The 55,370-nt window shown below is 66.1% G+C and carries 53 protein-coding genes (2 of these 53 only partly in view); 16 read left to right on the top strand and 37 right to left on the bottom strand.

The features are described from left to right. From ccoN (ACAW63_RS22510) to ccoN (ACAW63_RS22490), 5 genes are all read right to left on the bottom strand, one after another. A protein-coding gene (gene ccoN / locus ACAW63_RS22510) for a cytochrome-c oxidase, cbb3-type subunit I (RefSeq protein WP_371228994.1) crosses the window boundary here: on the bottom strand, positions 1 to 829 show its 5' portion. 614 nt of this gene lie to the left of the window's left edge; only the first 829 of its 1,443 coding nucleotides appear in the window; the start codon lies at positions 827 to 829; the stop codon falls past the left edge of the window. Between the two features lie 335 nt (positions 830 to 1,164). Continuing rightward, positions 1,165 to 2,088: a cytochrome-c oxidase, cbb3-type subunit III gene (gene ccoP, locus ACAW63_RS22505; RefSeq protein WP_275611193.1), complete on the bottom strand. Its 924-nt coding sequence runs from the start codon at positions 2,086 to 2,088 to the stop codon at positions 1,165 to 1,167. Further along, positions 2,085 to 2,276: a cbb3-type cytochrome c oxidase subunit 3 gene (locus ACAW63_RS22500; RefSeq protein ID WP_275611194.1), complete on the bottom strand. Its 192-nt coding sequence runs from the start codon at positions 2,274 to 2,276 to the stop codon at positions 2,085 to 2,087. The genes ccoP and ACAW63_RS22500 overlap by 4 nt, the downstream gene beginning before the upstream one ends. A 4-nt stretch (positions 2,277 to 2,280) precedes the next feature. Next, the gene (ccoO, locus tag ACAW63_RS22495; RefSeq protein WP_015477751.1) at positions 2,281 to 2,889 is read right to left on the bottom strand and encodes a cytochrome-c oxidase, cbb3-type subunit II; all 609 of its coding nucleotides are present in this window, start codon (positions 2,887 to 2,889) and stop codon (positions 2,281 to 2,283) included. Between the two features lie 10 nt (positions 2,890 to 2,899). Then, complete coding sequence (gene ccoN / locus ACAW63_RS22490) at positions 2,900 to 4,324, bottom strand: cytochrome-c oxidase, cbb3-type subunit I (RefSeq protein ID WP_371228990.1); 1,425 nt, start codon at positions 4,322 to 4,324, stop codon at positions 2,900 to 2,902. Positions 4,325 to 4,444: 120 nt separating this feature from the next. Here ccoN (ACAW63_RS22490) and ACAW63_RS22485 point away from each other — a divergent pair, with 120 nt between their 5' ends. Next, entirely contained in the window at positions 4,445 to 5,152 is a 708-nt protein-coding gene (locus ACAW63_RS22485) for an alpha/beta family hydrolase (protein WP_371228987.1), read from the top strand. Positions 5,153 to 5,202: 50 nt separating this feature from the next. On the opposite strand, the gene ACAW63_RS22480 is transcribed toward ACAW63_RS22485, so the two are convergent. Further along, on the bottom strand, positions 5,203 to 6,768 hold the full coding sequence (locus tag ACAW63_RS22480; protein WP_371228984.1) for a methyl-accepting chemotaxis protein: 1,566 nt from the start codon (positions 6,766 to 6,768) through the stop codon (positions 5,203 to 5,205). Between the two features lie 179 nt (positions 6,769 to 6,947). Further along, positions 6,948 to 9,680 (bottom strand): aconitate hydratase AcnA, encoded by a 2,733-nt coding sequence (acnA, locus tag ACAW63_RS22475; RefSeq protein WP_371228981.1) that lies wholly within the window; start codon positions 9,678 to 9,680, stop codon positions 6,948 to 6,950. Positions 9,681 to 9,995: 315 nt separating this feature from the next. On the opposite strand from acnA, the gene rlmM reads away from it, so the two are divergent. Further along, positions 9,996 to 11,063: a 23S rRNA (cytidine(2498)-2'-O)-methyltransferase RlmM gene (gene rlmM, locus ACAW63_RS22470; RefSeq protein ID WP_371228978.1), complete on the top strand. Its 1,068-nt coding sequence runs from the start codon at positions 9,996 to 9,998 to the stop codon at positions 11,061 to 11,063. A gap of 101 nt (positions 11,064 to 11,164) precedes the next feature. After that, complete coding sequence (locus tag ACAW63_RS22465; RefSeq protein WP_371228976.1) at positions 11,165 to 12,043, top strand: MaoC family dehydratase; 879 nt, start codon at positions 11,165 to 11,167, stop codon at positions 12,041 to 12,043. A 262-nt stretch (positions 12,044 to 12,305) separates the two neighbouring features. Here the strand turns inward: ACAW63_RS22465 and ACAW63_RS22460 are convergent, their stop codons facing one another. Then, positions 12,306 to 13,862 (bottom strand): alpha/beta hydrolase, encoded by a 1,557-nt coding sequence (locus ACAW63_RS22460; RefSeq protein ID WP_371228973.1) that lies wholly within the window; start codon positions 13,860 to 13,862, stop codon positions 12,306 to 12,308. Between the two features lie 158 nt (positions 13,863 to 14,020). Here ACAW63_RS22460 and tusA point away from each other — a divergent pair, with 158 nt between their 5' ends. Next, on the top strand, positions 14,021 to 14,260 hold the full coding sequence (gene tusA, locus ACAW63_RS22455) for a sulfurtransferase TusA (protein ID WP_015477744.1): 240 nt from the start codon (positions 14,021 to 14,023) through the stop codon (positions 14,258 to 14,260). A gap of 209 nt (positions 14,261 to 14,469) precedes the next feature. On the opposite strand, the gene ACAW63_RS22450 is transcribed toward tusA, so the two are convergent. From ACAW63_RS22450 to ACAW63_RS22415, 8 genes are all read right to left on the bottom strand, one after another. After that, the gene (locus ACAW63_RS22450) at positions 14,470 to 15,285 is read right to left on the bottom strand and encodes an ABC transporter permease (protein ID WP_275611203.1); all 816 of its coding nucleotides are present in this window, start codon (positions 15,283 to 15,285) and stop codon (positions 14,470 to 14,472) included. Positions 15,286 to 15,297: 12 nt separating this feature from the next. Then, the gene (locus tag ACAW63_RS22445) at positions 15,298 to 16,134 is read right to left on the bottom strand and encodes an ABC transporter permease (protein WP_275611204.1); all 837 of its coding nucleotides are present in this window, start codon (positions 16,132 to 16,134) and stop codon (positions 15,298 to 15,300) included. A 16-nt stretch (positions 16,135 to 16,150) separates the two neighbouring features. Continuing rightward, positions 16,151 to 17,266 carry an ABC transporter substrate-binding protein gene (locus ACAW63_RS22440; protein WP_371228969.1) on the bottom strand — a complete coding sequence of 372 codons (1,116 nt, stop codon included), beginning with the start codon at positions 17,264 to 17,266 and terminating at the stop codon, positions 16,151 to 16,153. A gap of 58 nt (positions 17,267 to 17,324) precedes the next feature. Further along, entirely contained in the window at positions 17,325 to 18,410 is a 1,086-nt protein-coding gene (locus tag ACAW63_RS22435) for an ABC transporter ATP-binding protein (protein ID WP_343573071.1), read from the bottom strand. Between the two features lie 137 nt (positions 18,411 to 18,547). After that, complete coding sequence (locus ACAW63_RS22430) at positions 18,548 to 19,471, bottom strand: LysR substrate-binding domain-containing protein (protein ID WP_275611207.1); 924 nt, start codon at positions 19,469 to 19,471, stop codon at positions 18,548 to 18,550. A gap of 617 nt (positions 19,472 to 20,088) precedes the next feature. Continuing rightward, the gene (locus ACAW63_RS22425) at positions 20,089 to 21,402 is read right to left on the bottom strand and encodes an NAD(P)/FAD-dependent oxidoreductase (RefSeq protein ID WP_371228967.1); all 1,314 of its coding nucleotides are present in this window, start codon (positions 21,400 to 21,402) and stop codon (positions 20,089 to 20,091) included. 205 nt (positions 21,403 to 21,607) lie between these two features. Then, positions 21,608 to 22,972, bottom strand: a complete 1,365-nt coding sequence (locus ACAW63_RS22420) for a glutamine synthetase family protein (RefSeq protein WP_371228964.1) — start codon at positions 22,970 to 22,972, stop codon at positions 21,608 to 21,610. A 172-nt stretch (positions 22,973 to 23,144) separates the two neighbouring features. After that, positions 23,145 to 23,333: a hypothetical protein gene (locus ACAW63_RS22415; protein WP_017518608.1), complete on the bottom strand. Its 189-nt coding sequence runs from the start codon at positions 23,331 to 23,333 to the stop codon at positions 23,145 to 23,147. Between the two features lie 232 nt (positions 23,334 to 23,565). Between ACAW63_RS22415 and ACAW63_RS22410 the strand changes: the two genes are divergently transcribed. The 6 genes from ACAW63_RS22410 (at position 23,566) to ACAW63_RS22385 (ending at position 27,172) form a co-directional block, all read left to right on the top strand. Beyond that, positions 23,566 to 23,835 carry a MoaD/ThiS family protein gene (locus ACAW63_RS22410; protein ID WP_371228961.1) on the top strand — a complete coding sequence of 90 codons (270 nt, stop codon included), beginning with the start codon at positions 23,566 to 23,568 and terminating at the stop codon, positions 23,833 to 23,835. Between the two features lie 10 nt (positions 23,836 to 23,845). Then, a complete protein-coding gene (locus ACAW63_RS22405) occupies positions 23,846 to 24,949 on the top strand; it encodes a WD40/YVTN/BNR-like repeat-containing protein (RefSeq protein WP_371228958.1) in 1,104 nt (367 codons plus the stop codon). 170 nt (positions 24,950 to 25,119) lie between these two features. Further along, a complete protein-coding gene (locus ACAW63_RS22400; RefSeq protein ID WP_371228955.1) occupies positions 25,120 to 25,449 on the top strand; it encodes an ArsR/SmtB family transcription factor in 330 nt (109 codons plus the stop codon). After that, on the top strand, positions 25,446 to 25,874 hold the full coding sequence (locus ACAW63_RS22395) for a YeeE/YedE family protein (RefSeq protein ID WP_371228952.1): 429 nt from the start codon (positions 25,446 to 25,448) through the stop codon (positions 25,872 to 25,874). Before ACAW63_RS22400 ends, ACAW63_RS22395 begins: the two co-directional genes overlap by 4 nt. 3 nt (positions 25,875 to 25,877) lie before the next feature. Then, entirely contained in the window at positions 25,878 to 26,312 is a 435-nt protein-coding gene (locus tag ACAW63_RS22390) for a DUF6691 family protein (RefSeq protein WP_371228949.1), read from the top strand. Then, entirely contained in the window at positions 26,309 to 27,172 is an 864-nt protein-coding gene (locus tag ACAW63_RS22385; RefSeq protein WP_371228947.1) for an MBL fold metallo-hydrolase, read from the top strand. Before ACAW63_RS22390 ends, ACAW63_RS22385 begins: the two co-directional genes overlap by 4 nt. Before the next feature lie 91 nt (positions 27,173 to 27,263). Here ACAW63_RS22385 and aceF read toward each other — a convergent pair whose 3' ends face one another. The 3 genes from aceF to ACAW63_RS22370 form a co-directional block, all read right to left on the bottom strand. Then, the gene (gene aceF, locus ACAW63_RS22380; RefSeq protein ID WP_371228945.1) at positions 27,264 to 29,192 is read right to left on the bottom strand and encodes a dihydrolipoyllysine-residue acetyltransferase; all 1,929 of its coding nucleotides are present in this window, start codon (positions 29,190 to 29,192) and stop codon (positions 27,264 to 27,266) included. A gap of 11 nt (positions 29,193 to 29,203) precedes the next feature. After that, positions 29,204 to 31,852, bottom strand: coding sequence for a pyruvate dehydrogenase (acetyl-transferring), homodimeric type (aceE, locus tag ACAW63_RS22375; protein ID WP_371228942.1), 2,649 nt, complete (start codon positions 31,850 to 31,852; stop codon positions 29,204 to 29,206). Positions 31,853 to 32,047: 195 nt separating this feature from the next. After that, complete coding sequence (locus ACAW63_RS22370) at positions 32,048 to 33,019, bottom strand: GGDEF domain-containing protein (RefSeq protein ID WP_371228939.1); 972 nt, start codon at positions 33,017 to 33,019, stop codon at positions 32,048 to 32,050. Positions 33,020 to 33,373: 354 nt separating this feature from the next. Between ACAW63_RS22370 and ACAW63_RS22365 the strand changes: the two genes are divergently transcribed. Continuing rightward, the gene (locus ACAW63_RS22365; protein ID WP_371228936.1) at positions 33,374 to 34,024 is read left to right on the top strand and encodes a histidine phosphatase family protein; all 651 of its coding nucleotides are present in this window, start codon (positions 33,374 to 33,376) and stop codon (positions 34,022 to 34,024) included. Positions 34,025 to 34,134: 110 nt separating this feature from the next. Here the strand turns inward: ACAW63_RS22365 and ACAW63_RS22360 are convergent, their stop codons facing one another. From ACAW63_RS22360 to ACAW63_RS22310, 11 genes are all read right to left on the bottom strand, one after another. After that, entirely contained in the window at positions 34,135 to 34,707 is a 573-nt protein-coding gene (locus tag ACAW63_RS22360) for a hypothetical protein (protein ID WP_371228933.1), read from the bottom strand. A 91-nt stretch (positions 34,708 to 34,798) separates the two neighbouring features. After that, positions 34,799 to 35,176: an NUDIX hydrolase gene (locus ACAW63_RS22355; protein ID WP_371228930.1), complete on the bottom strand. Its 378-nt coding sequence runs from the start codon at positions 35,174 to 35,176 to the stop codon at positions 34,799 to 34,801. Then, a complete protein-coding gene (locus ACAW63_RS22350; protein ID WP_371228927.1) occupies positions 35,161 to 35,421 on the bottom strand; it encodes a hypothetical protein in 261 nt (86 codons plus the stop codon). The genes ACAW63_RS22355 and ACAW63_RS22350 overlap by 16 nt, the downstream gene beginning before the upstream one ends. A 116-nt stretch (positions 35,422 to 35,537) precedes the next feature. After that, positions 35,538 to 36,917 carry an ATP-binding protein gene (locus ACAW63_RS22345; protein WP_371228924.1) on the bottom strand — a complete coding sequence of 460 codons (1,380 nt, stop codon included), beginning with the start codon at positions 36,915 to 36,917 and terminating at the stop codon, positions 35,538 to 35,540. Further along, the gene (locus tag ACAW63_RS22340; protein WP_371228921.1) at positions 36,917 to 37,573 is read right to left on the bottom strand and encodes a response regulator; all 657 of its coding nucleotides are present in this window, start codon (positions 37,571 to 37,573) and stop codon (positions 36,917 to 36,919) included. Before ACAW63_RS22340 ends, ACAW63_RS22345 begins: the two co-directional genes overlap by 1 nt. Before the next feature lie 2 nt (positions 37,574 to 37,575). Next, a complete protein-coding gene (locus ACAW63_RS22335) occupies positions 37,576 to 38,220 on the bottom strand; it encodes a hypothetical protein (protein WP_371228918.1) in 645 nt (214 codons plus the stop codon). Then, positions 38,217 to 39,017, bottom strand: a complete 801-nt coding sequence (locus ACAW63_RS22330) for an SDR family oxidoreductase (protein WP_371228915.1) — start codon at positions 39,015 to 39,017, stop codon at positions 38,217 to 38,219. Before ACAW63_RS22330 ends, ACAW63_RS22335 begins: the two co-directional genes overlap by 4 nt. Then, complete coding sequence (locus ACAW63_RS22325; protein WP_371228912.1) at positions 39,004 to 39,690, bottom strand: TenA family transcriptional regulator; 687 nt, start codon at positions 39,688 to 39,690, stop codon at positions 39,004 to 39,006. The genes ACAW63_RS22330 and ACAW63_RS22325 overlap by 14 nt, the downstream gene beginning before the upstream one ends. A gap of 11 nt (positions 39,691 to 39,701) precedes the next feature. Further along, entirely contained in the window at positions 39,702 to 41,168 is a 1,467-nt protein-coding gene (locus ACAW63_RS22320) for an AMP-binding protein (protein WP_371228909.1), read from the bottom strand. Beyond that, positions 41,158 to 41,841 (bottom strand): thermostable hemolysin, encoded by a 684-nt coding sequence (locus ACAW63_RS22315; protein WP_371228906.1) that lies wholly within the window; start codon positions 41,839 to 41,841, stop codon positions 41,158 to 41,160. Before ACAW63_RS22315 ends, ACAW63_RS22320 begins: the two co-directional genes overlap by 11 nt. 79 nt (positions 41,842 to 41,920) lie before the next feature. Continuing rightward, positions 41,921 to 42,826, bottom strand: a complete 906-nt coding sequence (locus tag ACAW63_RS22310) for a LysR family transcriptional regulator (protein ID WP_371228903.1) — start codon at positions 42,824 to 42,826, stop codon at positions 41,921 to 41,923. 100 nt (positions 42,827 to 42,926) lie between these two features. Between ACAW63_RS22310 and ACAW63_RS22305 the strand changes: the two genes are divergently transcribed. From ACAW63_RS22305 to ycaC, 3 genes are all read left to right on the top strand, one after another. Continuing rightward, on the top strand, positions 42,927 to 43,793 hold the full coding sequence (locus ACAW63_RS22305; protein ID WP_371228900.1) for a pirin family protein: 867 nt from the start codon (positions 42,927 to 42,929) through the stop codon (positions 43,791 to 43,793). Between the two features lie 102 nt (positions 43,794 to 43,895). Continuing rightward, positions 43,896 to 44,582 (top strand): hydrolase, encoded by a 687-nt coding sequence (locus ACAW63_RS22300; RefSeq protein WP_371228897.1) that lies wholly within the window; start codon positions 43,896 to 43,898, stop codon positions 44,580 to 44,582. A 54-nt stretch (positions 44,583 to 44,636) separates the two neighbouring features. Next, positions 44,637 to 45,263 carry an isochorismate family cysteine hydrolase YcaC gene (gene ycaC, locus ACAW63_RS22295; protein WP_371228894.1) on the top strand — a complete coding sequence of 209 codons (627 nt, stop codon included), beginning with the start codon at positions 44,637 to 44,639 and terminating at the stop codon, positions 45,261 to 45,263. A gap of 587 nt (positions 45,264 to 45,850) precedes the next feature. On the opposite strand, the gene ACAW63_RS22290 is transcribed toward ycaC, so the two are convergent. After that, on the bottom strand, positions 45,851 to 46,483 hold the full coding sequence (locus ACAW63_RS22290; RefSeq protein ID WP_371234757.1) for a response regulator transcription factor: 633 nt from the start codon (positions 46,481 to 46,483) through the stop codon (positions 45,851 to 45,853). An 11-nt stretch (positions 46,484 to 46,494) separates the two neighbouring features. Further along, positions 46,495 to 48,741, bottom strand: a complete 2,247-nt coding sequence (locus ACAW63_RS22285) for a PAS domain S-box protein (RefSeq protein ID WP_371228892.1) — start codon at positions 48,739 to 48,741, stop codon at positions 46,495 to 46,497. A 204-nt stretch (positions 48,742 to 48,945) separates the two neighbouring features. Between ACAW63_RS22285 and ACAW63_RS22280 the strand changes: the two genes are divergently transcribed. Together ACAW63_RS22280 and ACAW63_RS22275 are read left to right on the top strand one after the other, a co-directional pair. Then, a complete protein-coding gene (locus ACAW63_RS22280; RefSeq protein ID WP_371228890.1) occupies positions 48,946 to 50,568 on the top strand; it encodes an acyl-CoA synthetase in 1,623 nt (540 codons plus the stop codon). A gap of 57 nt (positions 50,569 to 50,625) precedes the next feature. Continuing rightward, the gene (locus ACAW63_RS22275) at positions 50,626 to 52,401 is read left to right on the top strand and encodes an acyl-CoA dehydrogenase C-terminal domain-containing protein (protein ID WP_371228887.1); all 1,776 of its coding nucleotides are present in this window, start codon (positions 50,626 to 50,628) and stop codon (positions 52,399 to 52,401) included. 174 nt (positions 52,402 to 52,575) lie between these two features. Here the strand turns inward: ACAW63_RS22275 and ACAW63_RS22270 are convergent, their stop codons facing one another. The 5 genes from ACAW63_RS22270 to ACAW63_RS22250 form a co-directional block, all read right to left on the bottom strand. Continuing rightward, positions 52,576 to 53,349, bottom strand: a complete 774-nt coding sequence (locus ACAW63_RS22270; protein WP_371228885.1) for an OmpA family protein — start codon at positions 53,347 to 53,349, stop codon at positions 52,576 to 52,578. 8 nt (positions 53,350 to 53,357) lie between these two features. Next, the gene (locus ACAW63_RS22265; RefSeq protein WP_371228884.1) at positions 53,358 to 53,771 is read right to left on the bottom strand and encodes a DUF4398 domain-containing protein; all 414 of its coding nucleotides are present in this window, start codon (positions 53,769 to 53,771) and stop codon (positions 53,358 to 53,360) included. A 121-nt stretch (positions 53,772 to 53,892) separates the two neighbouring features. Then, positions 53,893 to 54,303: a chemotaxis protein CheY gene (locus ACAW63_RS22260; RefSeq protein WP_371228881.1), complete on the bottom strand. Its 411-nt coding sequence runs from the start codon at positions 54,301 to 54,303 to the stop codon at positions 53,893 to 53,895. Positions 54,304 to 54,400: 97 nt separating this feature from the next. Then, a complete protein-coding gene (locus ACAW63_RS22255; RefSeq protein WP_371228879.1) occupies positions 54,401 to 54,529 on the bottom strand; it encodes a hypothetical protein in 129 nt (42 codons plus the stop codon). A 642-nt stretch (positions 54,530 to 55,171) separates the two neighbouring features. Further along, a protein-coding gene (locus tag ACAW63_RS22250) for a catalase family peroxidase (protein ID WP_371228877.1) crosses the window boundary here: on the bottom strand, positions 55,172 to 55,370 show its end. It continues 818 nt past the right edge of the window; 199 of the gene's 1,017 nt are visible here — the last part of the coding sequence; its start codon lies beyond the right edge, outside the window; the stop codon is at positions 55,172 to 55,174.

Here is a 55,370-nt window from a genome sequence, read left to right as displayed (position 1 = left end):
ACATCGCCATGCCCAGCGACTGCGCCCAGTCCGGCAGCGCGGTGTAGTGCAGGTGGTGCGGACCGGCCCAGATGTACAGGGTGATCAGCGCCCAGAAGTGCACGATGGACAGGCGGTAGGAGTAGATCGGACGCTCGGCCTGCTTCGGAACGAAGTAGTACATCATGCCGAGGAAGCCGGTGGTCAGGAAGAAGCCCACGGCGTTGTGGCCGTACCACCACTGGATCATCGCGTCGGTCGCGCCGGCGTACATCGAGTAGGACTTGAAGGCGGATACCGGGATTTCCATGCTGTTCACGATGTGCAGCATGGCGGTTACCAGGATGAACGCGCCGTAGAACCAGTTGCCCACGTAGATGTGCTTGGTCTTGCGCTTCATCACGGTGCCGAAGAACACCGCGGCGTAGGTGACCCAGACGATGGCCAGCAGGATGTCGATCGGCCATTCCAGCTCGGCGTACTCCTTGGAGGAGGTGTAGCCCAGCGGCAGGGTGATGCCGGCCAGCACGATCACGGCTTGCCAACCCCAGAAGGTGAAGGCCGCGAGGCTGTCAGAAACCAGACGGGTCTGACAGGTGCGCTGTACGACGTAGTAGGAGGTGGCGAACAGAGCACAGCCGCCGAAGGCGAAGATCACCAGGTTGGTGTGCAGCGGACGCAGGCGCCCGAAACTGGTCCAGGGGAGGTCCAGGTTCAGTTGGGGCCAAACCAACTGTGAGGCGATGTAAACACCGAGCCCCATTCCAAGTATCCCCCAGACCACCGTCATGATGGCGAACTGGCGGACGACCTTATAGTTATAAGCAGTCGGACTGATTGCTGTGCTCATTCTAAGGTTCCACGGTTTTTGAGTATTTATGGACAAAAAAACGGCGGCAAGTATGGAGAAAGCAGATAGGCAATGCAACGCGCCAGGCCTGGGCCCAAGGCCGGTTCGATGCCTGCTTCAGAGCGCCTTCGGCCGTTGTGCGCCGCTCGTTTCGAGTCGCCCCTACCAACCTGGGAAGTGGGTCAGGTTAGTCATATTGCAGGTTTGCGAATGGAAACCAGCTTAGACGCGAACTTTGAGGGTGTGAAGGAAGGGGGGTGGGAGGGTGCGACACTTCGTCGCGAGGGGCGGGAAGAAACTCGCGCCCGGTGAAGGGCGCGAGTGGAGGAGGGGATTTACTTCGCTTGACCTGAGATGTTGTAGATGTAGGCCGCGAGGATGTGCACCTTGTCCTTGCCCAGGTACTGCTCCTGTGCCGGCATCTGGCCCTGGCGGCCGTGGCGGATGGTCTGCTGCAGTTGCGCGTAGCTGGAGCCGTAGATGAAGGCGCCCGGGTGAGTCAGGTTCGGGGCGCCCATCAGCGCATTGCCCTTGCCTTCCGGACCGTGGCAGGCGACGCAGTTGGTGGCGAAGACCTTGCCGCCATTGTCGACCTGCTCTTCGGTCACGCCTTCGGGCAGCTTGCGACCGTCCAGCTTGGCGGTAACGAAGGCGGCCACGTCCTGCACGCCCTTGTCGCCCAGCACGTCACCCCAGGCCGGCATGGCCGCGTGACGGCCGCCAAGGATGGTGGTCTCGATGCTCTTGGCGTCGCCGCCCCAGCGCCAGTCTTCGTCGGTCAGGTTCGGGAAGCCGACCGCACCCTTGGCGTCGGAGCCATGGCAGATGGAGCAGTAGGTGGCGAACAGGCGCTCGCCCATCTTCAGCGCTTGCGGGTCCTTGGCGACTTCTTCCACGGGCATCGCAGCGTATTTGGCGAAGATCGGGCCATATTTTTCCTTGGCCAGGGCTTCTTCACGCTCCCATTGCTTGTCTTGGGTCCAGCCGCCGTCGTAGCCCGGCAGGACGCCTTTCCAGTTACCCAGGCCCGGGTAGAGCACCAGGTAGCCGGCGGCGAACACGATGGTGCCGACGAACAGCAGGAACCACCATTTCGGCAGCGGATTGTCGTATTCCTCGATGCCGTCGAAGGCGTGGCCCATGGTCTGGTCGGTGGTGTTCGCGGACTGGCCGCTGCGGGTGGCGAAGACCAGCCACAGCAGGGCGATCAGCGAGCCGACTGTTAGTACGGTGACGTACAGACTCCAGAAGGTAGTCATGCGTTGTTGCTCCTAGAAGCTTGCTCTTGCTCAGCGTGCCGCTTGGCGACCGGGTCATCCGCGAAAGGCAGCAGCGCGTCGTCGTCGAAACGCTGCTTGCGCTTGCCGCTGTAGGCCCAGAGCAGAACGCCGACGAAGGCGACCATCACGATGACGGTGCCGAGGCCGCGAATGGTCCCGATATCCATGCTGTCACCGCTTGTTCTTGATGGAGGTGCCGAGGACCTGCAGGTACGCGACCACCGCGTCCATTTCGGTCTTCCCTTTGACGGCGTCGCTGGCGCCGGCGATGTCGTCGTCCGTGTAGGGCACGCCCATGACGCGCATCACTTCCAGCTTCTTCGCCGTGTCCTTGCCATCGAGCTTGTTCTCGACCAGCCAGGGGTAGGCGGGCATCTTCGACTCCGGCACCACGTTGCGCGGGTTGTACAGGTGCGCACGGTGCCAGTCGTCGGAGTAACGGCCGCCGACGCGGGCCAGGTCCGGGCCGGTACGCTTGGAGCCCCACAGGAACGGGTGGTCCCAGACGCTTTCGCCGGCCACGGAGTAGTGGCCGTAGCGCTCGGTCTCGGCGCGGAACGGGCGGATCATCTGCGAGTGGCAGCCCACGCAACCTTCGCGGATGTACACGTCACGGCCTTCCAGTTGCAGGGCGGTGTAGGGCTTCATGCCCTCCACCGGGGTGTTGGTCACGTCCTGGAAGAACAGCGGAACGATCTGGGTCAGGCCGCCAATGCTCACGGCAACCGCCATGCACAGCGCCAGCAGGCCGACGTTCTTCTCGAGTACTTCGTGTTTCATGTCGGTCTCCTCAGGCCATCTGTGCCGCGGCTTGCATTTCAGCCGGCTTGGCGGCCGCTACGGTGCGCCAGGTGTTGTAGGCCATGACCAGCATGCCCATCAGGAACACTGCGCCACCGATCATCCGCACGATGTAGCCCGGGTGGCCGGCGGCCAGGGCTTCGACGAAGGAGTAGGTGAGGGTGCCGTCGGCATTGACCGCGCGCCACATCAGGCCCTGGGTGATGCCGTTGACCCACATGGAGGCGATGTACAGAACGGTGCCGATGGTGGCCAGCCAGAAGTGGGTGTTGATCAGTCCCACGCTGTGCATCTGTTCGCGGCCGAAGACCTTCGGGATCATGTGGTACAGGGAGCCGATGGAAACCATGGCGACCCAGCCCAGGGCGCCGGCGTGCACGTGGCCGATGGTCCAGTCGGTGTAGTGGGAGAGGGCGTTGACGGTCTTGATGGCCATCATCGGGCCTTCGAAGGTGGACATGCCGTAGAAGGCCAGGGAAACCACCAGGAAGCGCAGGATCGGGTCGGTGCGCAACTTATGCCAGGCACCGGATAGGGTCATCATGCCGTTGATCATGCCGCCCCAGCTCGGCGCCAGCAGGATCAGCGACATCACCATGCCCAGCGACTGCGCCCAGTCCGGCAGCGCGGTGTAGTGCAGGTGGTGCGGGCCGGCCCAGATGTAGACGGCGATCAGTGCCCAGAAGTGCACGATGGACAGGCGATAGGAATAGACCGGACGTTCAGCCTGCTTGGGAACGAAGTAGTACATCATCCCCAGGAAGCCGGCGGTCAGGAAGAAGCCCACGGCGTTGTGGCCGTACCACCACTGGATCATCGCGTCGGTGGCGCCCGAGTACAGCGAGTAGGACTTGGTCAGGCTGACCGGGATTTCCATGTTGTTGACCACGTGCAGCAGGGCCACGGTCAGGATGAAGCCGCCGAAGAACCAGTTGCCCACATAGATGTGCTTGGTCTTGCGCTTGATCAGGGTGCCGAAGAAGACGATCGCGTAGCTGACCCAGACGATGGTGATCAGGATGTCGATCGGCCATTCCAGTTCGGCGTACTCCTTGGAGGAGGTCAGGCCCAGCGGCAGGGTGATCGCGGCCAGCAGGATCACCAGCTGCCAACCCCAGAAGGTGAAGGAGGCGAGGGCATCCGAGAACAGGCGGGTCTGGCAGGTGCGCTGTACGGCGTAATAGCTGGTGGCGAACAGTGCGCAGCCGCCGAAGGCGAAGATCACGGCGTTGGTGTGCAGCGGGCGCAGGCGTCCGAAGCTGGTCCAGGGTAGGCCGAGGTTGAGTTCGGGCCACACCAGTTGCGCGGCGATCAGGACACCGACGGCCATGCCGACGATCCCCCAGACCACTGTCATAATGGCGAACTGGCGGACCACCTTATAGTTATAAGCGGTCTGATTGGTTGTGCTCATTTATGGGCTTCCATCCACGGTTATGGGCTATGCCCATCCCGGCAGGTTTTTTACGGCTTACGGCGTATGCCGCCCCTCCCCCTTGGGATAGGTACTAATTCGGAATTAGCGGAGTGAAGGATGGATAAAGGCCCCTCGCGGAATATTGATTCTGATCAATTGCCGTCAGAAACCCAGAAAGCTCTGGCCTGCGGTGCTTTGTCGCTGCTGCGGAACCCTGCATGCGGTGAACTGTCCACTACGCTGGTTCTCGCCCATGGTGCTGGTGCGCCGATGGACAGCCCGTTCATGAACGACATTGCTCAGCGCCTGGCCAAGCATGGCATCGCCGTACTGCGCTTCGAATTTCCCTACATGGAGATGCGCCGCGAGGACGGCCGTCGGCGTCCACCGAGTCCGCAGAAGCAGCTGCTGGAGTGCTGGCGCGCGGTGTATGCGCAGGTGCGTTCCGAGGTGCCCGGCAAGCTGGCCATCGGCGGCAAGTCCATGGGCGGGCGCATGGCCAGCCTGCTGGCGGACGAATTGGGCGCTGACGCCCTGGTCTGCCTCGGCTATCCCTTCTACGCCGTCGGCAAGCCGGAGAAACCGCGCGTTGGGCACCTGGCCGAATTGAAAACGCCGACCCTGATCGTCCAGGGCGAGCGCGATGCGCTGGGTGACCGCCCCACGGTCGAGGGCTACGCCTTGTCAGCGGCTATTCAATTGCGCTGGCTGGCGGCTGCCGACCACGATCTCAAGCCGCTCAAGGCCTCCGGGCTGACCCATGAGCAGCACCTGGAGACGACGGCGGAGTCCGTTGCCGAATTCCTGCGGAATCTGCCCGCCTGAATGAAAAAGCCCGTCTCAAGGACGGGCTTTTTCATTCAGGCCATTGCGCTTCAGCGGTTGAACCGCTCCACCAGCGAGTACTGGCGATGGGCGGTCTGGGTCAGCTCCTCGCTGAGCTGCGCGGTGCGCTGGGCTTCGCCGGAGGTCTGGTCGGCCAGGTCGGCGATGGTGCTGATGTTGCGGTTGATCTCCTCGGCCACGGCGCTCTGTTCTTCCGCGGCGGCGGCGATCTGGGTGGTCATCTCGGTGATGTTGGCCACCGCATCGCTGATGCCCACCAGCGCATTGTCGGCACGCAATACCCGCTCCACGCCTTCGTCGGCCTGACGGCGACCGGCTTCCATGGCGCGCACGGCCTCGGTGGCGGTGTTCTGCAGGTTGGCGATCAGTTGGTGGATCTGCTCGGTGGACTCGGCGGTGCGCTGGGCCAGCGAACGGACCTCGTCGGCCACCACGGCGAACCCGCGGCCCATTTCCCCGGCACGGGCGGCCTCGATGGCGGCGTTGAGCGCCAGCAGGTTGGTCTGGTCGGCGATGCCCTTGATCACGTCCACCACACCACCGATCTCGTCGCTGTCACGGGCGAGCTGGCTGACCGCTTCACCGGTTTCGCCCACCGAGGTGGACAGGCGCTGCATGGCCTCGCGGGTTTCCGCGGCAATCAGTCGGCCCTGGCTGGTCAGGTCGTTGGCCTGGCGGGTGGCGTCGGCGGTGCGCTGGACGTTGTCGGCCACTTCCTGGGTGGTGGCGGCCATCTGGTTGACCGCCGTGGCCACTTGCTCGGTTTCCTGGCGCTGGCGATCCAGTCCGGCGGAGCTGTGATGCGCCAGGGTGTCGGCCTCGCGGGCCTGGTCGGTCAGGGATTCGGCGGTGTCCTGCAGTCGGGTCAGACAGGTCTTGAGGCGTGCTTCCTGGCTGAGGATGGACATTTCCAGGCGTGCCTGGGCGCCACGGCTGTCGGTGTACATCTGCGCGATCAGCGGGTCGGAGGTGGTCTGTTCGGCCAGTTGCAGCAGGCGTTTCAGGCCGCGTTGTTGCCAGCTCAGACCGATCAGGCCCAGCGGAATCGAGAGCAGCGCCGCAAGCAGGAAGCCCCAGTGGGAATCCAGCCAGACGCCGATCATGAAGGCGATCTGGCCGATCAGGATGAACGGCAGCCAGTCCAGCAGCACCGGCAGCCAGCGGTCGCGGGCCGGGATGGCCGGCTTGCCGGCGTTGATCCGCGCGTACAGCGCCTCGGCGCGGCGAACCTGTTCGGCGGTGGGTTTCACCCGCACCGATTCGTAGCCGACGATCTCGTTGCGTTCGAAGATCGGCGTGACGTAGGCACTGACCCAATAGTGATCGCCGCTCTTGCAGCGGTTCTTGACGATGCCCATCCACGGGCGGCCCTTCTTCAGGGTGATCCACATGTGCTCGAACACCGCCGGCGGTACGTCCGGATGGCGCACCAGGTTGTGCGGTGCGCCGACCAGTTCTTCGCGCGCGAAGCCGCTGATGTCGATGAAGGCGTCGTTGGCGTAGGTAATCACGCCGCGCGCATTGGTAGTGGAGATCAGTCGTTGGTCAGCGGGGAAGGTGCGTTCACGCTGGGTGATCGGCTGGTTGTTACGCATGTGAGGAGAATTCCACAGCAGAAGCGAATCGCTTGGTCAGGTTATCGGCCGCCGGACCGGCAAGTTGATGCTTGTTTCAGAAAAAAGTCAGAGCAGCACTGGATGATGGCTGGGTGCCATCAGTCGCGGAATCCTGCAAAAGTCGCGGGCGGCCCGTTGCGGGCCGCCGCGGTGGAGGTTCAGATCAGGCTGCGCAGCACGTAGTGCAGGATGCCGCCGGCCTTGAAGTACTCGACCTCGTTCTGGGTGTCGATGCGGCAAAGCACCTCGAAGCTGTCCTGGCTGCCGTCCTCGCGCGTCACGCCGACCTTGAGGTTCATGTGCGGCTTCAGTTCACCGGACAGTCCGCTGATGCTCAGCACCTCCTTGCCGGTCAGCTTCAGCAACTGGCGATCCTGGCCGTCCTTGAACTGCAGCGGCAGCACGCCCATGCCCACCAGGTTGGAACGGTGGATACGCTCGAAGCTCTCTGCGATCACCGCTTTCACCCCCAGCAGGTTGGTGCCTTTGGCCGCCCAGTCGCGGGAGGAGCCGGTGCCGTATTCCTTGCCGGCCACGATGACCAGCGGCGTGCCGTCCTGCTGGTAGCGCATGGCGGCGTCGTAGATCGCCAGCTTGTCGCCGCTGGGAACGTAGAGCGTGTTGCCGCCTTCCTCGCCGCCGAGCATCTCGTTCTTGATGCGGATGTTGGCGAAAGTGCCACGCATCATCACCTCGTGGTTCCCACGCCGGGATCCGTAGGAGTTGAAATCGGCGTAGGCCACACCGTGCTCGCTGAGGTAGCGGCCGGCCGGGCTGTCCTTCTTGATGTTGCCGGCGGGGGAGATGTGGTCGGTGGTCACCGAGTCGCCCAGCACAGCGAGGATACGGGCGTTCTGGATGTCCTCGACCTTCGGTGGCGCCTCGGCGATGTGCTCGAAGAAGGGCGGGTGCTGGATGTAGGTGGAATCGTCCTGCCAGGTGTAGGTCTTGGCGTCCGGCACCTTGATCGCACGCCATTTCTCATCGCCCTGGAAGACTTCGGCGTACTCCTTGTGGAACATCGCCGTGTCGACCTTCTGAATGGCTTCGGCAATTTCCTGCTGGGTCGGCCAGATGTCCTTCAGATAGACCGGCTTGCCGTCCTTGCCGGTGCCCAGTGGGTCCTTGGTCAGGTCGGTGCGTACGGTGCCGGCCAGGGCATAGGCCACCACCAGCGGCGGCGAGGCCAGCCAGTTGGTCTTCACCAGCGGGTGCACACGGCCCTCGAAGTTGCGGTTGCCCGAGAGTACCGAAGCGACGGTCAGGTCGGCCTGCTGGATGGCTTTCTCGATGGGTTCCAGCAGCGGGCCGGAGTTGCCGATGCAGGTGGTGCAGCCATAGCCCACCAGGTCGAAGCCCAGCTCGTCCAGGTAGCGGGTCAGTCCGGCGGCGCGGAAGTAGTCGGTGACCACCTTGGAGCCTGGCGCCAGCGAGCTCTTCACCCAGGGTTTGCGCTGCAGGCCCTTTTCCAGCGCCTTCTTCGCCAGCAGGCCGGCGGCCATCATCACGCTGGGATTGGAGGTGTTGGTGCAGGAGGTGATGGCGGCGATCACCACCGCCCCGTTCTTCAGCCGATGGGTCTGGCCGTCATGCTGGTAGTCCGCTTCGCCCGTCGAGGCGACGGCGCCTACGGCCGCACCACCGCCGCCTTCGCTGAGCAGCCGGCCTTCCTCGGTGGAGGAGGGTTTGATCTGCAGGCCGAGGAAGTCGTCGAAGGCCTGGCTGACGTGGCCGAGGGCGACGCGGTCCTGCGGGCGTTTCGGGCCGGCCAGGCTGGCCTCGACGTCGCCCATGTCCAGTTGCAGGCTGTCGGTGAACACCGGCTCGTGGCCTTTTTCGCGCCACAGACCCTGGGCCTTGCAGTAGGCCTCCACCAGCTTGACCACGTCATCCGGGCGGCCCGACAGGCGCAGGTAGCCCAGGGTGATCTCGTCCACCGGGAAGAAGCCGCAGGTGGCGCCGTATTCCGGGGCCATGTTGGCGATGGTGGCGCGGTCGGCCAGGGGCAGGTCCGCCAGGCCGTCGCCGTAGAACTCGACGAACTTTCCGACCACACCCTTCTTGCGCAGCATCTGGGTGACCGTCAGCACCAGGTCGGTGGCGGTGATGCCTTCCTTCAGCTTGCCGGTGAGCCTGAAGCCGATCACCTCGGGAATCAGCATCGACACCGGCTGGCCAAGCATGGCCGCTTCCGCCTCGATGCCGCCCACGCCCCAGCCGAGCACGCCGAGGCCGTTGATCATGGTGGTGTGCGAGTCGGTACCGACCAGGGTGTCGGGGAAGGCGTAGGTGCGGCCGTCCTCATCCTTGGTCCATACGGTGCGCCCCAGGTACTCCAGGTTGACCTGGTGGCAGATGCCGGTGCCCGGCGGCACCACGCGGAAGTTGTCGAAGGCGTTCTGTCCCCAGCGCAGGAAGGCGTAGCGCTCGCCGTTGCGCTGCATCTCGATCTCGACGTTCTGGGCGAAGGCGGCCTGGCTGGCGAACTTGTCGACCATCACCGAGTGGTCGATGACCAGGTCGACGGGGGAGAGCGGGTTGATCTTCTGCGGGTCGCCGCCGGCCCTGGCCATGGCGTCGCGCATGGCGGCCAGGTCGACCACCGCCGGCACGCCGGTGAAATCCTGCATCAGCACGCGGGCGGGACGGTACTGGATCTCGCGGTCGGAGCTGCGGGTCCTCAGCCAGCCGGCCAGCGCCTTCAGGTCGTCGCCGGTGACGGTGTTGTCGTCTTCCCAGCGCAACAGGTTTTCCAGCAGGACCTTCAGGGACATCGGCAGCTTGCCCAGGTCTCCCAGGCTCTTCGCCGCTTCGGGCAGGCTGTAGTAGTGATAGGTCTTGCCGGCGACCTCCAGGGTGCGCAGGCTGTTCAGGCTATCCACTGCGGGCATGACATTCTCCTCAGGCTTGGATCGGCAGCGTGCTGCCGATACTTGGCGAAGGTCGGGTAAAGCACCCTGATCCAACGCAGAAAAGTCGCGATTGGCATCGATCTCCGCCATGCAGGGCGAGCGCTTCGCCAGACGGCAGGCGCTGCACCAGAACACTCAAGCTAGACCGCTGTGCGGGGTCTTGCCATCTGTTCTGGACCGGTCGCGCGGCTTGGGGGTTCCTGCTAAGTGAAGATCGTTACCGGAATATTCCTGCGAATCTGAATGAAACCGTCGCGGGCAGCCTCTATAGTGCGCGGTCGAGGAGACACCCCGATGAATACCCTGTTACTGCACTGCCGTCCGGGCTTCGAAAACGAGGTCTGCGCCGAGCTGTCCGAGCACGCCGCGCGCCTGGAAATCCCAGGGTACGCACGGGCCAGGCCGTCCACCGCCTACGCCGAATTCGTCTGCCAGGATGCCGACGGCGCCGAGCGCCTGATGCGCCAGCTGCGCTTCTCCGAGCTGATCTTCCCGCGCCAGTGGGCGCGCGGTACCGGCTTCACCGCGTTGCCGGAGCAGGACCGCATCGGCGCAATCCTCGAGGCGCTGGAGGGTTTCCCGGCGTGCGGCAGCCTCTGGCTGGAAGTATTCGACACCAACGACGGCAAGGAGCTTTCGACCTTCTGCCGCAAGTTCGAGAAACCCCTGCGCGCCGCCCTGGTCAAGGCTGGCAAGCTGGTGGACGACCCGAGCCTGCCGCGTCTGCTGCTGACTTTCCGCTCCGGCCGCGAAGCCTTCATCGGCCTGGCCGAGTCGCGCAACTGTGCCATGTGGCCGATGGGCATCCCGCGCCTGAAGTTCCCCCGCGAGGCGCCCAGCCGTTCGACCCTCAAGCTGGAGGAGGCCTGGCACCACTTCATTCCGCGCGCCGACTGGGACCGCCGCCTGGCGCCGGACATGCTCGCCGTGGACCTGGGGGCATCGCCCGGCGGCTGGACCTGGCAACTGGTGAACCGCGAAATGCGCGTGGTCGCCGTGGACAACGGGCCGATGGCGGAGAACCTGATGTACTCCGGGCTGGTCGAGCACCAGCGCGTCGACGGCTATGCCTTCCGCCCACGCCAGCGCATGGACTGGATGGTCTGCGACATCGTCGAGAAGCCGGCGCGCACCGGCGCCATGATGGAAACCTGGATCGGCGAGGGGTTGTGCCGCGAGGCCATCGTCAACCTCAAGCTGCCGATGAAGCAGCGCTATGCCGAGGTGCGGCGCATTCTCGACCGCCTGCACGAGTCCTTCCGCGAGCGCGGCCTGAAGGTGCAGGTCGGCTGCAAGCAGCTCTACCACGACCGCGAGGAAGTGACCTGCCACCTGCGCCGCCTGGAGAAGGGCGAGCGCTGACGACCCGGAGCTGTCAGGCCGCGCCACCCGACCTTCGGTGACTTGTCGCGGCGCGCCGCATTGGCCCATGCTGTGCGGCGCGAGATCCTCCGGAGACCTTCGTGAAGCGAAAGTTGCCCTCCCTGCTGGGCAGTTACAGCCGCATGTTGCTGCCGCGCCGTGGCCTGGGCCAGGGCGAGCGTGTTCCCTACCTGGCGATGGACAGCCGCACCCTGCAATTCGACCGGCGCCACCTGCGTGCCTACCGCCAGCACTTCGGCCTCGACCCGGCGCTGGGCGTGCCGTTGCTCTATCCGCAGGTGATCAGCCTGCCGTTGCACCTGCGCCTGCTCAGCCGCTCGCGCATGCCGCTCTCGGTGCTCGGGCTCATCCACCTGCGCAGCCATATCCAGCGCTACCGGATGCTCGACGAGCACGAACCGCTGCAGTTCGACTGCCGCATTCTCACCAGCCGACGCAGCGCATTGGGGCTGGAAGTGGACGTGCTCACCGAGGCGTGGCATCACGACATGCTCTACTGGCAGTCGATCACCACCTACCTGCGTCGAGGCGATTTCCTCGAGCCCGGAGCCGAGCCCGACCCGCTGCCGGAGCGGGCCCAGTGGCACACCCTGGACGCACCGGTCCACGCAGGCGTGCAGTGGCGCGTACCGAAGATCGTCGGCTGGCGCTATGCCGGCCTGAGCGGTGACTTCAACCCCCTGCACCTGTCGCGCCTGATGGCCTCCCACTACGGTTTCGGCAAACCTTTCGCCCACGGCATGTGGGGCCTGGCGCGCAGCCTGACGGGCCGTCGTCTGGCCGAGAACGTGCGCCTGGATGCGCACTTCAAGGCGCCGTTGCCGCTGGGCAGCCAGGTGAAGCAGAGCTACCGCCGGCTGGGCAAGAAGGAGCAGTGGGCGCTGCTGCCAGCCGAGGGGGATGGCGAGCCGATGCTGCTGGCGCAGCTGGACGAGGCGCCGGACGGTCCGTTGCGTTGATCTTCCCGGTTAGCTCCGAAGTCCGTTCGTAGGGCGTACAACCGTTCGCGGTTGTACGCCGATTCACCTCGCTTCGTCGCTGGCGCCAGGGCCGAATCCGGAGTGCCCGGAGATCGAGGCCAATCGGCGTATAACGTCGAGCTTTGGCGCGGGGGCTGTTCGCGAGCAAGCTCGCTCCTACGAAGAGCATCTACGCACGGGCTTCACTTGTAGGAGCGAGCATGCTCGCGAAGCGCACGGCAGAGGAGCCGCCGGCGACAACTCAGCGGCGTTCGGCCACGCGCGGTTGCAATGGCAGCAGACTTGGCAGCCGCACCTCACCCCGCAATTCCACCGGCGACATCCGCCAGGAACTGTTGAACAGGTACTGGTCGCTGAAGCCGCTCACCAGCAATCCGATCTCATCCCCGGGCGCCAGGCTGGCACTGACGGCGTTCAGGCGCGTGTTGCCCTGGTTCGCCAGCGGTTTCACCTGCTCATCCAGCCGACGCGTGCGGCCATCGGCGCTGCGGATCGCCAGGGCGGCGAAGACTTGCGCGTCAGGGCGATCGGCCAGCGGTTGGCCCAGGCGCACCTCGGCGCCGCCCAGCAGGGCGCTGGTTTCGTTCACGCGCTGCAAGGGGATGAATTTCGAAGGCTGCAGCAGGCCGCTAATCGCCGGGCGGATCGCCGTGGCCGGCAGCGCCACGGTGGGACCCGGCGGCGGCAGTTCGCTCAATGCCACTCCCTGGTCCAGATCCAGGCTGATGCACAGGTCCGGTACGCTGTCGGCGGCGCCGGCTCGGCCGCGCAGCTTCTCCTCGTACCAGGCGACGATGCCCTGGTAGAGATTGATGGCGCGCGGTCCGCAATGGATCACCGGTTCGTTGTTGAACGGCGGCAGTCCGCTCCAGGCCTGCAGCGGCGGCGGCAGGATATGCCCGCCCTGCATGCCCAGCAGGCGCACGTCGGCCGGGCCCTGCTTGAGGCACTGGCGGATCTGCAAGCCCTGGTCGAGGGGGAAGAGGGTATCGCGCAGGCCCTGGATCAGCAGCGCATCGGCGTGGGGGCGGCGGCCCTCGGCGCAGTAGCGCGCCAGGCTGTGGTCGTGCAGTTCGGCCTGCACCGGCTCGGCCATGCGTCCGCCGGCGGTATGCAGGTAGTCGGCCTGGACGAACTTGCCCAGGTCGTAGCCGGTGGCCAGGCCCAGGCTGACCAGTACGCCGCCCCAGCCGATCTTCAGTTGGCCGTCGGGCGCCAGGGCATCGGCCAGGTCGTACCAGGTGGCGATGGGCACGATGGCATCGATGCGTGGGTCGTCCGCCGAGGCGAGCAGTTGCACGGCGCCGCCGTAGCTCTCGCCGAGCATGCCGACACGCGGGTCGTTCGGCCCGTCCATCAGCAGGCGTGGCAGGTGCGCGGCGGACCAGTCGATCACCGCGCTGGCGTCCTGTACCTCGAACTGCGGGTTCATCATTTCGATGCGCCCGTCGCTGCCGCCCCAGCCGCGCTGGTCGTAGCTGACCACCCAGTAGCCGGCCTTCCACGCCTTGAGCGCAGCGCGCCCGGACATCATGGTCTTGCCGTAGAACCCATCCGGCCCGGTCACCCGCCAGCCGCCCCAGCCGTGGGTGTGAACGATCAGCGGGGCGGTTTCGCCGGCCTTCAGCGCCGGCTGGAAGACCGTGGCGGAGAGTTTCGTGCCGTCGCGGGCGGTGATGACGGCCTCGAACCAGGTGGCCGGCAGGTTCTTGCCCGCGCTGGCGCTGAAGTCGGGAAGCTGGTCGCGGGCGGCGCAGCCGGCCAGCAGCAGGGCAAACAGGCAGAAGAGGGCGCGCATCGACACTCCTGTCGAGGTGGATCGGACGGATGCGCCAGCATGCCCGGCGCTTGCCAGGCCTACCCCCCAACCAAGGTTCGGTGACCCGGACGGACGCGGGGTGACCGCGCGGTGCCCTTTGGGTGACAATGCGCCATTGGTTTTTCTGGAGTTACGCGATGTCCCAGCCTGTCGATGCGATTCTCGACGCCACCGGCCTGAACTGCCCCGAGCCGGTCATGATGCTGCACAACAAGGTGCGCGATCTGCCGGCCGGCGGCCTGCTCAAGGTGATCGCCACCGATCCCTCCACCCGCCGCGACATTCCCAAGTTCTGCGTGTTCCTCGGCCATGAGCTGGTGGAGCAGCAGGAAGAGGCGGGGACCTACCTGTACTGGATTCGCAAGAAGGCGGAGTGATCACCCCGCCGATGTCGGACGGCGCGTAGGAACGGGATACTCCTCTGCGATGCAACCCCCTCACCCTAACCCTCTCCCGGAGGGAGAGGGGACCGGTCGGTGCAGGTGCAAACCATGGTGTCAGCCGGCACGATCTGCTCCCTCTCCCTGTGGGAGAGGGCTGGGGTGAGGGCAATCAGCCGCGCTGAAGTTCCAGACAGTCTGTCGGGTCAATTTCCCGCCGGCCGCGCCGCGATGCGCTGGGCCACCATCCGCCCGATCAGCGCGACGAAGGTCAGGCCGATCAGCACCACCGAGATGGCCGCCACCGCGGGGTCGATGTTGTCGCGCAGGCCGGACCAGATCTGCCGGGGCAGGGTGTTCACCTCGGTGCTGGTGACGAACAGGGTCACCGCGATCTCTTCCCAGCTCAGCGCGAAGCACAGCAGTGCGGTACTCGCCACGCCCAGCTTGAGGTTCGGCAGCACCACCATGAAGGTGGTCTGGCCCAGGCTCGCGCCGAGGTTGCGCGCGGCCAGTTCGATGCGCCGGTCCAGTTGGCTGAGCGCCACCAGCATGGTCACCACGCCGTAGGGTACCACCATCACGATGTGGGCGATGGTCAGGCCGAACAGGGTGTCGTAGCCCAGGCCGGGGGCGAACTGGCTGACCTTGGTCTCCATGAAGTACAGGACCATCGCCGAGATCATCGGCGGGATCGCCATGGGCAGCAGTACCAGGCCGATCAGCAGGGTCGCCAGGCGCGAACGCAGGTACCAGATGCCGAGGCTGAAGCTCACCGCCAGGGCGGTGGCGATGATGCAGGTAGCGGTGGCCACGATCAGGCTCTGGCTGATCGCCGAGAGCCATTCGGGACTGTCCAGCAGCGCCTGGTAGTGGCGCAGCGACCAGTTGCCGTTGGGCATGGACAGGAAACGCTTGCTGGTGAAGGACACCGGGATCACCGCCAGCAGTGGGAAGACCATGAAGATCATCGCCATGGTTGCCAGCAGGCGGCTCGGGGCCTTGGTTTCGTGCGAATTCATGACTGCGGCTCCTTATCCCACCAGCTTGTCGACCCGGGTCATGCGCAGCAGCGCCCAGATCATCCCGCTCACCAGCATCAGCAGCACCACCGAGAGCGCCGCGCCCAGGCCCCAGTTGCTGGTCTGGAACATCTGCAGGTAGACGTACTCGGCAACCATCACCGTCTGCCCGCCGCCAAGGATCGCCGGGGTGATGAAGAAGCCCAGGCAGAACACGAAGACGATGATGAAGGCGCCGAGGATGCCGGGGATGGTCTGCGGCACGAAGATGCTCCAGAAGGTGCGCAGCTGCCCGGCGCCCAGCCCGCGGGCGGCCAGCAGCACGCGCGGGTCGAGGCGGCGCATGGTGGACACCAGCGGGAACAGGGCGAAAGGCACCATGAAGTGGACCATGCCGATCACCACCCCCAGCTCGTTGCGTGTCAGCTGCAAGGGCTCGCTGATGATGCCCAGGTTCTGCAGCCAACCGTTGAGCAGGCCGTTGCTGCGCAGGGCGATCAGCCAGCCGAAGGCACGCACCAGCACCGACAGCCAGAACGGGATGAACACGCAGATTTCCACCACGCGCTGCCAGAACGGCGGGCTGTAGACCCAGCAGTAGGCCATCAGGTAGGCGATCACCAGCGATACCACGCTGACCGTCAGGCACAGGCGGAAGGTCCGCCAGAGCACGTCGTGGATTGCCGGGTCGGTCATGATCCGCTGGTACTGCTCGATTCCCGGCTCCGGCAGGGTAAAGCTCCAGCCGAGCACGCCGAGGAAGGGCAGTACGTAGAACACGATCAGTACGACCGGCAGTGGCAGCAGCAGCGCGCCCAGCTTCAGCCGCGAGGGGGCGTTATCGGCCATGGTCCTGCACTCCGCGTTACTTGGAGATATGCGTCAGGTACTGCTCCAGGGTCGCCCCGTAGTGGTCGGTGTACCACTCGTGGCTGAGCATCACCTGCTTGGGCAGGTTCGCAGGGTCGGTGCAGTTCAGGTGACGGCGGTCTTCGGGGATCAGCGTGGCGGCGGCAGGGTTGGCCGGGCCGTTGCCGAACATCTTGAACAGCTCGACCTGGGACTGCGGGTCCTGGGCATAGGCGATGAACTTCATGGCCGCCTCGGTGCCGGCCGGGTTGCCCTTGAGCACGCCCCAGTTGCTGCAGCCGAGCAGGGCGTTGTCGAAGGTCCACTTGATGCGGTTTTCGCTGTCCTCGGAGATCACCTGGGCGCGGGTGTTCCAGATGGCGCCCATGGATACTTCGCCCTCGATCAGCAGTTGCTGGGTTTCCGCGCCCGAGCCCCAGAAGGACAGGACATGGGGCTTGAGCTCCTCGATCTTCTTCAGCGCGCGCGGCACGTCCAGCGGGTAGAGCTTGTCTGGGGGCACGCCGTCGGCCAGCAGCGCGGCTTCCAGCATGCCGTTCATCCACTTATAGAGGGTGCGCTTGCCGGGGAAGGTCTTCACGTCCCAGAAGTCCGCCCAGGTCTTGGGCGCCTTGTCGCCGAAGCGCTCGCTGTCGTAGGCGATCACGTAGCTGAGCATGTAGTCGGCGATGCCGTATTCGTAGGCGAAGCCCGGCAGCACCTTGTCCTTGGAGACGACGTTGTAGTCGATGGGCTGCACCAGGCCTTCCTTGCCGAGGATCTGCAGTACCGAGCTTTCCGCGTCGACCACGTCCCAGCTCACCCGGCCGCTGGACAGCTGGGTGCGGATGGCGCCTTCGGTAGGACCGCTGCCGTCGATCTTGGTGGGGATGCCGGTGGCCTTGGAGAAGCCTTCGGTCCAGGCCTTGCCGAATGCCTTGATCGCGTCACCGCCCCAGTTCACCACCACCAGCGGCTTGTCGCCGGCGGCGAAGCTGACGCCGTTGCGCAGGGCCAGCGGCAGGGCGGCCATCAGGCCCATGCCCTTGAGGAAGGTGCGGCGGTCGATCTGCCCGCGGCGGGCTTTCTCGATGAGGACTTCGATGCAGTCTTGCTGGTGCGGATTGAACATGGATGCAGCTCCCGATCGGTAGGGATGGCGAAGAGGGGACAAACGCGTTCGGTGGTGCTCAGGCCAGCAGCAGGCTTTTTTCGATGGGCCAGCTCAGCCAGACCTTCGAGCCCTGCTCCAGGCGCGAGGCCTGGTGGTCGGCGTGCACCGCCAGGCTCATGGGCAGTGCGCCCTCGGCGGCGGTGGCCAGGCCCAGCTCGGTGCTGGCGCCCTGGTAGGTCTTGGCGGTGAGTACGGCCTGCACCACGTTGTGGCCGGCAGTGGTCGGCGGCGCGCTGTGCAGTTGCATGTGTTCCGGGCGCACCGCCAGCAGCGGGGCGGCGGCCTGCAGGGCGGGCGAGTACCCGGCGCGCAGCTCGGCTTCGCCGAAGCGCCCGCAGGCCAGCTCGCCGGCGCGACCCACCTGGGTCAGCGGGAACAGGTTCATCTTGCCGAGGAACTCGGCGACGAAGCGGTTGTTCGGCTGGTTGTAGATGGTTTCCGGCGCGTCGACCTGGGCCAGTTGGCCACGGTTGAAGATGGCGATGCGGGTGGACAGGGCGAGGGCTTCGTTCTGGTCGTGGGTGACGAAGACGAAGGTGGTGCCGACCTGGCGGTGGATGCGCTGCAGTTCCGCCTGCAGCTGCTCGCGCAGGTTCTTGTCCAGGGCGGAGAGGGGTTCGTCGAGGAGCAGCATGTCCGGCTCGAACACCAGGGCGCGGGCGATGGCCACGCGCTGCTGCTGGCCGCCGGAGAGTTCGCCGGGGCGCTTGCCCAGGTGTTCGCCCAGGCCGACCACTTCGAGCATGCGGCGCACGCGGCGGTTGCGCTCCTCGGGCTTGACGCCGCGAATCTTCAGCGGGAAGGCGACGTTGTCCTCGATGGTCATGTGCGGGAACAGGGCGTAGCCCTGGAACACCATGCCGAAGTTGCGCTTTTCGGCGGGGCGCTTGGTGATGTCGATGCCGCCTTCTTCCAGCTTGCCGCGGGACGGGTCCTGAAAGCCGGCGAGGATCATCAGGAAGGTGGTCTTGCCCGAGCCGGACGGGCCGAGAAGGGTGAGGAACTCGCCTTGCTGGATGTCGATGGACACAGAGTCCAGCGCGTTGAAACTGCCGTAGCTCTTGCCGATGCCCATGGCACGAAGTTGGGGCTGTCGCTCCACTGCACTTACCTCGATTTCTTGTTCTTGTTCGAAGCGACCACCGACGATCAGGGTAAAAATCGGCGGCCTTTTTTTAATGCAGTATTGTTAAATCTCTCTCCGCTTCAATCGCGTTTTTTCGCCCTTATTGTTCGAAATCATTCACCAATCAGCGCGTTGCGACCGCCCTGGCGGAACTGTTCGGACATGCGCAGTTCGGCCTTCATCCAGGCCTTGAAGGCCCGTATGTCGGGGCGTTCGGACTTGGCCGGGTCGGTGACGAAGTAGTAGCGGTTGGGCGGCTCGATGGCGACATTGAACAGCCGCACCAGCTGCCCCTTGGCCATGGCGTCGCCGCTGACCAGCGCATCGCCCATCGCCACGCCTTGCCCGGCGATGGCCGCCGACTGTACCAGGTGCGCGTCGGAGAAGACGATGCCGTTGCGCACGTTGAGATCCTTAACCCCGGCCGCCGCTGTCCAGAGCAGCCAGTCGGAATGATCGACCATGTGCAGGAAGGGCAGGCTGGCGAGGTCCTCGGGCGAGTCCAGGCCGCCGATGGAATTGAGCAGTGACGGGCTGCACACCGGGAAGGTGTCGAGGGTGGCGATCAGGTCGACGTGCAGGTCCGTCCAGTCGCCCACGCCGTAGGCGATGAACAGGTCGACGTCGCGGTTGCTGACGTCGTCGGGAATCCGTGGCGAGACCAGGTTCAGCTCCACCTGCGGGTGGGCGCGCTGGAACTTGCCGATCTGGTGGCATAGCCAGTAGGTGGCGAAGCCTGGCGTGCAGCTCACGCACAGGCGGCCGGAGACTTCCTCGGCATTGGCGAAGCGCCGCGCCTCGTTGAGGATCGCCAGGGCGCGCTGGGTTTCACGGGCGAAGCATTCGCCGTGGTAGGTCAGCGCGATACCGCGGCCGACCCGTTCGGTGAGGGCAATGCCCAGGCAGTCTTCCAGGCTGTGCAGCTGGTGGCTGACGGCGCTGCGGGTCAGGCTCAGCTCGCTGGCAGCGCCCGACAGGCTGCCCAGGCGGGCGACGGCGTCCAGCACGCGCAGGGCGGTCATCGAGGGGAAACGCATGGCTCACTCCATAGACGCGAAGTGCAGCCTTTATCCCTGAGCGGGGCGATGGTGTCGAGTGGGGGCGGGTACGGGGGGAGAGGTGGCGCGCTGGCGCAATATTCAGGAGCCGGTCTGCTTTGATGAATTCCGCCGCGATGGACTTCGCGGACAAGGTCCGCTCCTACGAGAGCCCTTCCGCTCTGGCTTCAGCTCTTGAGGGCTTCCAGAGAAATTTCCGCGCGCGCCGGGGCGCCCCTTCAGGAGGCCGAGTGGAGTCGGAGTTTCAGGGGGTTGAGCGGCATGGATGCCGCGAGAGCCGCGATGGGCCAGGGATGGCCCTTCGCGGCGGGCCCCTGAAACTTCGATGTAACGAGGGAACCCCGGCGAAGCCGGGGCCGGATGATGGGGCAGAGACTTTTGCCTACTTTGCGTCGTTTGGCAAAGTAGGTCGCCCGAGGGGGCGAAACAAAATCTATCAGCACACGCCGAAGCGGCGCAGAAACACCCAACCCCGTAAGCGGCGGATAACGCCTCAGGCGTTGTTCGCCCAACGAAAAGCAAGAGCATCGCGGACGGAGTCCGCTCCTACGTCAGCGGGTCACGCGGAGTCATTCTGTAGGAGCGGGATCAGCCAATCAGCGCAACTTCTCCATCATCTGGTAGTACCACATCCCCGCCGCCAGCATCGGGTTGCCGAACACGTCGCCCATGGGCACGCGGATGTGCTTGCACTGGGCGAAGGTGTCGAATTTCTCCAGGTCGCCGGTCATCGCCGTGGCCATGATCTCGCCCATGATGTGGGTGGTCGCCACGCCGTGGCCGGAGTAGCCCTGGCAGTACCAGACGTTCTCCGACAGCTTGCCCAGCTGCGGGATGCGGTTCATCACGATGCCCATGGCGCAGCTCCACTGGAACTCGATGTCCACGCCCTTGAGCGCCGGGAAGGTGCGCTCGATGCAGGGGCGCAGCTCGCCGGCGATGTCGCGCGAGTCACGACCGGAGTAGTTGGCGCCGCCGCCGAACAGCAGGCGGCCGTCGCCGGTCATGCGGTAGTAGTCGAGCACGAAGCGGCAGTCGTAGACCGCCAGGTCCTGCGGGTTGATGCGCTTGGCCAGTTCGCCCAGCGGCTTGGTGGTGACGATACCGCCCATGGCCGGGAAGATCATGCCCTTGAGCTGCTTGCGTTCGAGCTTGTGGTAGACGTCGCCGGCCAGCATCACCTGCGCGGCGTTGATCCGCCCGCCCGAGGTGACTACCGCCGGACGTGGGCCGTGGATGATGTCCAGCACCTCGGAATGCTCGAAGATCAGCGCGCCCAGGCTGGCGGCGGCCTTGGCCTCGCCAATGCACAGGTTGAGCGGGTGCAGGTGCATGTTGCGGGTGTTCTTGATCGCGCCGCAGTAGAGATCGCTCTCCAGATGCGCGCGCACGCCGGCGCCGTCCAGCAGGCTGATCTCGTCGCCCATGCCACGGCGCTTGGCTTCTTCATAGGAAGCTTTCAGTTCGTCCATGTGCGAGGGCTTCATGGCCGCGTGCAGGTGGCCGAATTTCAGGTCGCAGGCGATGCCGTATTTCTCCACGCGGCTCTTGATGATTTCGTGGCCGCGCCAGCGCAGGTGCCAGATGAAGTCGTCGACGTCGTCGCCCAGCCACTGGCGCATCTGCTTGCTCATGGCGGCGTCGCCCGAGAGGCTGCCGGTGACCTGCCCGCCGTTGCGCCCGCTGGCACCCCAGCCGACTTTATTGGTCTCGACGATGGCCACCTTGTAGCCGCGCTCGGCCAGCTCCACGGCGGTGGCGACGCCGGTGAAGCCGCCGCCGATGATGGCGATGTCGACGTTCACCTCGCCTTGCAGCGTGGGGTAGTGGGTTTCCTCGTTGAGGCTGGCGGAGTAGTAGGACTTCGCGCGCTCCGGGGCGGGAGTGGCGGGGTTCAGTGCGGCGTTCATATTTTGTGTTTCCTTGTTGTTTCTTTCCCTCTCCCTAGCCCTCTCCCTGAAGGGAGAGGGGACTGTTCGGAGCGGGTCGATAAGTCGTCGTTTGCCGGCAGCTACGTTGCGACGAGTGACGTTGACGTTCGCATGGCACGGATACTCCCTCTCCCTTCAGGGAGAGGGCTGGGGAGAGGGGCTCTCAATCTTGCGCACGATGCCCTCACGCCTGCGTCAGATACCACCGCCAATCCTGCTCGCCGACCTCGCCCATGAACTGGCGGTACTCGGCCTGCTTGACCTTCAGGTAGACGCCGAGGAACTCATGCCCCAGCGTGTCGCGCGCCCAGCTGGAGCGCTCCAGCGCGCGTAGCGAGGTGAGCCAGTCGGTGGGCAGCAGTTCCTTGGCCTGGGCGTAGCCATTGCCTTCCACCGGCGCGCCCGGATCGATCTGCTCGCGGATGCCGCGGTGGATGCCGGCGAGGATGGCCGCCGCAGCGAGATAAGGGTTGGCGTCGGCGCCGCAGATACGGTGCTCCACATGCCGGGTATGCGCCGGGCCGCCCGGTACGCGCAGGCTCACGGTGCGGTTGTCGCAGCCCCAGGTCGGCGCCAGCGGCGCGTAGCTGTTGGCCTGGAAGCGGCGGTAGGAGTTGGCGTTGGGGCAGAACAGCAGCAGCGAGTCGAGCAGGCTTTTCAGCATGCCGCCCACGGCCTGGCGCAGCAGCGGCGTGCCGGCCGGATCTTCACTGGCGAACAGGTTGTTGCCCTCGGCGTCGGCCAGGGACACGTGCATGTGCATGCCGGTGCCGGCCAGGTCGTCGAACGGCTTGGCCATGAAGCACGCCTGCATGCCGTGCTTGTGCGCCACGCCTTTGACCAGGCGCTTGTAGCGCACGGCCTGGTCCATGGCGGTGAGGGCGTCGCCGTGCTCCAGGGTGATTTCCACCTGGCCCGGCGCATATTCGGAAATCGCCGTGCGCGCCGGGATACCCTGGGCCTTGCAGGCCGCATAGAGGTCGGCGAGGAACGGCTCGATCTGTTCCAGCTCGCGCAGGCCGTACACCTGAGTGGCGCGCGGGCGGCCGCCGTCGGCATCCAGCGCCGGTTGCGGGCGGCCGTTGGCGTCGCGCTTGGCGTCCAGCAGGTAGAACTCCAGCTCGCAGGCCATCACCGGGTGATAGCCGGCAGCCTTGAGGCCGTCGATCACATGGATCAGCACGTGGCGCGGGTCGGCGATGTCCGCCGGTTTGCCTTCCACGGGGTGCATGCTGACCTGCACCGCCGCCGTGGGAATCTGCCGCCAGGCCAGGCGCACCAGGCTGCCGGCCAGCGGGTAGGCGCGGCAGTCGATGTCGCCGACGTCCCAGACCAGCCCGGAATCCTCCACATCCTCGCCATGGATAGTGAGGCCGAGGATGGTGCTGGGCAGCGGCCGGCCGGACTGGTACACGGCGAGCAGTTCCTCGCGGTGCAGCAGCTTGCCGCGCGGCACGCCGTTGGCGTCGAGGATGAACAGCTCGACCATTTCGATGTCGGGGTTCTGGGCCAGGAAATCCTGGGCTTCTTGCACGGAGGCGAAATTCATGGGGCTCTCGATAGCATCCAGGCGGATGCGCTGACGACCTGCTGGCCAGGGCCGCACCAGGTGTGCGGGGATATAAGGCAGGCAAGCGATGCAACGGGCTACGTCTTGTTCGAGGAGGGCGTGGCCATCCTTGAGCGTAGTTCCGTCGATGGCGTTCGGGCGCGGTGGCCCGTCAGCGGCTGGCGCTATCCGGTGGACGCGCGTGGCGGCAGTGCCAGAGCGCCCAGAAGGCCAGTTCGAGAGGCAGGGTCAGCGGTTGCAGTTCGAGCCAACGGGCGTGTTTGCGCGGCAGACGGGTAGCGCTGCCGGCCTTGAGGGCGGCGACGGTATCCAGCGGTGCGGGCGAAACGAGCAGGTGCATGTTGGGCGAGATGGCTGACGATGCGATCAGCCTCGCACAGGCTCATGCGTTTATTAAATGTGATTTTCAAGATGCTTGGATTTGAAAAATCGAAACTGAATGCCTGGGTCCGGCGCCGGGACCGCCGATCCAGAGGCGCTACGGGTGATTGAATGCAGCCGGTCGCGCGCGGCGATGGGAAATCGAGCCTCCCCTACACTGGGAACATCTTTCGTCAGAACCGGGCTTACCCATGTGCCGTATCGTCTTCGCCCCCTCGATCCAGCGCCACGTTGCGCTGGAGGAGCGCGAACTGTCGGCGCCGACGTTGAAGGCGGCGCTGGAGACGGTATTCGCCGAGGCGCCGGCCCTGCGCGGTTACCTGCTGGACGACCAGGGCGGGCTGCGCCGGCACCTGACGATCTTCATCGACGGCCTGCGCCTGCGCGACCGTGTTCGCCTGAGCGATGCGCTGGCGGCGGATAGCGAGGTCTATGTGGTGCAGGCCCTGAGCGGCGGCTGAGGAGGCGGCTATGGATGATCGATTGCTGGTGGCGACCCGCAAGGGGTTGTTCACCTTTCAGCGTGACGTGAGTGGCTGGCAGGAAACGCGCCGCGAGTTCCTCGGTGAGCCCCTGAGCGTGGTGCTGGCCGACCCCCGCGATGACACCCTGTATGCCGCGCTCAACCTCGGTCACTTCGGCTGCAAGCTTTGGCGCCAGCGGCCCGGCGAGGACTGGCAGGAAGTCGCCGTACCTGTCTACCCGCCGCAGCCCGACCCGCTGCCAACGCCGAAGGAGGGCGACGCTCCCCCCGCGCCCTGGATCCTGCAGCAGATCTGGTGCCTGGAAACCGGCGGCGCCAGCGAGCCGGGCGTGCTCTGGGCCGGGACCATTCCCGGCGGACTGTTCCACAGTGCGGATGGCGGCGACAGCTGGGAGCTGAACCGCCCATTGTGGGACCGCCCCGAGCGCGCCCGCTGGTTCGGCGGTGGCTACGACTGGCCAGGCATCCATTCGGTCAGCGTCGACCCGCGCGATAGCCGGCACCTGACGGTCGGCGTGTCCTGCGGCGGCGTCTGGCAGAGCGACGACGGTGGCGCCAGTTGGCGCAACACCACGCTGGGCATGTACGCCGACTACATGCCGCCGGAGCTGCGCGAGGACGGCGCCATCCAGGATCCGCACCGCCTGGTGCAGTGCCCGGCGCAACCGGACCGCCTGTGGGTGCAGCACCACAATGGCATCTTCACCTCCACCGATGGTGGCGCGCGCTGGCACGATGTGCAGGCCCAGCCCTCCAGCTTCGGTTTCGCCGTGGCGGTGCACCCGACCCAACCGGATACCGCCTGGTTCGTGCCGGCGGTGCAGGATGTCTGCCGGGTGCCGGTGGATGGCCGTTTCGTGGTCACCCGCACCCGTGATGGCGGTGCCAGCTTCGAGGTGCTGGACAGCGGTCTGCCGCAGGGCCCGGCCTTTGACCTGGTGTATCGCCACGGCCTGGCGGTGGACGACGAGGGCACCTGTGTGGCGATGGGTTCCACCACCGGCGGCCTGTGGCTGTCGGAGAACGGCGGCGACCACTGGCAGTGCCTGTCGGCCAACCTGCCGCCGATCTATTGCGTGCGCTTCGGTTAGCTTCCGCGCCTAACCTCTTCGTGCCGCTCGTGTAACGGAGCGGCACGGCTTCCTCGCGCACGCCTTGTGGCTGCCGCGTGACGAGCAGCCGCCGATCCGGCAGACGAAACTGGCCAAGGTGTGAAAAACAATATATAAATATATAGATTGTTTATTTGTAGAGTGTTGCCGTGACTGCCCCCTCGCTCGATCCTGCCGACGCCCTGCGCCTGCACCAGTCCGCCGAATCCGCCTGCCAGTTGCTCAAGGCCCTGGCCAATGCGGATCGCCTGATGCTGCTCTGCCAACTGGCCCAGGGCGAAATGAACGTCGGGGAGCTGGAAGCCTGCACCGGCATCGCCCAGCCGACCCTGTCGCAACAACTGGCGGTGCTGCGCCGCGAGGCGCTGGTGGAAACCCGTCGCGAGGGCAAGCAGGTCTACTACCGCATCGCCAGCCAGCAGGCACTGGCGGTGATCGAGACCCTGTATCGGCTGTTCTGCGCGGAGGACCCGAAGTGATCGACTGGAGCAACTTCACACCCTGGAGCGCCCTGGCCGGGGGCGCGCTGATCGGGCTGTCGGCGGGGCTCTTCGCCGTGCTCGACGGACGCATCGCCGGTATCAGCGGTCTGCTCGGTGGGCTGTTCAAACGCTCTGCGTGGGGCGGCGAGGGGCCGTTGTTCCTGCTTGGCCTGCTGGTGGCGCCCCTGCTGTGGGCGGCGCTGCGGCCGCTGCCGGAGATCCGCTTCGAGGCGGGTTGGACGACCCTGGTGCTGGCTGGGCTGCTGGTCGGGATAGGTAGCCGTTTCGGTTCCGGCTGCACCAGTGGGCACGGCGTCTGCGGCCTGTCGCGGCTGTCCGGCCGTTCCCTGGTGGCGACGCTGTGCTTCATGGCCACCGGCTTCATCACCGTGTTCGTCCTGCGTCACCTGCTGGGAGCCTGAGCCATGGGCAAGATCGTCGCGTTTCTGGCCGGACTGCTGTTCGGCATCGGCCTGCTGCTGGCGGGCATGGCCAACCCGGCGAAGGTGCTGGGCTTCCTCGATCTCGCCGGGCGCTGGGACCCGTCGCTGGCGCTGGTGATGGTCGCCGCCATCGGCACGGCGTTGCCGTTCTTCGCCTGGGCGCGGCGGCATGATCGGGCGCTGCTGGGCGGCGCCATGCAGTTGCCCAAGCGCCGCGATCTGGATGGCCAACTGGTCGGCGGCAGCCTGTTGTTCGGCGTGGGCTGGGGCATCGCCGGCATCTGTCCGGGGCCGGCCCTGGTGACCTTCGCCGCCGGCTACTGGCAGGGCGCGCTGTTCTGTCTGGCCATGCTGGTGGGCATGGGACTGCATGCCGGCTACGAATGGCAACGTGACGCGAAGAGGAGACCCGCATGAGCGCCACTATCCAACCCTTCTTCGATCCTGCGACATCCACCTACAGCTATGTGGTGGCCGACTCCGGCACCGGGCGCTGCGCCATCATCGACCCGGTGCTCGACTATGACGCCGCTGCCGGGCGCATCGGCTACGCCAATGCCCGGAGCATCCGCGATTACGTGCGCGAACAGGGCCTGACGGTGGAGTGGCTGCTGGAGACCCACCTGCATGCCGATCACCTGTCCGCCTCGGCCTGGCTCAAGGGCGAACTGGGCGGCCGGATGGCCATCGGCTGCAACACCTCCCAGGTGCAGCGAACCTTCGCCGGGCTACTCAACCTGGGCGTGGAGTTTCCCTGCGACGGCAGCCAGTTCGACCACCTGTTCAGCGATGGCGAACGCTTCTTCATCGGCGAACTGGAGGCCGAGGCGCTGCACACGCCGGGCCACACGCCGGCGTGCATGACCTATCGGATCGGCGATGCCGCCTTCGTCGGCGACACCCTGTTCATGCCCGACTATGGCACCGCCCGCTGCGATTTTCCCGGCGGCGACGCGCGCCAGTTGTACCGCTCCATCCAGCGGCTGTTCGCGCTGCCCGCCGACACCCGGCTGTTCATGTGCCACGACTACCTGTCGGCGCATCGGGAGGAGCATGAGCACCAGACCACCGTCGCACGGCAGCGCCAGGACAACGTGCACGTGCATGACGGCGTGGACGAGGAGAGCTTCGTCAGCATGCGCCAGCAGCGCGATGCGACGCTCCACGCACCGGCGCTGATCTGGCCGTCGATCCAGGTGAACGTGCGTGGCGGCGTGCTGCCCGAAGCGGAGGACAACGGGGTGCGTTATCTGAGGATTCCGCTGGATCGGATGTAACGGCTTCGCGAGCAAGCTCGCTCCTACAGGAAGCGTTACGACCAGCTCTTCGTAGGAGCGAGCTTGCTCGCGAGCAGCGCCGAGAAGGGCGCTATAGCAACAAACTGCGAATATCCCCCAACACCTCCCCGAGCCGCCGGGTGAACCGCGCTGCCGCCGCGCCGTTGATCACGCGGTGGTCGTAGGACAGCGACAAGGGCAGCATCAGCCTCGGCTGGAAGGCCTTGCCGTCCCACACCGGCTGCATCGTCGCCTTGCTCACGCCGAGGATCGCCACCTCCGGGGCGTTGACAATGGGCGTGAAGCCGGTGCCGCCGATATGCCCCAGGCTGGAGATGGTGAAGCAGGCGCCCTGCATGGCGTCGGCGGAGAGCTTCTTGGTGCGCGCTTTCTCGGCCAGTTCGGCGGCTTCGATGGCCAGTTGCAGCAGGCCCTTGCGGTCGACATCGCGGATCACCGGCACCAGCAGGCCATCCGGCGTGTCCACGGCGAAGCCGATGTGCACGTACTTCTTGCGGATCAGCGCCTTGCCGCTGGGGGCCAGCGAGCTGTTGAAGTCCGGCAGCTCGCGCAGCAGATGAGCACAGGTTTTCAGCAGGATCGGCAGGATGGTCAGTTTGGTCCCGGCCTTTTCCGCAGCAGCCTTCTGCGCGATGCGGAAGGCTTCCGCTTCGGTGATATCGGCCGACTCGAACTGGGTCACGTGCGGCACGTTCAGCCAGCTGCGGTGCAGGTTGGCGGCGCCGACCTGCATCAGGCGGGTCATGGCGACTTCTTCCACGTCGCCAAACTTGCTGAAGTCCACTTCCGGAATTGGCGGAATGCCCGCGCCGCCGGTAGCGCCAGCGGGGGCCGATTTGCTGCGCTGCAACTGTTCCTTGACGAACAATTGCACGTCTTCCTTGAGGATGCGGCCTTTCGGGCCGGTGCCCTTCACCTGTGCCAGTTCGACGCCGAACTCGCGGGCGACCATGCGCACGGCGGGGCCGGCGTGGACCTTGGCGCCGTCGCGGCTGGGGGCTCCGACCGGGGCAACGTCGGGCGCCCTGGGCGGCTCGGCTTTCTGCGAGGCGGCCGGTTTCTCAGCGCTTGGTGCTGGAGCCTGGGCCGGCGCGGCGCTGCCGGCGACTTCCAGTTCAAGGATTTCATCGCCTTCCTTGAGGGTGTCGCCGATCTTCACCTTGATCGCCTTGACCACCCCGGCCTTGGGCGCGGGAATTTCCATGCTGGCCTTGTCGGACTCCAGCGTCAGCAGGCTCTGGTCGGCGGCGATGCTGTCGCCGACCTTGACCATCAGCTCAATGACGTTGCCCTGGCCATTGCCGATATCCGGCACCCGGATGGTTTCCACGCCGCCACTGGCGGAGACCGGCGCTGGTGCGGCAGCGGGTGCGGCGGGTTTTTCTGCCGGCGCCGGGGCGGAGGCAGGTGGTGCGCTGGCGGCCGACGCGCCGCCTTCGGTTTCCAGTTCGAGGATGTCGTCGCCTTCCTTGAGGGTGTCGCCGATCTTCACCTTGATCGCTTTCACCACGCCGGCTTTCGGCGCGGGGATTTCCATGCTGGCCTTGTCGGACTCCAGCGTCAGCAGGCTCTGGTCGGCAGCGATGCGGTCGCCGACCTTGACCATCAGCTCGATGATCTCGCCCTGGCCGTTGCCGATGTCCGGCACCTTGATGGTTTCCACGCCGCCGCCAGCGGAGACTGGTTGGGGCGCGGGAGCCGCAGCCGGTTTCGGCGCCTCGGCAACGGGTGGGGAGGGAGCCTGGGCCGGGGCCTCGGTGGAGGTACCTTCGGCTTCCAGTTCGAGGATATCGTCGCCTTCCTTGAGGGTGTCGCCGACTTTCACCTTGATGGCTTTCACCACGCCGGCGCGGGGGCAGGGGATTTCCATGCTGGCCTTGTCGGACTCCAGGGTCAGCAGGCTCTGTTCGGCTTCCACGCGGTCGCCGACCTTGACCAGCAGTTCGATGACTTCGCCCTGGCCGTTGCCGATGTCGGGTACGCGAATAGTCTCGCTCACTGTGCCTCTCCTCAGCAGTCCAGCGGATTGGGTTTCTCGGGATCGAGACCGAACCTGGCGATGGCCTCGGCCACCACCTTGGGTTCGATGTCGCCACGGTCGGCCAGGGCTTCCAGGGCGGCCAGCACCACCCAGTGACGGTCCACCTCGAAGAAGTGGCGGAGCCTGGCGCGGGTATCGCTGCGGCCGAAGCCGTCGGTGCCCAGCACCTTGTACTCCTTGCTCGGCACCCACTGGCGGATCTGCTCGGCGTAGACCTTCATGTAGTCGGTGGAGGCGATCACCGGCCCCCGGCGTCCGCCCAGGCATTCCTCGACATAGCTGGACCTGGGCTTCTGGCCCGGATGCAGGCGGTTCCAGCGTTCCACCGCCAGGCCGTCGCGGCGCAGTTCGTTGAAGCTGGGCACCGACCAGACGTCGGCGCCGATGCCGAAGTCCTCGCGCAGGATCTTCGCCGCCGCCTCGACCTCGCGCAGGATGGTCCCGGAGCCGAGCAACTGTACGTGGTGAGCGGCCGACCGGCGGTCTTCGTCGAGCAGGTACATGCCCTTGATGATCCCGGCGGCGGCGCCCTCGGGCAGCGCCGGGTGGGGGTAGTTCTCGTTCATCACGGTGATGTAGTAGAAGACGTCCTGCTGCTCTTCCATCATCTGCCGCACGCCTTCCTGGATGATCACCGCCAGCTCGTAGGAGTAGGTCGGGTCGTAGGTGCGGCAGTTGGGGATCACCGAGGCCAGCACGTGGCTGTGACCGTCTTCGTGCTGCAGCCCCTCGCCGTTCAGGGTGGTGCGTCCGGCGGTGCCGCCGAGCAGGAAGCCGCGGGTCAGGCTGTCGCCGGCGGCCCAGGCCAGATCGCCGATGCGCTGGAAGCCGAACATCGAGTAGAAGATGTAGAACGGCAGCATCGGCTGGCGGTAGTTGCTGTAGGCGGTGCCGGCGGCGATGAAGGAGGACATGGCGCCGGCCTCGGTGATGCCTTCTTCGAGGATCTGGCCCTTCTTGTCCTCGCGGTAGAACATCAGCTGTTCCTTGTCGACCGGCTCGTAGAGCTGGCCCACCGAGGAGTAGATGCCGAGCTGGCGGAACATGCCTTCCATGCCGAAGGTGCGCGCCTCGTCGGGGATGATGGGCACGATGCGTGGGCCCAGCTCCTTGTCCTTGACCAGCTGCGAGATGATCCGCACGAAGGCCATGGTGGTGGAGATTTCGCGGTCGCCGGTGCTGTCGAGCATGGCCTTGAGGGTGTCGAGCGGCGGTGTCGGAATGCGCTGGCTATTGCCGTGGCGGTGGGGCATGAAGCCGCCGAGGGTAGCGCGGCGCTCCTTCAGGTAGCGTGCCTCGGCGCTGCCTTCCTCGGGGCGGTAGAAGGGCAGCTTGGCCAGGTCGTCGTCGCGGATCGGGATGTCGAAGCGGTCGCGGAAGGCGCGCAGGCTGTCGACGTCGATCTCGTGGATGTTGTGGGCGATGTTCTTCGCTTCGCCCGTGCCGGTGCCGTAGCCCTTGATGGTCTTGGCCAGCACCACGCTGGGCTGGCCCTTGTGGTTCACCGCCGCGTGGTAGGCGGCGTAGACCTTGTACGGGTCATGGCCGCCGCGGTTGAGCTTCCAGATTTCCTCGTCGGAGAGGTCCTTGACCATCTCCAGCAGCTCCGGCCGCGCGCCGAAGAAGTGCTCGCGGACATAGGCGCCGTCCTTGGCCTTGTAGTTCTGGTAATCGCCGTCCACCGCCTCGTCCATCCGCGCCTGCAGCAGGCCGGCGTGGTCCTTGGCGAACAGCGGGTCCCAGAAGCGGCCCCAGATGACCTTGATCACGTTCCAGTTGGCACCACGGAACACGCCTTCCAGCTCCTGGATGATCTTGCCGTTGCCGCGCACCGGGCCGTCCAGGCGCTGCAGGTTGCAGTTCACCACGAAGATCAGGTTGTCGAGCTTCTCGCGCCCGGCCAGGGAGATCGCGCCGAGGGATTCCGGCTCGTCGGTCTCGCCGTCGCCCAGAAAGCACCAGACCTTCTGCTTGCCGGCAGGGATGAATCCGCGGCTTTCCAGGTACTTCATGAAGCGCGCCTGGTAGATCGCCTGGATCGGTCCCAGGCCCATGGACACCGTGGGGAACTGCCAGAAGTCCGACATCAGGCGCGGGTGCGGGTAGGAGGAGAGGCCTTTGCCGTCCACCTCCTGGCGGAAGTTCACCAGTTGCTCGTCGCTGACCAGCCCCTCGATGTAGGCGCGGGCGTAGATGCCCGGCGAGGCGTGGCCCTGGAAGTAGATCAGGTCGCCGGCGTGTTCCTCGGTGGGGCCGTTGAAGAAATAGTTGAAGCCGATGTCGTATAGGGTCGCCGAGGAGGCGAAGGTGGAGATGTGGCCACCCAGCGACGGGTCCTTGTGGTTGGCGCGCATCACCATGGCCAGGGCGTTCCAGCGCACCAGCGAGCGGATGCGCCGCTCCATGAACAGGTCGCCGGGCATGCGCGCCTCGTGCCCGGCGGGGATGGTGTTGCGGTAAGGCGTGGTGATGGCGTAGGGCAGTTGGGTGCCGGTGCGGCTGGCCAGCTCACCGAGGCGGGTCATCAGGTAGCGGGCGCGCTCTTCACCTTCCTTTTCCAGTACGGATTCCAGCGCGTCCAGCCATTCCTGGGTTTCCACGGGGTCGATATCGTGCATGGTCAGGGTCCTGGTTACGGGGTCGGCTCTACGCTATGCCGGCTCCGGGGCCAGTCCCACCGCCAATTTGGCGCAAAGGCCGAAGTCCTTTTCCGAACTTCGCTGCCTGCCGCCGGCACGCGCGCGTGGATTAGAGCTTAGACATCCCGGGCGCGACTGTCGGCGCAGGTCGTCGAGTCAGGACGCCGCGGCGCATCAGCGCGTTCCGTCCAGCCTCAGGTCCTCGCCCCGTGCCCATTGCGCCGCCACCAGCCGATTGCGCCCGCCCTGCTTGGCCTGGTAGAGCAGCCGGTCCACTGCCGCCACGAAGTCCAGCGGACGATCGCCTGTATGGGGCACGGCGGTGCCGACGCCCAGGCTGATGGTCAGCAGCGGGGCGACACGGGATTGTTCATGGGCGATGCGCTGCTCGCGGATGACGCGGCGGCAGCGTTCGGCGATCTGGCTCGCTGCCTCGCTGTCGGTTTCCGGCAGCACCAGGACGAATTCCTCGCCGCCGAAGCGGGCGATGAAGTCGCGTGGACGGTGCAGCGCGCCGGCCAGCGCCTTGCCGACACTGCGCAGGCAGTCGTCGCCCTGGACGTGTCCGTAGTGGTCGTTGTACTGCTTGAAGTAGTCGATATCCAGGAGGATCAGCGACAGCGGCTGGCCGCTGCGCTGGGCGCTGGCCCATTCGGTCTCCAGCACCGAGTCGAACATGCGCCGGTTGGCGACGCCGGTCAGGCCGTCCTTGTAGGAGTACTCCTCCAGCTGGCGCTGGAGCATGATCAGCTGTTCCTCGGCGCGCTTGCGCTCGCTGATGTCGAACATGAAGCCGACCAGCGAATCCACCTCGCCGTTGTCGTCGCGCACCACGTGCACCACGTCGCGAATCCAGACGTAGTCGCCAGTGGCGGTGAGGGCGCGGTAGTCGGCCTCGTGGTCGGTGCCCTCGCGCGACTGCGACACGCAGAAGCCCACGACCCGCTCGCGGTCCTCGGGATGCATGCGTTCGGCCCAGTCGTTGGCGCTGACCCAGCTGGACTGGCTCCAGCCCAGCAGGGCTTCGATCTGCGGACCGATGTAGGCGAAGGTCATGGTCTTCCAGTCGATCTTCCAGGGGATGGCCCGGGTCGATTCGAGCAATGTCTTGTAAACCGCGCTGTCGGTGGGGGCGTCGTACTGCATGGGTATCTGTGCTGCCTGATAGCAAAGTGCCTTGTTTATACAGCAGTCCCGCCCCCCCGGCATGCCGCCAGGCGACTGCGTCATCCTCCCTGCGCGCCTTGCCGACGGGCGGTCGTCCGCGCGCAGGTCAACGTCGCCATTCCGCTCTGGCCGGCATGGCGTGCGGTAACGACATCTTCAGCAATTCATGACGCCATCTTCACAAGCCCGGCGCTACGTTTCCCCCGGCCTGACATCTGACGATGAGCAGTGCGGTGCAGGCCCTAGGGATGGGCCGCGTCCCGGTGTGCCCCAGGGCTGCCGGGTTGGGCAGGGATGCAGTCTTGTACGCCAGCCAGCGGAAATGAAATTTCAATGCCTCTCTTCGCCCGGAACGTGCGACGACTCCTTGCCAAGCGCTTGCTTCTGGTTCCCCTGGTGGTGCTCGCCCTGGGGCTGATCAGCGGTTTCTGGCTCATCCGCCCGCCGGCCGCCGAGAACATCGCGCATGACCCGGCCAGCCTCGATGCGTTGCGCGAGCATTGGCGCAAGGGCGACCTGATCGTCCTGGTGCGTCATGCCGAGCGTTGCGACCGCTCCAGCTCCCCGTGCCTGGCCTCGCCCGAGGGCATTACCGTTCGCGCCCAGGCTGCTGCCCATGAATTGGGTGAGCATTTCCGCGTGCTCGGCCTTGCCGACAGCGACATCCTCAGCAGCCCGAAGATTCGCGCGGAACAGACCGCCGCCTCGATGTTCGACCAGGCGCCGGCAGAGCAGGAATGGCTGGCCAGCTGCCAGGGTTCGATGCTGCGCGATGCCCGCCAGCACAAGGCTCCCCACCGCAACCTGATCCTGGTGACCCACAGCGAGTGCATCGAGGATCTGGAGGCCACCGTCAGCATCGCCGAACCGGCGACGCCCGACTATGCGTCGTCGCTGTTCCTCATCAGCGATGGCAGCGCCGCGCCCAAACTGCTCGGCTATCTGGACGCCGATCAATGGGCCGCCGTCGCACCGATCCGCTGATCCGGCCGGAACCTGCACTAGGTTTCCACCTGCCCAGGCCGGGCATGGCGCTGCGACGTTCTAGGGGTGTGAGCGTCTGATGGCCGTCCAGCATGAGCTGGAGCGTTGCATCAGCGCGCGCTGAGGTTGCGGGGCGTGCCACCCAGTTTGTAGCGCTCCAGCTCCTGCGGCGAGAGCACGCGCATTTTCTGCGGTTCGATACCCTGCATGTCATCGGCCAGGGTGAGTGGGATGTCCATGTCGCGCAGGTAGCTGCGGGCGTTGTAGGCGCCGCTGGCCAGGGACGAGTCGCCGGCGGGGTAGTAGGGCCGGTGCAGGCCGACGTAACCGCGCACCGTCTTGCGCTTGCCGGCGGCCAGCAGGTAGACGCACGAGCCCTGGCACACGCTGTTGGTCGGCACCAGGGTCTCGAAGCCGGACTCGCGCAGCAGACGCCCCATCTTGATCGACTCCGCGGCGCTGCCGCCGATGCTGTCGAGCAGTGCCACCTTGCGCGCGAACTTGCCGGGGTTGCCCATCAGGCCCTTGAGCAGCCGCTCGTAGTCCCCCGGCGCGATGTCCTCGGAAATGCGCACCGCCAGCACCGGACCGACCTTGTTGTGCTGTACCGGCTGCACCTCGACCTTGGCCTGGGCGGTGGCGGAGCACAGGAGGGTGGCGCAGAGCAGGGTGACGCGGCGCATGGGCAGGAAGTCCTGTCAGAGGTGCATTCGGAAGGCGCCGAAGATACCTCGAAGCGCTGGCGCCTTGCACCCCTCGGTTGGTCAGCGGGGTTCAGCTCGCCCTGGACAGGCAGGTGCGCAGCAGGCGTCGCACCGACTTGTTGATCTTGCGGCGTTCTACCTCTTCCGGACCGAACCAGCGGCAATCGGCGATTTCGTTCAGCGGTACCGGTTGCTGGGCGGGGTCGATCGGCGTCTCGAACACGTAATGCAGCGTCTGGTACAGCTCCAGCGGCGCGAGGTAGCTGAGCTGCGCCGCGTGCAGGCCGGTTTCTTCGTTCAGTTCGCGCAGGGCTGCCTGGCCTGGGCGCTCATCGCGCTCGATGCGCCCGCCGGGCAGGTTCCATTTCGACTTGGCCTTGCGCACGAAGAGAATCTTGTCGTCGAGACGGCAGATGACCGTTGCGCGTTCCTTCAGCGATTTACCCATGACGGCACCTCTGCGGCAAAACCAGTAACTCTGCAAACCTCGGACGCGTTGCCATGGATGAAGAATTGCTTGGTGGGGTAGTCAGTTACGGAAATGAAGTGCGCGGATGGTAAGGACCGGATTTCGGCGGCGTCTGTAGGGGATTTCCCAGCATCCTGCATCGACATCCTGACTCTAGAACGTCCAGGCGATTTTTTCTTCAGACGGCCGAAGGCCGCTTCACGTTCCTTGAGAGTTTTCCCCATGACCCTTTCTCCTTACCGGCAGAGCGCGGGTGCGTTTTTCCGTAAGCATAAGACGTCGGGAGAAAATCTCCATAGGCCGAATGAGTTAGGAGAATGATCTCGACTCGGGATGAAGATCAGGGTTGGGATTCAACCAGTACGGGGAGGCGTACGCGTGCCTGGAGGCCGCCCTCGGGACGGTTGCTCAGCTGCACGTCGCCGCCCAGGCGCTGCACCGCCCGGCTCACGATGGACAGGCCCAGGCCGGCCCCGTTGGGGTTGCCTTCGCTGTAGAAGCGTTCGAAAGCCCGCTCCAGCCGGGCTTCTTCGATCCCCGGACCGCTGTCCTGCACGGTCAGCAGCAGGTCGCCGCCCTGGCGTTCGAGGGCGACGCGCACACTGGCGCCGGCGGGGGAGAAGTTCACCGCGTTGCTGACCAGATTCTGCAGGACGACTTCCAGCGCGCCGCGATCGCTTCGTGTGAGGTAGTCGCCGCTGGCGATCTCCAGGTCCGGTTCGACCTGCTGGCGCAGCATCCAGGGCGTCAGTTCGGCGAGGCTGTCGGTGACCAGCGCCTGTACATCCAGCGCTTTCCAGTGGCTGCGGTTGGACGCCGGCTCCAGGCGCGCCAGGGTCAGCAACTGGTTGACCACGCGGCTGAGGCGGTCGACCCCGTCGATCAGGAAGCCCAGCGCCTGCTGGCGCTCCTGTTCGTTGTCCGCCTGTGCGGCGTTCTGTGCGTGCAGGCGCAGGACCGCCAGGGGCGTGCGCATCTCATGGGCGGCGTCGGCGATGAAGCGGTGTTCGCGCTGAAGCAGGGATTCCACCTGGCTGAGCAGGCGGTTGAGGGCCGCCTGCATCGGTTCCAGCTCGCGCGGCAACGGTACCAGTTGCAGGGGCTCCAGCGAGTCGGGGTGCCGGCCGCGGATCACCCGCGCCATGTTCTGCAAAGGCTCCAGTCCCCAGCCGATGGCCAGCCAGACCAGCAGCGCCAGCGCCAGGCTGCCGGCCAGGTAGGGCATCAGCGTATGGCGCACGATGCGGCCGACCAGGTCGTCGCGCACGTCGTAACGCTCGCCGACCCAGATCACCAGCTTCTGCGCCTGCACTGGAAGCACGAAGCTTCGCCATTGCTGAGCGTCGCGGGTCTCGTTGCTGAAGCCGGGAGCCTGGGGGGGCTTATCGAACGACGGCGCGCTGGGGGAACGCACATGCAGCTCGCCGTCATCGCTCCAGACGGCGAACGCCAGTTTGTTTTCGTAAGGGTGGCCTGGACGCCCCTCGCCGGACTGGCTCAGGGCTTCATTGAACGCGCGGTAAAGCGTCTGTCGCTCGGTACCGGCCAGCGGCAGGCTCATCACACCCTGCAGCAGACGGGCGTTCTGCGCCAGGTGGGCGTCGTAGATTTCGGCGATCTCGTGGCTGCTGTCATGGTAGTTGTACAGCGCCAGCAGACCGGTGCCTGCCAGCAACAGGAGCATCACCCGCCACAGCGTGCGGCTGCGCAACGAGCGCATCAGGCTTCCACCAGATAACCGATGCCGCGCACCGTGCGGATCAGGCCGCTGAACAGCTTCTTGCGCAGGTGCGAGATGTGCACTTCCAGGGTGTTGCTTTCGGCGCTTTCATCCCAGCCATAGAGCAACTGGGTCAGGCGGTCGCGGGTGAAGACCTTGCCCGGTTGGGCCAGCAGTTCGTGCAGCAGCTGGTACTCCTTGGGCGTGAGCACCACGAGCTGGCCCTGGAAGTGGACCTGCTGGGTGGAGGGGTCGAGGCTGACCCCGGCATGCTCGATCAGCACCCTTGCCCGGCCGCTGCTGCGGCGCAGCAGCGCGCGCAGGCGGGCCCGCAGTTCGTCGAGGTCGAAGGGCTTTACCAGATAGTCGTCGGCACCCGCGTCCAGCCCGGCGATGCGGTCGTCGGTTGCGTCGCGGGCGGTGAGGATGAGCACCGGGACCGTCGAGCCGGAGGCGCGCAGGCGGCCGAGCACCTGCAGGCCGTCGAGCCTGGGCAGCCCGAGGTCGAGCACCACCAGGTCGAACTCCTCGGTCTGCAAGGCGTGCAACGCGCTGGCGCCATCCTGCAACCAGTCGATGGTGTAGCCCTCCTGGCGCAGACCGGTGCGTACGCCTTCGCCCAGGGCCTGGTCATCCTCCACCAACAGCAAACGCATGCTCAGTCCTGTTTTGCCTGGATTTCCCTGAGTAAAGCATCGATCTCGGAGCGTCGTCCCTGATCGGCCACTTCGCGACCTGGGCGCGGGGGCGCCTGCAGGGCTTTCTGCAGTGCCGCGCGGGCTTCGCCGTAGCGTTTTTCGCGGAACAGGTGATCGCCCCAGAAGTACAGCGGGTCGATGCCGTTCGGGTTCAGCTGCAGGGCCTTGAGCAACATCTCGGCCGCCTTGTCGCTATCGCCGAAGCCGATCGGCCAGCCCGGGACACGATCATAGAGTGCACCGAGGCTGGTGTAGGCCGAGCCCTGCAGTGCGCTCGGGTCCAGCGCCAGGGCTTTTTCCAGGCTGGCGCGGGCGTCCTTCACTTTGCTCAGCGCCCCCAGGCCGCCGGTGGCGCCGGCCCAGCTGCTGCTGACGATGCCGTTCCAGATCCAGGCTTCGGCGGCCTGTGGCGATTCCTGGGTGAAACGCTGGCTGTCCGTTGCCAGTTTCTCGAAGGCGGCGGCGCGCTGGGTTTCCGGCGTACGGTACTGGATCTGCGCCCAGCGTTGCTGGATGTCCGCCAGGCGCTGGGCTGCGGCGGGGTCGAGCGCCCAGCTCAGCGGCGCGGCCAGCAGCAGGGCGGCGAAGGCCAGTATGTGTTTCATCGGGATTGCTCCTCATGGCGGCTGTGGCGGCGGATCAGCGGCAGTTGCTTGCGCAGCGCGCGGTCGACGATGCCGGGCAGCATGCCGTTGATGCGCACGAAGAGTTTTTCCGGCCATCCCAGGTACAGCTCGCTGCGCCTGCCTTCGATGGCCGCGAGCACGGAACGGGCGACGTCGCGAGGATCGTCGGTGCTGGCCTTCAGCGCTTCGTTGAGCGCCATCGCCGCCGCGCTGTTCATGCTGGTGCGGGTGGCGCGCGGGGCGACGTAGAGCACGTCCACCGAGGTGTCCGCCAGTTCGCGGCGCAAGGCCTCGGAGAAGCCGCGCAGGGCGAACTTGGTGGCGCAGTAGACCGCATAGCCCGGATAGCCGATGGAGCCGTAGATGGAGCCGACATTGACCACCAGTGCATGGTGCTGCTCGCGCAGGATCGGCAGCAACAGGCGGGTGAGATGCAGGGTGGCGGCGATGTTCAGCTCGATCATGTCGTCCAGCCGCGACTCTTCCAACTGGTCGAGCATGGCGAACTGGTTGACCCCGGCGGCGTTGATCAGCAGGTTGATCCCGCCGAGGCGTCGTACGCCCTCCAGCAGGGCCTGGCGATCGGAGCCATTGCGCAGGTCGGCGGCCTGCCAGCGCAGACGTTCCGGGTAGCGCCGCATCAGCTCGTCCAGGGCCCCGGCGTGGCGGCTGACCGCCAGGACCTGGGCGCCGGCCGCGCAGAGCTGTTCGGCCAGTTGCAGGCCGATGCCGCCACTGGCGCCGGTGAGTACCACACGGCACTCAGACAAGCGCATGCTGCACCTCGTCCTGCTGTGCCAGGGCACGGGGCAGGCCACGGAACATGTCGGCATACAGGCGGTAGACGACCTTTGCCGAGTGGATTACCGCTTCCTGGTCGGCCGGGTCCTCCAGGCGGTTCATCAAGCGGCGGTAGGTCTGCATGTGGTCCTGGTCCAGCGCGCCGTGGGAACTCAGGTAGCTGAAGGCTTCCCGGGGCAGGCCCAGGCTACGGGCAATGGTGCCGGCGGCCTGGGTGGCCAGGGCGATGCTGGTGCCTTCGAGCACGTTGACCATGCCGAACAGTCCCACCGGATTGCCGCGCTGGATGAGGTCATAAAGAAACGCCACCATCAGCTCGATGGCCAGCGACGGGCGACCGGTTCGTACCGCCTCCGCGTCCCCTCCACAGGCGGTGATGTCATCGAGAATCCAGCGTTCGTGGCCGTATTCGTCGTCGATGTACTCGCACACCGCGCCGCGCAGCCACTCCAGGTGCGAGGGCAGGCGCGCGCCGCAGGCCATCATCAGCGGCACGGTGTGGCGAACGTGGTGGTAGGCCTGGCCCAGGAAGGCGATGTAGCCCTCCAGGCTGACGGTTCCGGACAGTGCCTCGCGGATCACCGGGACGCTGAACAGCGCCTCGCGCTCCTGGGCCGTGGCGGATTGCAGGGTGTCGAAGAAGGGCATGGGGCACTACCTCACTCAGTGACCATTTCGGAAAGGGCTTCGCGGTATCGCTCAAGGATGGCCGCCCGGCGCGGGCGGCCGTTGGCGGTGAGCAGGCCGCTGGCGCTGCTGAAGGGTTCGGGCAGACGCGCCCAGCGGTGCACGCGGGCGTAGTCCGGCAGCAGCTCGTTGCACTGGCGCACCGCCTGCTCCAGCGCCTGGTCGGTGCAGGCCGGGTCCACCGGCCAGAGCAGCGCCAGGTTCTGGTGCAGGCCTTCGCCATGGACGAAGGCCTGGAGCACCACGCCATTCTGCGTCAGCTCGGCTTCGATCCATTCCGGATTGACGTTGCGACCGAAGCTGGTGATGAACTGGTTCTTCTTGCGGCCGGCGAGGTACAGGTAGCCGTCGTCGTCGAAGCGGCCGATGTCGCCGGTGGGCCACCACTGTCCGAGGTGCGGCGGCTCGCCAAGGTAGCCGAGCAGGGCCGAGCCGCTGACCAGTACCTCGCCGTCGTCGGCCAGCTTCACCTGCACGTGGGGCAGGGGACGGCCGACGCTGCCCGGCCGCACTGCGCCGGGGCGGTTCAGGCAGACCACCGAGGCGCACTCGGAAAGCCCATAGCCTTCGAACACCGGCAGACCGACGGCGGCGGCGCGCTGCAGCAGGGAGGGCGCCACCCGTGCGCCGCCCACGGCGACGAACTTCAGCGGGCCGACGCGCATCACGCCGCGCTCGATGGCAGTGACCAGGCCGAGCAGCAACTGCGGCACCAGGATCAGGCTTTGCGCACCGCTCAGGGCGATGGCACCGAGCAGCCGCTTCCAGTCCACGCTGCTCGATCCGGCCAGGCCTATCTGCTCGCTGGGCAGCAGGGTCAGCGTGGCGCCGGCGCACAGGGCGGCATACAGGCCGAGGTTTTCCAGCAGCACCGCCAGCGGCAGGATGGCCAGGTAGCGGCTGGGCTCGGCGGGCCGGCTGGCGGCTTCCAGCTCGCGCGCGACGCGCAGCATGGCGCCGGCATCCAGGCACACGCCCTTGGGCGCGCCGGTGCTGCCGGAGGTGTAGGTGATCTTCGCCGTCCCCAGGGGCAGGCCGGCGTCCACCACGGCGGGGCGGTACCAGAAGGTCTCGCCACGGCTGAAACCGTTGTTGCGCAGCTCGTCCTCCATGGTGGGCTCCACCAGGGCCAGGCTGGCCTGGCTCTGCATCAGGCAATGGGCGCGCTGGGAGGGGCTGAAGAAGGGCGGCAGGATCAGACAGGGGCGTTCACTGAATAACGCGGCCAGGTCCCAGATCAGCGCCTCCGGGCCATTGTCCAGGGCCAGGGCAAAGGCACCGCTGGGTTGCGCGGCGAGATGCGCGGCGCGTTGCTCCACGGCCTCCAGCATCTGCGCGTAGCTGTAGCGCTGGGTCGCGCCACGCAGTGCCAGACGCTCGCCATGGTCGCGGGCGTGGTGGCGCAGATGATGCAGGAAGTCTTCCAGCTCAGGCCGCATGTTCGTGCCTCGCGCGGTAGAGCAGCACCGGGAAGCCCAGGCGCTGGTAGGCCCCGCTGTTCTCGAGCTGCTCATGGCCGTAGCGGATGCTGCCGGTGAACACCTGGGGATGCTGGTCGTAGTAATTGCCCCAGTCGGCCATTTCGCCATTCAGCCGCGTCGGGTCGGCCGTCGCCAGTACCGTCGGCTCCAGGCCCAGGCGATGGAAACTGTTGATCAGTGTCGCCGCGCCGGTGAACGCGACCCAGCGTAGCCCGCGGGCGGCCAGCAGCCAGGTCACTGCGGCGATGATCAGGCGTGCGCTGCCGGCATTACGGGCGGCCAGATTGCCCACTTCCACCAGTTCCTGGCGCGGCACGGCGTAACCGGCGATGCGCGATACCGGTTCCTCCAGCGGCTCATCCAGGTAGCGTTCGAGGAACAGCGGTTCCTCCAGTGCCAGTCGGATGCCGGCCACCGCCACCAGTGCACCGTGGCGGTCGCGCAGGCTGAGCAGCTCGGGCAGGTAGTGGTGCACGTCGGCATGGTGGACGCGGTCGAAGCGCTCATGCACGAAGGCTTCGATCTCGTGTCGCTGCGGATCGTCCCGGCCGATCAGGCACAGGCTCGCCAGGTGCGTGCCGCGCGGCCCGAAACGGAACGGAAACAACGACTCCCATTCGGATTGCGTCATGACTCCCCCCACGATGGTGATAATTCGTTGGGGGGAGTATTTGCCGCGAATCTGAATGCAGTCTTAAGAGGCGCGCCGCTCAGGCCATGTCGCTGTGCGCGAACTCCTCGGCAAGAAAGTCCAGCAGTGCCCTTACCGATGGCAGCAGCCCACGCCGCGAGGGAAACACCGCATGGACCACCCCGGTGCGTGGCGCCCAGTCGGGCAGCAGGTTGACCAGGCTGCCGTTGTTGAGGTCCTCGCACACCACCACCGCCGGCAAGTGCACCGCGCCGACCCCGGCCAGCGCGGCCTGGCGCAGCGCCATCAGGTCGTCGGTGACCAGCCGCGGATGGTGGCGCACCTGGGCGCTGGCGCCCTTGGGTCCGTCCAGTTGCCAGTGGTATTCGCGCTGCGCCGAGCCCCAGTGCAACGTGGGCAACGCCGCCACGTCGGCGGGGATCGGTCGCGCCGTCAGTCGCTCGCGCAGCGACGGTGCACCCACCACGCGCTGGCCGCTCTCGCCCAGCACCTTCATCACCAGGTCAGTGCTTTCCAGCGGTGGGAAGCGCACCCGCAGGGCGACGTCGATGCCTTCCTGGATCAGGTCCACCTGGCGGTTGGTGGCCTCCACGTGCAGCGCCACCAGCGGGTGCTCGACCATGAAGCGCGCCAGCATCGGGCCGACCCAGAAGTTCAGCAGAGCGATGGGGCAACTCAGCCGCACCACGCCCTGCGGCTCGGAGCGGTGGCGCTCGATCACCTCGGCCGCACCCTCGGCTTCCACCAGCATCGCCAGGCAGTGGCGGTAGTACTCCTGGCCGATCTCGGTCACCGAGAAATGCCGGGTGGAGCGCTGGATCAGGCGTACGCCCAGGCGCTCTTCCAGCGAGGCGATGCGCCGGCTGAGCTTCGACTTGGGCTGGTCCAGGGCGCGTCCGGCGGGGGCGAAACCGCCGTGCTCGACCACCTGGGCGAAGTAAAAGAGATCGTTGAGGTCTTCCATTGCAGTGTTCTCCAGATGGAACTCTGAGGTGAATTATCGCCGTCTACTGGTCTCAGTGTTGCAGATTTATCGTGTCTCCATGCACTACAGGAGGCACCCCATGAAACAGATTCTCGGTATCTACAGCGCACCCCGACCGCACTGGGTCGGCGATGGTTTCCCGGTTCGCTCGCTGTTCTCCTACGACAACCTGGGCGAGCACCTGAGCCCCTTCCTGCTGCTGGACCATGCCGGCCCGCATGACTTCACTCCCAGCGACAGCCCACGCGGCGTCGGCCAGCACCCGCACCGCGGCTTCGAGACGGTGACCATCGTCTACCAGGGCGAACTGGAGCACCGCGATTCCAGCGGCGGCGGCGGGCGCATCGGCCCCGGCGACGTGCAGTGGATGACCGCCGGCGACGGCATCCTCCACGAGGAATTCCATTCGCCGGACTTCAGCCGCAGCGGCGGCACGCTGCACATGGCGCAGCTCTGGGTGAACCTGCCGGCGCGCGACAAACGCACCGCGCCGGCCTACCAGACGCTGCTGGCGGCGGACATCCCGCAGATCCAGCTGCCCGAAGGCGCCGGCACCCTGCGGGTGATCGCCGGCCGCTACGGCAACGCGGCGGGGCCGGCCCACACCTTCAGCCCGCTGGATGTCTGGGACATGCGTCTGAAGGCGGGCCACACGCTGGACCTGCGGGTCATCCCGGGGCGCAACACCGCCCTGGTGGTCCTGCGCGGCAACCTCAGCCTGGGCAGCGGTGAAAGCCTGCGCGAAGGGCAACTGGCGCTGTTCGACCGGCGCGGCGACAGCCTGCCGCTGCAAGCCGACAGCGACGCCCTGGTCCTGCTGCTCAGCGGCGAGCCGCTGAACGAGCCGATCGTTGGCTACGGCCCCTTCGTGATGAACAGCGACCGCGAAATCGGCGAGGCCATCGACGACTTCCGCGAAGGCCGCTTCGGCCAACTGAGTCGCTGACTGTCACAACCCGGACTTGGCGGGTGCCTAGTCTGGATCAACGCCCACGCCGAAGTGCGTGGGTCAGCGTGGGCCGATACGGCCCTTACGAGGAGAACCACCATGAGCAACTTCTCTCAGATCGCCAACTTCAACGGTCAGCGTCCGGTGATCGATCCCGACGACACCGCCATGCTGCTCATCGACCACCAGAGCGGCCTGTTCCAGACGGTCAAGGACATGCCCATGACCGAGTTGCGCAACAACGCCATCACCCTGGCGCGGATCGCCACCCTGGCCAAGATCCCGGTCATCACCACCGCCTCGGTGCCGCAGGGCCCCAACGGCCCGCTGATCCCGGAAATCCACGAAGCCGCGCCGCATGCCCAGTACGTAGCGCGCAAAGGCGAGATCAACGCCTGGGACAACCCCGAGTTCGTCGCCGCCGTGGAGAAGACCGGCAAGAAGACCCTGGTCATCGCCGGCACCATCACCAGCGTGTGCATGGCCTTCCCCAGCATCAGCGCGGTCAACGCCGGCTATCGGGTATTTGCCGTGATCGACGCCTCCGGCACCTATTCGAAGATGGCCCAGGAAATCACCCTGGCCCGCGTGGTACAGGCCGGCGTGGTACCGATGGACACCGCCGCGGTCGCCTCGGAAATCCAGCGCACCTGGAATCGTCCGGACGCCGCCCAATGGGCCGAGGCCTATAGCCTAATCTTCCCTCACTACCGTCTGCTGATCGAAAGCTACACCAAGGCGCAGCAGGTAGTGACCGAGCACGAAGTACTGGACTCGCAACGCTGACTCACCCCAGCCCGGCCCCGTGCCGGGCTTTCCACCTGCAAACGAGGAAACGCCATGAGCAAGCCTTACGTCCGTCTCGACAAGTCCCAGGCCGCCGTACTGCTGGTCGATCACCAGGCCGGTCTGCTCTCGCTGGTACGCGACATCGAACCGGACAAGTTCAAGAACAACGTCCTGGCCCTGGCCGACCTGGCCAAGTACTTCAAGCTGCCGACCATCCTCACCACCAGCTTCGAAACCGGCCCCAACGGCCCGCTGGTGCCGGAGCTGAAAGACCTGTTCCCCGACGCGCCCTACATCGCCCGTCCGGGCAACATCAATGCCTGGGACAACGAGGACTTCGTCAAGGCGGTCAAGGCCACCGGCAAGAAACAGCTGATCATCGCCGGCGTGGTGACCGAAGTCTGCGTGGCCTTCCCGGCGCTGTCGGCGCTGGAAGAGGGCTTCGACGTGTTCGTGGTGGCGGATGCTTCGGGCACCTTCAACGAAGTCACCCGTGACGCCGCCTGGCGCCGCATGGAAGCCGCCGGTGCGCAGCTGATGACCTGGTTCGGCGTGGCCTGCGAGCTGCACCGCGACTGGCGCAACGACATCGAGGGCCTGGCCGCGCTGTTCTCCGCGCATATCCCGGACTACCGCAACCTGATCACCAGCTACAGCCTGCTGACCGCGAACAAGTAACGCGCTCGGGAGGGCAAGGTTCGCGCGGAGGCCGGACGGGGTGCTCCCTGCGGCTCTTCGCGCAGCCTGGCGCCGGGTCATGCCCAAAGGCCTTCTCGCACGGTCACCATAGAAACACGAGAGCAAGAGGCAAATTGCACCTATGAGTCGTGGTTACAGAGCTACCGTGTCCTGAATGGTGTTTCCGGGTTTCCTACGTCCGACTGCAGTTGTGCTACGGCGATCAAGAGGCTGGAGACGGCGCTTGTGGGCCCGCAAGGCTAAAGGAACTAAGACCTTTCGCTTGAATGCTGCGACGGAACATCAGGACATTGCTGACGGAATGAATCAGGTCTCACCGCCGTAAGACTCTGCCGATTGTTCAGCGCGGTCATTCACGAAGCCTGCGCCGAGCTGTAGGAGCGACCGCTCAGCAGGACTGCAATGACCGATCCAAAGTGGCCAGTGGCATCAGGCAGAAACCGGCCCCTTCAACTCTCACCTCGAACACAAGGACTTTCGGCCAGCTCAGCTCGCCACCTGCCGGTGTCACGCGTGGGTCTGGACGCTCGATCCATGGATGGCAAAACGTACCCCGGGGAAGCGAGCTAGCTGGGGCGAAGCCGGAGCGGGTCCACCAATCCAGCCGCGATCGCCATGCCCACCAGGTCCGGCAGTGTCGCGGCCTGCATGCGCTTCATCACCCGCGCGCGGTACAGGTCGACAGTCTTCACGCTGATCTCCAGCTGCTCGGCGACTTCGCGGCTGGTGTAGCCGCGCACCAGCGGCAGGAACACGTCACGCTCGCGAGGCGTCAGGCTCGCCAGACGTTCCTCCAGTTCGCCCAGGCCTGAGCGCGACGCATGTTGGCGTTCGCCGGAGCTGAGCGCCTGCTGCACGCTGTCCAGCAGCAGTTGCTCGTTGTAGGGCTTCTCGATGAAATCCACCGCGCCGGCCTTGAAGGCACGGATGACGATGGGCACGTCGGCGTGGCCGCTGACGAAGATCACCGGCAGCTCCAGGCCGCGCCGGCGCATTTCTTCCTGTACCGCCAGACCACCGAGACCGGGCATGCGCACGTCGAGCAGCACACAGGCGTGAGCATCGTTCGGGCAGGCGTCGAGGAACTCGCGGCCGCTGGTGAATGGCCGCGCCTTCAGGCCGACCGACTCCAGCAACCAGACCGTCGAGTCGAGCATCCGCTGGTCATCGTCCACCACATACACCACCGCCGTTTCCATCACTGTCTCCGTCATTGTTCGGTTTTCCCTGCCGGTAGCCGGCACTCCAGGCGCAGACCGCCGGAAGGCGCCGCCACGGCTTCCAGCGTGCCGCCGAAGCCTTCGACGATGCCGCGACTCATGGACAGCCCCAACCCCAGGCCTTCGGGCTTGCTGGTGAAGAACGGCGTGAACATCTGCTCCAGCGCCGCCAGGCTGGCCCCCGGCCCTTCGTCTTCCACCCAGACGCAGAGCTGCCCGTCACTGTCGCGGCGGCTGCCGATGCTCACATTCGAGGGCTCGCCGGCATGGCGCTCGCGGTTGGCCTCGATGGCATTGCGCAACAGGTTGAGGAACACCTGTTCCAGCAACACGCGGTCGGCGTAGACGGGCGCCAGATTGTCCGTGAACGCCTCGCCGATGGCCACCTTTACGCTGGCCGCTTCCCAGGCGCACAGGCCCAGCGCAGCCCGCGCCACCTGGTTCAGGTCCAGCGCCTGCATGCGCCGCTGCCCCTTGCGCAGGAAGGCCCGCAGGCGACGGATCACTTCGGAGGCGTGGGCGGTGTGCTCGACGATCTGCGCCAGTCCCTGGGCCACACGCTGTGCGGCTTCCGGCTGGCTGTCGAGGGATTTCAGGTAGCGCTGGCTGGCGCTGGCGTAGTTCATCACCGCGGCCAGCGGCTGGTTCATCTCGTGGGCAATACCCGAAGCCAGTTCGCCCAGGGTCACCAGGCGCGCGGTATGCGCCAGTTCGTCCTGATGCCGGCGCTGCTGGTTCTCACGCAGTTCGCGTTCGGTCATGTCACGGGCCACCAGCGAGTAGTAGCACCCGCCGCCTGCCGCGTTATGCGCCAGCAGGACCAGCGACAACGGCGCGCCATCGCGTCCTCGCAGGCGCCCTTCGGCGCTCCAGACGCCGCTGCGCCGCGCGCGCTCCCAGCCTTCTCGTTCCAACAGGTCCAGCAGGCCATCGTCCAGCACTTGCGCAACGGACGCTGGCAGCGCTTCGCCGTCCAGCCCCAGGGCACGACGCGCCGAGGGGTTGAGGTAGGTGACGCGGCCGCCGGGATCGACGAACAGCACCAGGTCGGTATTGGCCTCGACCACTTCGGCCAGGCGTCGCAAGCCTTCCTCGGCCTGCACCCGGGCGGTGATGTCGCGGGACACGCTGACCACTTCCATCACATGGCCGGTATAGGTCTCGCGAATGGCGCGGCTGGCGGTCTCGAACCACAGGTAATGGCCGTCGCGGTGACGCAGGCGGTAGGTCAGGGTCACGTAGCCGTCCTGCACCAGGGCATCACGGGTACGCTCGGCGACCCGCTGGCGATCCTGTTCGTGCAGCAGCGGCAGCAGCTCCTTGCCGCGCAGCTCCTCCGGCCAGTAGCCGAGCAGCGTCCAGGAGGCCGGCGAGACGTCGAGCAGCCGGCCGTCGAGGGTGCGGCGGGAAATCAGGTCGGTGGTGTTCTCGATGATCTGCCGGTACAGACGGCTGGCCCTGGCCGCCTCACGCTGTTCCCGCAGCGACGCGGTGACCTCGCGGCCGTGGACCAGCACCTGGCGTTCAGCGGGCATCGGCACGAAGGTCCAGAGGAACTGCCGGCCTTCGCGCTCGCCGGTCACCTCGTGCACCGCCCGCCCCTGTTCCAGGCAGGTGCGCTGCAATTGCGCGTGGTTGCTGGGCAGCAGGTCGCTCGGCTGGCTGCCGGGGAAATCCGCGAGCAACTGGCGCAAAGCCTGGTTGCAGTCCACCAGCACGTCCGCCTCGTCCAGCACCAGCGCCGGCTGCGGATCGGCGCTGAGCAGCGGCGCAGTAAGGCGCGCCTGATGAGCCAGGGCAAGCACTTCCCCGAGCAGTTCACCGATCCAGCCGAGCCAATCCTCGGCGTCCGCACCGGCACTTTCCACCAGCAGCAACCCCGCCGCCTCGGCCCGCAACGGCAGCACCAGCGCCAGCCCCTGGCGCCAGCCGGCGCGGCGCAGGCGGCCGCTGAGCCAGCACGGCACGTCGAGCAGTTCTCCGAGAGGCAAGCGTGCACGCTTGCCCAGGCCCCCGACCAGTGCCAGGTCGTTGGCCTGCAACGGGTCACCACTGCCTGGCGGCAGGCGTGATGCGCCGGCGAGGGCTTCGAAGCTCTGGCTGCGCGGTTGCCATTCGACGTAGAGCGCACGGACCACGCCCTCGCGCCCGAGGCAAAGCCGTTGCAGGGCATCCGCCTGCACGGCGACGGGCGCCTGTTCGCGGACCAGGCGCACCAGGGTATTCAGTTCGGACATGGAAAAGGCTCGAAGGCGCTTCAAATGAATATAGTACTTATACCATACACCTTAGGTTTAACTTCCATATTCAATTCGACATTGCTATAAAACGCCGCAATGACCGGGCGACAGCCTGCCGCACCGGTCAAGACCCGCCTGCTGCCCAGCGCTCCACGGGTCACAACAGAACAATGAGCTAACAATCAGCCACAGGGTGTCCACATGTCGATCTTCGAACAGGGCTTGCCGCGCGCGGCCGTCAACCACATCGCGCTGTCGCCGCTGAGCTTCATCGAACGCACCGCCCACGTTTACCCCGAGCGTACCGCCATCATCCATGGCAGCCTGCGCCGCACCTGGAAGGAAACCTACCAGCGCTGCCGCCGCCTGGCCTCCGCCCTCGACGCCCGCGGCATCGGCCGCGGCGACACGGTGGCGGTGATGCTGCCCAACACCCCGCAGATGATCGAGGCACACTTCGGCGTACCGATGATCGGCGCGGTACTCAATACCCTCAACGTACGCCTGGACGCCGAAGCCATCGCCTTCATGCTGCAGCACGGCGAAGCCAAGGTACTGATCACCGACCGCGAATTCCACGACGTGATCCACGCCGCATTGGGCATGCTCGACCACTCACCGCTGGTGGTCGACGTGGACGACCCCGAGTACGGCGAAGGCCAGGCCGTCAGCCCGCTGGACTACGAGGCGCTGCTCGCCGAGGGCGATCCGGAATTCGCCTGGCAGTGGCCGCAGGACGAATGGGACGCCATCTCCCTCAACTACACCTCCGGCACCACCGGCAATCCCAAGGGCGTGGTCTACCACCACCGCGGCGCCTACCTGAACGCGCTGGGCAATCAGATGACCTGGTCCATGGGCCAGCATCCGGTCTACCTCTGGACCCTGCCGATGTTCCACTGCAACGGCTGGTGCTATCCCTGGACCGTTACCGCGCTGGCCGGCACCCACGTGTGCCTGCGCCGGGTCGATCCGCAGAAGATCCTCACCCTGATCCGCGAGCACCAGGTCACCCATATGTGCGGCGCCCCCATCGTGCTCAACGCGCTGATCAATATGCCCGAGTCGGCCAAGGCCGCCATCGACCACCCGGTGCACGCCATGGTCGCCGGCGCGGCTCCGCCAGCCAAGGTGATCGGAGCGGTGGAGGAAATGGGCATCAAGGTCACCCACGTCTACGGCCTGACCGAGGTCTACGGCCCGGTGACCGTCTGTGCCTGGCACGAGGAATGGGACGAGCTGTCGCTGGACGAACGCGCCCGCATCAAGTCGCGCCAGGGCGTGCGTTATCCGACCCTGGAAGGTGTGATGGTCGCCGACCCGAAGACCCTGGAGCCGGTGCCCCGCGACGGCCTGACCATCGGCGAGATCTTCATGCGCGGCAACACCGTGATGAAGGGCTACCTGAAGAACCCCACCGCCACCGAGGAATCCTTCGCCGGCGGCTGGTTCCACACCGGCGACCTGGCGGTCTGGCACCCGGACGGCTACGTGGAGATCCGCGACCGCCTCAAGGACATCATCATCTCCGGCGGCGAGAACATCTCCACCATCGAGGTCGAGGGCGTGCTCTATCGCCACCCGGCCGTGCTCGAGGCCGCAGTGGTGGCCCGCGCCGACGAACGCTGGGGCGAGACGCCCTGCGCCTTCATCACCCTCAAGGTCGAGCACGCGGCGGTCGAGCCGCAGGACATCATGAACTTCTGCCGCGAGCACCTGGCCGGATTCAAGGTGCCGCGCACCGTGGTATTCACCGACCTGCCCAAGACCTCCACCGGGAAGATCCAGAAGTTCGTCCTGCGCGACTGGGCCAACGCCCTCTGACCCCAACATCCGCCTGCCATCGTGCGCTCCCCGCAGCGGGGAGCGTCGGAGTTCGCCATGCCTGACTACAACGCTCCCCTGCGCGACATGCGCTTCCTGCTCGACGACGTGTTCGACGCGCCCGCCCTTTGGGCGCGCCTGCCGGCGCTGGCCGAACGCATCGACGCCGACACCGCCGACGCCATCCTCGAGGAAGCGGCAAAGATCACCGGTGGCCTGCTCGCCCCGCTCAACCGCAGCGGTGACGAGGAAGGCGTGCACTTCGCCGACGGTGTGGTGAGCACGCCCACCGGCTTCCGTGAGGCCTACGCGACCTACGCCGAGGGCGGCTGGGTCGGGCTGGCGGGGAATCCCGAGTACGGCGGCATGGGCATGCCGAAGATGCTCTCGGTGCAGTTCGAGGAAATGATGTACGGCGCCAACGCCAGCTTCAGCCTCTATTCGACCCTCTCCGCCGGCGCCTGCCTGGCGCTGGATGCCCATGCCTGCGAAGCCCTCAAGCGTACCTATCTGCCGAAGATGTACGCCGGCGAATGGGCCGGTTCCATGTGCCTGACCGAGCCCCATGCCGGCACCGATCTGGGCCTTATCCGCACCCGCGCCGAGCCGCAGGCCGATGGCAGCTACCGCGTCACCGGCACCAAGATCTTCATCACCGGCGGTGAGCAGGACCTCACCGACAACATCATCCACCTGGTGCTGGCCAAGCTGCCCGACGCACCGGCGGGCTCGCGGGGTATCTCGCTGTTCCTGGTGCCCAAGTTCCTGGTGCAGGCCGATGGCTCGCTGGGTGCGCGCAACGCGGTCTCCTGCGGCTCGGTCGAGCACAAGATGGGCATCAAGGCCTCGGCTACCTGCGTGATGAACTTCGATGGTGCCACTGGCTGGCTGGTCGGCGAGCTGAACAAGGGGCTGGCGGCGATGTTCACCATGATGAACTACGAGCGCCTGTCCATCGGCATCCAGGGTATCGGCTGCGCCGAAATGTCCTACCAGAGCGCTGTCGCCTACGCCCGCGAGCGCCTGCAGAGCCGCGCCGCTACCGGCCCGGTGGCGAAGGACAAGGCCGCCGACCCGATCATCGTGCACCCCGACGTGCGTCGCATGCTGCTGACCATGAAGGCGCTGACCGAAGGCGGCCGCGCCTTTTCCACCTACGTCGGCCAGCAACTGGATGTCGCCAAGTACGCCGAAGACGCTGCCGAACGCGAGTCGGCCCAGTCATTGGTGGCGCTGCTGACGCCGGTCGCCAAGGCCTTCTTCACCGACACCGGACTGGAAAGCTGCATCCATGGCCAGCAGGTGTTCGGCGGCCACGGCTTCATCCGCGAATGGGGCCAGGAACAGCTGGTGCGCGACGTGCGCATCGCGCAGATCTACGAAGGCACCAACGGTATCCAGGCGCTGGACCTGCTGGGGCGCAAGGTGATCGCCGATGGCGGGCAGGCGCTCGCCCTGTTCGCCGGAGAAATCCGCGCTTTCGCCGATGCAACCGACGGTACTGCCATGGGCGCCTTCACATCACCGCTGCTGGAGGCGCTGGACCTGCTCGAATCCGTCACCCGCGAAGTGCGCGAGCGCGCCGCCAGAGCGCCACAGGAGATCGGTGCCGCCTCGGTGGAGTACCTGCACCTGTTCGGCTATACCGCGTATGCCTATCTCTGGGCGCGCATGGCGCAGGCCAGCCTGGGCCTGGGCGACGACTTCCACTGCGGCAAGCTGGCCACCGCGCGCTTCTACTTCGCCCGCCTGCTGCCGCGCACCGAGTCCCTGGCCGGATCGATCCGCGCCGGCAGCGACAGTCTGTTCGAGCTGCGTGCCGAGCAGTTCTGAATTTCAGTTGAGCGTGATTGCGTGGCCAGTCGCCAATGTTGGCCACGCTTTTTTTTGATGGCAGGTCCAGCGGGCGATGCAAGCAGGCTTCAAGCGCCGTATCGGCTCTGACACAGCTGTCTTCAACTCCCATGCAGTGACGAAAGCTCCGCTGCATGGGAGGCATCTGCCCAATTATGTCCGCGGTGGAACCCGCGAATCTCCGGTAGAGATGATTACCTCCACGCGACGATTTAACTGACGGCTCTCTGCACTGGCGTTGCTTGCCACCGGGTAGTTCTTCCCGTAGCCGGCGCTGACCAGGCGCTCGGGCGTCACCCCAAGACGTTGCAGGGCGAAGGCCACCGCCTGGGCACGGCGCTCGGACAGGCTCTGGTTGAAGGCGTCGCCGCCCACCGAGTCGGTGAAGCCTTCCACGCGTACCTTGCGCTCGGGGTTTTCCCGCAGGTAGTCGGCCAGTTGCTGCAGATTGCGCACGGCACCACTGCGCAGCTCGGCCTTGCCGGTATCGAACAGCACGTCGCCGAAGGTGACCACGGTGCCGCGCTCGGTCTTCTTCGCGTCCAGGGCCTGCAAGGCCTTGAGCTGCTGGGTGCGGACGTCCAGGCGAACCCGCGTGCGCTCGGCGTCCAGACCCTGGATGCCGGCCTCGGCCTGGCGCTGCAGGATGGTCTGCTCCGCCACGGCGATCTTGCTGCTGGCGAGGTAGGCGGCCTGGTCGATAGCCGGGTCCTTGCGGTTCTGGTTCGACAGGGTTTCGGCCTTGGCCAGCGCGGCGAACGCATCGCGGGTTTCCAGGGCGGCGAGGCGGCTGGCCTCGGGATTGGCCTGCAACGTCTCGTACTGGGCGCGTGCGGCCACCAGGCCGGTGTTTTCCGGCGTAGTGCCGCAGCCGGCGAGGGCCAGGGCGAGCAGCGACAGGGCAGGGAGAGAGAGTTTCTTGTACATGGCTGGCCTCACTGGGCTTGGGCGGAGGGAAGCGCGGGGGCGTCGGGCGCCTGGAGCATTTCCTGGCGCAGGACTTCGATGCCCTGGCGGGCGCTCTGCAGCGTCTGCTGGGCCTTGATGGCGCGCGCCTTGCGCTCGGCGAGACTGGCGTCCGCCTCGGCCTGCTGGGCCAGCAGGCGGGCCTGCGCGTAGTCCTTCTCGCCAAGGGCGCGTTCCATGAGGAACAGCTTGTCCTGGGCGTTCTTCATCTCCACGGGCGCATAGCGCGTGGCATCGGCGGATACCGCTCGGTTCACCGCGTTCTTCGACAGCTGTACCTGTTCTTCCGGCAGGGGCACGCTGGAGCAGGCGCCAAGCGCGCCCAGCATCACCAGCAGCAGTCCGTACGGCGCGGCGTATCCGCCTCGGGTCATGTTGGCCATTCGTCACTCCAAAGGTCTTGTCAGTCATGCCGCGCGGTGGCGCGGCGGGCGTGCGGGGACGAGCGCCACCGCTGGCGGCGCTCCTCGGCACTCGGGGAAGGGCGCGGCAAAGCGCCCGTGATCAGGGATGCAGCGCGGGTTGGTGCTCGCGGCGGTGCAGCGCCTGGGGATCGATCAGTGCCATGAAGGCACCGAGACTGGCCGCGTCCAGCGGGCCGGGCAGGCGCGCCACGGTCCCTTCGGCAGCCAGCGGCGCAGGGTCGGCGGGCAGGTACTGGCTCTGGTAGACCAGCGCGCTGTGGTAGACGCCGGCCAGGGAGGTGCAGTCCAGCGGCTCGCTGTTGAACAGCCGGGCGCTGCCGATCAGCACGTCGAAGGGGCGCCCGGTGCAGCGTCCCAGCAGGCGCGCCTCGTCCAGCGAGGCGGCGGTCGCCACGCGGTGATAGCCCAGCCGGTTGAGCATCCGCTCCACCAGCAGCGACTGGGCATGGCGGTTCTCGGCGATCAGGATGCGCAGGGTCTTGTTGGCCATCGGGCTGTGTCCTCGTTGGGCTGTTCCGTACGCAAAGCCTACGGACCGGCCAGAGGCTTTCCTGTAGGTCGAATCCAGCGATTTTGTAGGACGCTTCCTAGCAGAAGCGCCGAGCCCCGGCGTTCTCGTCCAACCCACGCAGCAGCTGCGTCAGCTCGCCACCCAGTAGCGGCCGGCCCAGCAGAAAGCCCTGCACGCGCTCGCAGCCCAGGCGTTTGAGGGGCACCAGCGAGGCGCGTACTGCCCGGTTGGCGTGGCGCCGCAGCCAATGATGGGATAGTTCGGTGTGCCTTAGGGGCGGTTTGATCTAGGCAGCCAAAGCGCGAAATCGCCCACGAACTTCGTTGGAATGGCGTTGAGCGTCTACTGAAGAAACACGACCTTGATACTCCTCACAACGCGCGCAACCGGACTCACGACCACAGGATCGACAATCATGTGTGAGCGCCGTTCGTCCATCTAGGGCGAACCATGGTCACCGGCAGCGATCGACCCTGAGCGGACTGTCGCATGGAGCGAAAATCGGCCACTAGCTGCCCTTTACTGAGGGCAGCAATGGGTCGCTCTCGCATTAGTGGAAGCTTCCATTCAGAAGCAGACATGCATGAAGCACACGACCTAGGCTGAATAATCTAAAACCGTCTCAAAGCGGCACCGGCCATAAGGCCGGCGCCAAAGTGGGAATGAGGTAATAGCGAGGCCACGTAGCAGTCTTCAGAACATCATCGACCGGAATATCCCGATTCCTATCAGCGGTCTCGGGTTTGTTACGGCCAGGTAGCAATTGCCCTCGTCACGTTCAAAGTACCGTCCACATTTCTAGATCGCAATATGCACCTAGTGGCCGTGCTTGATTTGGCCTCGACCATCATTGCCCAGACATCCGTTTGCCGAATGAGATGGCATAGGCAGCGGAGCGGGCCTTTAGGATGGGATCGTCAGTGGGCACAATGCCGTCGGCAACCACCAAGGGATCGAAGTTGATGGAGTTACAGGCGGCGCCTGCCTGGGGCATGGCCTTGGTAATGCTCAAGGTGCCCACTTTGACCTTTTGCCGATCCTCAGGC

Origin of the sequence: Pseudomonas sp. QE6 (genome assembly GCF_041379005.1) — a bacterium.
Taxonomy (GTDB): domain Bacteria; phylum Pseudomonadota; class Gammaproteobacteria; order Pseudomonadales; family Pseudomonadaceae; genus Pseudomonas.
The sequence above is the reverse complement of the archived record's forward strand: the minus strand, read 5'-3'. Positions and strand labels throughout refer to the sequence as shown.

Excerpts from the sequence above, each read along its gene's own strand:
- ccoP (WP_275611193.1), bottom strand. The coding sequence starts at position 2,088 with ATGACTACCTTCTGGAGTCTGTACGTCACCGTACTAACAGTCGGCTCG.
- ACAW63_RS22500 (WP_275611194.1), bottom strand. The coding sequence starts at position 2,276 with ATGGATATCGGGACCATTCGCGGCCTCGGCACCGTCATCGTGATGGTC.
- ccoO (WP_015477751.1), bottom strand. The coding sequence starts at position 2,889 with ATGAAACACGAAGTACTCGAGAAGAACGTCGGCCTGCTGGCGCTGTGC.
- ccoN (WP_371228990.1), bottom strand. The coding sequence starts at position 4,324 with ATGAGCACAACCAATCAGACCGCTTATAACTATAAGGTGGTCCGCCAG.
- ACAW63_RS22485 (WP_371228987.1), top strand. The coding sequence starts at position 4,445 with ATGGATAAAGGCCCCTCGCGGAATATTGATTCTGATCAATTGCCGTCA.
- ACAW63_RS22480 (WP_371228984.1), bottom strand. The coding sequence starts at position 6,768 with ATGCGTAACAACCAGCCGATCACCCAGCGTGAACGCACCTTCCCCGCT.
- acnA (WP_371228981.1), bottom strand. The coding sequence starts at position 9,680 with ATGCCCGCAGTGGATAGCCTGAACAGCCTGCGCACCCTGGAGGTCGCC.
- rlmM (WP_371228978.1), top strand. The coding sequence starts at position 9,996 with ATGAATACCCTGTTACTGCACTGCCGTCCGGGCTTCGAAAACGAGGTC.
- ACAW63_RS22460 (WP_371228973.1), bottom strand. The coding sequence starts at position 13,862 with ATGCGCGCCCTCTTCTGCCTGTTTGCCCTGCTGCTGGCCGGCTGCGCC.
- tusA (WP_015477744.1), top strand. The coding sequence starts at position 14,021 with ATGTCCCAGCCTGTCGATGCGATTCTCGACGCCACCGGCCTGAACTGC.
- ACAW63_RS22450 (WP_275611203.1), bottom strand. The coding sequence starts at position 15,285 with ATGAATTCGCACGAAACCAAGGCCCCGAGCCGCCTGCTGGCAACCATG.
- ACAW63_RS22445 (WP_275611204.1), bottom strand. The coding sequence starts at position 16,134 with ATGGCCGATAACGCCCCCTCGCGGCTGAAGCTGGGCGCGCTGCTGCTG.
- ACAW63_RS22440 (WP_371228969.1), bottom strand. The coding sequence starts at position 17,266 with ATGTTCAATCCGCACCAGCAAGACTGCATCGAAGTCCTCATCGAGAAA.
- ACAW63_RS22430 (WP_275611207.1), bottom strand. The coding sequence starts at position 19,471 with ATGCGTTTCCCCTCGATGACCGCCCTGCGCGTGCTGGACGCCGTCGCC.
- ACAW63_RS22425 (WP_371228967.1), bottom strand. The coding sequence starts at position 21,402 with ATGAACGCCGCACTGAACCCCGCCACTCCCGCCCCGGAGCGCGCGAAG.
- ACAW63_RS22420 (WP_371228964.1), bottom strand. The coding sequence starts at position 22,972 with ATGAATTTCGCCTCCGTGCAAGAAGCCCAGGATTTCCTGGCCCAGAAC.
- ACAW63_RS22415 (WP_017518608.1), bottom strand. The coding sequence starts at position 23,333 with ATGCACCTGCTCGTTTCGCCCGCACCGCTGGATACCGTCGCCGCCCTC.
- ACAW63_RS22410 (WP_371228961.1), top strand. The coding sequence starts at position 23,566 with ATGTGCCGTATCGTCTTCGCCCCCTCGATCCAGCGCCACGTTGCGCTG.
- ACAW63_RS22405 (WP_371228958.1), top strand. The coding sequence starts at position 23,846 with ATGGATGATCGATTGCTGGTGGCGACCCGCAAGGGGTTGTTCACCTTT.
- ACAW63_RS22390 (WP_371228949.1), top strand. The coding sequence starts at position 25,878 with ATGGGCAAGATCGTCGCGTTTCTGGCCGGACTGCTGTTCGGCATCGGC.
- ACAW63_RS22385 (WP_371228947.1), top strand. The coding sequence starts at position 26,309 with ATGAGCGCCACTATCCAACCCTTCTTCGATCCTGCGACATCCACCTAC.
- aceE (WP_371228942.1), bottom strand. The coding sequence starts at position 31,852 with ATGCACGATATCGACCCCGTGGAAACCCAGGAATGGCTGGACGCGCTG.
- ACAW63_RS22370 (WP_371228939.1), bottom strand. The coding sequence starts at position 33,019 with ATGCAGTACGACGCCCCCACCGACAGCGCGGTTTACAAGACATTGCTC.
- ACAW63_RS22365 (WP_371228936.1), top strand. The coding sequence starts at position 33,374 with ATGCCTCTCTTCGCCCGGAACGTGCGACGACTCCTTGCCAAGCGCTTG.
- ACAW63_RS22360 (WP_371228933.1), bottom strand. The coding sequence starts at position 34,707 with ATGCGCCGCGTCACCCTGCTCTGCGCCACCCTCCTGTGCTCCGCCACC.
- ACAW63_RS22355 (WP_371228930.1), bottom strand. The coding sequence starts at position 35,176 with ATGGGTAAATCGCTGAAGGAACGCGCAACGGTCATCTGCCGTCTCGAC.
- ACAW63_RS22350 (WP_371228927.1), bottom strand. The coding sequence starts at position 35,421 with ATGGGGAAAACTCTCAAGGAACGTGAAGCGGCCTTCGGCCGTCTGAAG.
- ACAW63_RS22345 (WP_371228924.1), bottom strand. The coding sequence starts at position 36,917 with ATGCGCTCGTTGCGCAGCCGCACGCTGTGGCGGGTGATGCTCCTGTTG.
- ACAW63_RS22340 (WP_371228921.1), bottom strand. The coding sequence starts at position 37,573 with ATGCGTTTGCTGTTGGTGGAGGATGACCAGGCCCTGGGCGAAGGCGTA.
- ACAW63_RS22335 (WP_371228918.1), bottom strand. The coding sequence starts at position 38,220 with ATGAAACACATACTGGCCTTCGCCGCCCTGCTGCTGGCCGCGCCGCTG.
- ACAW63_RS22330 (WP_371228915.1), bottom strand. The coding sequence starts at position 39,017 with ATGCGCTTGTCTGAGTGCCGTGTGGTACTCACCGGCGCCAGTGGCGGC.
- ACAW63_RS22325 (WP_371228912.1), bottom strand. The coding sequence starts at position 39,690 with ATGCCCTTCTTCGACACCCTGCAATCCGCCACGGCCCAGGAGCGCGAG.
- ACAW63_RS22320 (WP_371228909.1), bottom strand. The coding sequence starts at position 41,168 with ATGCGGCCTGAGCTGGAAGACTTCCTGCATCATCTGCGCCACCACGCC.
- ACAW63_RS22315 (WP_371228906.1), bottom strand. The coding sequence starts at position 41,841 with ATGACGCAATCCGAATGGGAGTCGTTGTTTCCGTTCCGTTTCGGGCCG.
- ACAW63_RS22310 (WP_371228903.1), bottom strand. The coding sequence starts at position 42,826 with ATGGAAGACCTCAACGATCTCTTTTACTTCGCCCAGGTGGTCGAGCAC.
- ACAW63_RS22305 (WP_371228900.1), top strand. The coding sequence starts at position 42,927 with ATGAAACAGATTCTCGGTATCTACAGCGCACCCCGACCGCACTGGGTC.
- ACAW63_RS22300 (WP_371228897.1), top strand. The coding sequence starts at position 43,896 with ATGAGCAACTTCTCTCAGATCGCCAACTTCAACGGTCAGCGTCCGGTG.
- ycaC (WP_371228894.1), top strand. The coding sequence starts at position 44,637 with ATGAGCAAGCCTTACGTCCGTCTCGACAAGTCCCAGGCCGCCGTACTG.
- ACAW63_RS22290 (WP_371234757.1), bottom strand. The coding sequence starts at position 46,483 with ATGGAAACGGCGGTGGTGTATGTGGTGGACGATGACCAGCGGATGCTC.
- ACAW63_RS22285 (WP_371228892.1), bottom strand. The coding sequence starts at position 48,741 with ATGTCCGAACTGAATACCCTGGTGCGCCTGGTCCGCGAACAGGCGCCC.
- ACAW63_RS22280 (WP_371228890.1), top strand. The coding sequence starts at position 48,946 with ATGTCGATCTTCGAACAGGGCTTGCCGCGCGCGGCCGTCAACCACATC.
- ACAW63_RS22275 (WP_371228887.1), top strand. The coding sequence starts at position 50,626 with ATGCCTGACTACAACGCTCCCCTGCGCGACATGCGCTTCCTGCTCGAC.
- ACAW63_RS22270 (WP_371228885.1), bottom strand. The coding sequence starts at position 53,349 with ATGTACAAGAAACTCTCTCTCCCTGCCCTGTCGCTGCTCGCCCTGGCC.
- ACAW63_RS22265 (WP_371228884.1), bottom strand. The coding sequence starts at position 53,771 with ATGGCCAACATGACCCGAGGCGGATACGCCGCGCCGTACGGACTGCTG.
- ACAW63_RS22260 (WP_371228881.1), bottom strand. The coding sequence starts at position 54,303 with ATGGCCAACAAGACCCTGCGCATCCTGATCGCCGAGAACCGCCATGCC.